Origin of the sequence: Nonomuraea sp. NEAU-A123 (assembly GCF_018603905.1) — a bacterium.
GTDB lineage: Bacteria > Actinomycetota > Actinomycetes > Streptosporangiales > Streptosporangiaceae > Nonomuraea.
The window spans coordinates 228,220-283,940 of sequence record NZ_JAHFZZ010000004.1 but is presented as its reverse complement, the minus strand read 5'-3'; the positions used below and the strand labels follow the sequence as shown (position 1 = coordinate 283,940).

57 protein-coding genes (2 of these 57 only partly in view) are annotated in these 55,721 nt (G+C 69.3%); 19 read left to right on the top strand and 38 right to left on the bottom strand.

Annotated elements, in window-relative coordinates:
- Both KLK06_RS13575 and KLK06_RS13570 read left to right on the top strand, forming a co-directional pair.
- Positions 1 to 70, top strand: partial view of an NAD(P)-dependent oxidoreductase gene (locus tag KLK06_RS13575; RefSeq protein WP_214635782.1) — the 3' end only. 632 nt of this gene lie to the left of the window's left edge; only the last 70 of its 702 coding nucleotides appear in the window; its start codon lies off the left edge, out of view; it ends in the stop codon at positions 68 to 70.
- Positions 71 to 119: 49 nt separating this feature from the next.
- Positions 120 to 479 carry a nuclear transport factor 2 family protein gene (locus KLK06_RS13570; RefSeq protein ID WP_214635781.1) on the top strand — a complete coding sequence of 120 codons (360 nt, stop codon included), beginning with the start codon at positions 120 to 122 and terminating at the stop codon, positions 477 to 479.
- A 778-nt stretch (positions 480 to 1,257) separates the two neighbouring features.
- On the opposite strand, the gene KLK06_RS13565 is transcribed toward KLK06_RS13570, so the two are convergent.
- The 26 genes from KLK06_RS13565 to KLK06_RS13440 form a co-directional block, all read right to left on the bottom strand.
- On the bottom strand, positions 1,258 to 1,833 hold the full coding sequence (locus KLK06_RS13565) for a nuclear transport factor 2 family protein (RefSeq protein WP_214635780.1): 576 nt from the start codon (positions 1,831 to 1,833) through the stop codon (positions 1,258 to 1,260).
- Positions 1,834 to 2,267: 434 nt separating this feature from the next.
- Positions 2,268 to 2,597 (bottom strand): nitrite reductase small subunit NirD, encoded by a 330-nt coding sequence (nirD, locus tag KLK06_RS13560; protein WP_214635779.1) that lies wholly within the window; start codon positions 2,595 to 2,597, stop codon positions 2,268 to 2,270.
- Complete coding sequence (gene nirB, locus KLK06_RS13555; RefSeq protein ID WP_214635778.1) at positions 2,594 to 5,026, bottom strand: nitrite reductase large subunit NirB; 2,433 nt, start codon at positions 5,024 to 5,026, stop codon at positions 2,594 to 2,596. The genes nirD and nirB overlap by 4 nt, the downstream gene beginning before the upstream one ends.
- Positions 5,023 to 6,417: an FAD-dependent oxidoreductase gene (locus tag KLK06_RS13550; protein WP_214635777.1), complete on the bottom strand. Its 1,395-nt coding sequence runs from the start codon at positions 6,415 to 6,417 to the stop codon at positions 5,023 to 5,025. The genes nirB and KLK06_RS13550 overlap by 4 nt, the downstream gene beginning before the upstream one ends.
- Positions 6,414 to 8,435 (bottom strand): molybdopterin oxidoreductase family protein, encoded by a 2,022-nt coding sequence (locus KLK06_RS13545; protein WP_214635776.1) that lies wholly within the window; start codon positions 8,433 to 8,435, stop codon positions 6,414 to 6,416. The genes KLK06_RS13550 and KLK06_RS13545 overlap by 4 nt, the downstream gene beginning before the upstream one ends.
- Before the next feature lie 10 nt (positions 8,436 to 8,445).
- The gene (locus tag KLK06_RS13540) at positions 8,446 to 9,756 is read right to left on the bottom strand and encodes an MFS transporter (RefSeq protein ID WP_214635775.1); all 1,311 of its coding nucleotides are present in this window, start codon (positions 9,754 to 9,756) and stop codon (positions 8,446 to 8,448) included.
- Between the two features lie 206 nt (positions 9,757 to 9,962).
- Positions 9,963 to 11,225 carry an amidohydrolase family protein gene (locus KLK06_RS13535; RefSeq protein ID WP_214635774.1) on the bottom strand — a complete coding sequence of 421 codons (1,263 nt, stop codon included), beginning with the start codon at positions 11,223 to 11,225 and terminating at the stop codon, positions 9,963 to 9,965.
- Entirely contained in the window at positions 11,206 to 11,706 is a 501-nt protein-coding gene (locus KLK06_RS13530; protein WP_214635773.1) for a VOC family protein, read from the bottom strand. Before KLK06_RS13530 ends, KLK06_RS13535 begins: the two co-directional genes overlap by 20 nt.
- Before the next feature lie 82 nt (positions 11,707 to 11,788).
- Positions 11,789 to 12,745 carry an alpha/beta fold hydrolase gene (locus KLK06_RS13525; protein WP_214635772.1) on the bottom strand — a complete coding sequence of 319 codons (957 nt, stop codon included), beginning with the start codon at positions 12,743 to 12,745 and terminating at the stop codon, positions 11,789 to 11,791.
- On the bottom strand, positions 12,742 to 13,608 hold the full coding sequence (locus KLK06_RS13520) for an NAD(P)-dependent oxidoreductase (protein ID WP_214635771.1): 867 nt from the start codon (positions 13,606 to 13,608) through the stop codon (positions 12,742 to 12,744). The genes KLK06_RS13525 and KLK06_RS13520 overlap by 4 nt, the downstream gene beginning before the upstream one ends.
- 2 nt (positions 13,609 to 13,610) lie before the next feature.
- Positions 13,611 to 13,943, bottom strand: a complete 333-nt coding sequence (locus KLK06_RS13515; RefSeq protein WP_250905434.1) for a Dabb family protein — start codon at positions 13,941 to 13,943, stop codon at positions 13,611 to 13,613.
- Between the two features lie 5 nt (positions 13,944 to 13,948).
- Complete coding sequence (locus KLK06_RS13510) at positions 13,949 to 15,451, bottom strand: aldehyde dehydrogenase family protein (protein WP_214635769.1); 1,503 nt, start codon at positions 15,449 to 15,451, stop codon at positions 13,949 to 13,951.
- Entirely contained in the window at positions 15,448 to 15,750 is a 303-nt protein-coding gene (locus KLK06_RS13505) for an NIPSNAP family protein (RefSeq protein WP_214635768.1), read from the bottom strand. The genes KLK06_RS13510 and KLK06_RS13505 overlap by 4 nt, the downstream gene beginning before the upstream one ends.
- A 43-nt stretch (positions 15,751 to 15,793) precedes the next feature.
- On the bottom strand, positions 15,794 to 16,444 hold the full coding sequence (locus tag KLK06_RS13500) for a cysteine hydrolase family protein (RefSeq protein ID WP_214635767.1): 651 nt from the start codon (positions 16,442 to 16,444) through the stop codon (positions 15,794 to 15,796).
- The gene (locus KLK06_RS13495) at positions 16,441 to 17,148 is read right to left on the bottom strand and encodes an MmgE/PrpD family protein (protein WP_214635766.1); all 708 of its coding nucleotides are present in this window, start codon (positions 17,146 to 17,148) and stop codon (positions 16,441 to 16,443) included. The genes KLK06_RS13500 and KLK06_RS13495 overlap by 4 nt, the downstream gene beginning before the upstream one ends.
- A complete protein-coding gene (locus KLK06_RS13490) occupies positions 17,145 to 18,503 on the bottom strand; it encodes an MmgE/PrpD family protein (RefSeq protein ID WP_214635765.1) in 1,359 nt (452 codons plus the stop codon). The genes KLK06_RS13495 and KLK06_RS13490 overlap by 4 nt, the downstream gene beginning before the upstream one ends.
- The gene (locus KLK06_RS13485) at positions 18,500 to 18,868 is read right to left on the bottom strand and encodes a cupin domain-containing protein (RefSeq protein ID WP_214635764.1); all 369 of its coding nucleotides are present in this window, start codon (positions 18,866 to 18,868) and stop codon (positions 18,500 to 18,502) included. Before KLK06_RS13485 ends, KLK06_RS13490 begins: the two co-directional genes overlap by 4 nt.
- Positions 18,865 to 19,728: a phosphoenolpyruvate hydrolase family protein gene (locus KLK06_RS13480; RefSeq protein ID WP_214635763.1), complete on the bottom strand. Its 864-nt coding sequence runs from the start codon at positions 19,726 to 19,728 to the stop codon at positions 18,865 to 18,867. The genes KLK06_RS13485 and KLK06_RS13480 overlap by 4 nt, the downstream gene beginning before the upstream one ends.
- Positions 19,729 to 19,774: 46 nt before the next feature.
- Positions 19,775 to 20,245, bottom strand: coding sequence for a hypothetical protein (locus KLK06_RS13475; protein WP_214635762.1), 471 nt, complete (start codon positions 20,243 to 20,245; stop codon positions 19,775 to 19,777).
- A complete protein-coding gene (locus KLK06_RS13470; RefSeq protein ID WP_214635761.1) occupies positions 20,242 to 21,840 on the bottom strand; it encodes a GMC family oxidoreductase in 1,599 nt (532 codons plus the stop codon). The genes KLK06_RS13475 and KLK06_RS13470 overlap by 4 nt, the downstream gene beginning before the upstream one ends.
- Before the next feature lie 161 nt (positions 21,841 to 22,001).
- A complete protein-coding gene (locus tag KLK06_RS13465; RefSeq protein ID WP_214635760.1) occupies positions 22,002 to 23,237 on the bottom strand; it encodes a Tm-1-like ATP-binding domain-containing protein in 1,236 nt (411 codons plus the stop codon).
- Between the two features lie 88 nt (positions 23,238 to 23,325).
- Positions 23,326 to 24,231 carry an ABC transporter permease gene (locus KLK06_RS13460; protein WP_214635759.1) on the bottom strand — a complete coding sequence of 302 codons (906 nt, stop codon included), beginning with the start codon at positions 24,229 to 24,231 and terminating at the stop codon, positions 23,326 to 23,328.
- The gene (locus KLK06_RS13455; RefSeq protein WP_214635758.1) at positions 24,224 to 25,318 is read right to left on the bottom strand and encodes an ABC transporter permease; all 1,095 of its coding nucleotides are present in this window, start codon (positions 25,316 to 25,318) and stop codon (positions 24,224 to 24,226) included. Before KLK06_RS13455 ends, KLK06_RS13460 begins: the two co-directional genes overlap by 8 nt.
- Positions 25,315 to 26,796, bottom strand: a complete 1,482-nt coding sequence (locus tag KLK06_RS13450) for an ATP-binding cassette domain-containing protein (RefSeq protein ID WP_214635757.1) — start codon at positions 26,794 to 26,796, stop codon at positions 25,315 to 25,317. The genes KLK06_RS13455 and KLK06_RS13450 overlap by 4 nt, the downstream gene beginning before the upstream one ends.
- 112 nt (positions 26,797 to 26,908) lie before the next feature.
- Complete coding sequence (locus tag KLK06_RS13445; protein WP_214635756.1) at positions 26,909 to 28,117, bottom strand: BMP family ABC transporter substrate-binding protein; 1,209 nt, start codon at positions 28,115 to 28,117, stop codon at positions 26,909 to 26,911.
- A gap of 448 nt (positions 28,118 to 28,565) precedes the next feature.
- Complete coding sequence (locus KLK06_RS13440; RefSeq protein WP_214635755.1) at positions 28,566 to 29,624, bottom strand: CapA family protein; 1,059 nt, start codon at positions 29,622 to 29,624, stop codon at positions 28,566 to 28,568.
- Positions 29,625 to 29,931: 307 nt separating this feature from the next.
- Between KLK06_RS13440 and KLK06_RS13435 the strand changes: the two genes are divergently transcribed.
- Positions 29,932 to 31,464 carry a PLP-dependent aminotransferase family protein gene (locus KLK06_RS13435; protein ID WP_250905432.1) on the top strand — a complete coding sequence of 511 codons (1,533 nt, stop codon included), beginning with the start codon at positions 29,932 to 29,934 and terminating at the stop codon, positions 31,462 to 31,464.
- A 205-nt stretch (positions 31,465 to 31,669) separates the two neighbouring features.
- Here KLK06_RS13435 and ligA read toward each other — a convergent pair whose 3' ends face one another.
- From ligA to KLK06_RS13420, 3 genes are all read right to left on the bottom strand, one after another.
- On the bottom strand, positions 31,670 to 33,760 hold the full coding sequence (gene ligA / locus KLK06_RS13430) for an NAD-dependent DNA ligase LigA (RefSeq protein WP_214635753.1): 2,091 nt from the start codon (positions 33,758 to 33,760) through the stop codon (positions 31,670 to 31,672).
- A gap of 71 nt (positions 33,761 to 33,831) precedes the next feature.
- On the bottom strand, positions 33,832 to 35,115 hold the full coding sequence (locus KLK06_RS13425) for an MFS transporter (RefSeq protein ID WP_214635752.1): 1,284 nt from the start codon (positions 35,113 to 35,115) through the stop codon (positions 33,832 to 33,834).
- Entirely contained in the window at positions 35,112 to 35,672 is a 561-nt protein-coding gene (locus tag KLK06_RS13420; RefSeq protein ID WP_214635751.1) for a helix-turn-helix domain-containing protein, read from the bottom strand. Before KLK06_RS13420 ends, KLK06_RS13425 begins: the two co-directional genes overlap by 4 nt.
- A gap of 202 nt (positions 35,673 to 35,874) precedes the next feature.
- Between KLK06_RS13420 and KLK06_RS13415 the strand changes: the two genes are divergently transcribed.
- The 3 genes from KLK06_RS13415 to KLK06_RS13405 are packed head-to-tail and all read left to right on the top strand — an operon-like array spanning position 35,875 to position 37,790.
- Positions 35,875 to 36,204: a hypothetical protein gene (locus KLK06_RS13415; protein WP_214635750.1), complete on the top strand. Its 330-nt coding sequence runs from the start codon at positions 35,875 to 35,877 to the stop codon at positions 36,202 to 36,204.
- On the top strand, positions 36,204 to 36,542 hold the full coding sequence (locus KLK06_RS13410; protein WP_214635749.1) for a YciI family protein: 339 nt from the start codon (positions 36,204 to 36,206) through the stop codon (positions 36,540 to 36,542). Before KLK06_RS13415 ends, KLK06_RS13410 begins: the two co-directional genes overlap by 1 nt.
- Positions 36,543 to 36,572: 30 nt before the next feature.
- The gene (locus tag KLK06_RS13405) at positions 36,573 to 37,790 is read left to right on the top strand and encodes an RNA polymerase sigma factor (RefSeq protein ID WP_214635748.1); all 1,218 of its coding nucleotides are present in this window, start codon (positions 36,573 to 36,575) and stop codon (positions 37,788 to 37,790) included.
- A gap of 262 nt (positions 37,791 to 38,052) precedes the next feature.
- On the opposite strand, the gene KLK06_RS13400 is transcribed toward KLK06_RS13405, so the two are convergent.
- A complete protein-coding gene (locus tag KLK06_RS13400; protein ID WP_214635747.1) occupies positions 38,053 to 38,262 on the bottom strand; it encodes a hypothetical protein in 210 nt (69 codons plus the stop codon).
- A 159-nt stretch (positions 38,263 to 38,421) separates the two neighbouring features.
- Between KLK06_RS13400 and KLK06_RS13395 the strand changes: the two genes are divergently transcribed.
- Complete coding sequence (locus KLK06_RS13395) at positions 38,422 to 38,697, top strand: hypothetical protein (protein WP_250905355.1); 276 nt, start codon at positions 38,422 to 38,424, stop codon at positions 38,695 to 38,697.
- A gap of 182 nt (positions 38,698 to 38,879) precedes the next feature.
- On the opposite strand, the gene KLK06_RS13390 is transcribed toward KLK06_RS13395, so the two are convergent.
- Complete coding sequence (locus KLK06_RS13390) at positions 38,880 to 39,365, bottom strand: GNAT family N-acetyltransferase (RefSeq protein WP_214635745.1); 486 nt, start codon at positions 39,363 to 39,365, stop codon at positions 38,880 to 38,882.
- A 192-nt stretch (positions 39,366 to 39,557) separates the two neighbouring features.
- Between KLK06_RS13390 and KLK06_RS13385 the strand changes: the two genes are divergently transcribed.
- The 3 genes from KLK06_RS13385 to KLK06_RS13375 all read left to right on the top strand — a co-directional run bounded on the left by KLK06_RS13385 (position 39,558) and on the right by KLK06_RS13375 (position 46,473).
- Positions 39,558 to 41,852, top strand: coding sequence for a glycosyl hydrolase family 28 protein (locus tag KLK06_RS13385; RefSeq protein WP_214635744.1), 2,295 nt, complete (start codon positions 39,558 to 39,560; stop codon positions 41,850 to 41,852).
- A 310-nt stretch (positions 41,853 to 42,162) separates the two neighbouring features.
- A complete protein-coding gene (locus tag KLK06_RS13380; RefSeq protein WP_214635743.1) occupies positions 42,163 to 45,981 on the top strand; it encodes a S8 family serine peptidase in 3,819 nt (1,272 codons plus the stop codon).
- A 66-nt stretch (positions 45,982 to 46,047) separates the two neighbouring features.
- On the top strand, positions 46,048 to 46,473 hold the full coding sequence (locus KLK06_RS13375) for a DUF4440 domain-containing protein (protein WP_214635742.1): 426 nt from the start codon (positions 46,048 to 46,050) through the stop codon (positions 46,471 to 46,473).
- 16 nt (positions 46,474 to 46,489) lie between these two features.
- Here the strand turns inward: KLK06_RS13375 and KLK06_RS13370 are convergent, their stop codons facing one another.
- The 4 genes from KLK06_RS13370 to KLK06_RS13355 form a co-directional block, all read right to left on the bottom strand.
- Positions 46,490 to 47,569 carry a hypothetical protein gene (locus KLK06_RS13370; protein ID WP_214635741.1) on the bottom strand — a complete coding sequence of 360 codons (1,080 nt, stop codon included), beginning with the start codon at positions 47,567 to 47,569 and terminating at the stop codon, positions 46,490 to 46,492.
- Complete coding sequence (locus tag KLK06_RS13365; protein ID WP_214635740.1) at positions 47,566 to 48,051, bottom strand: SigE family RNA polymerase sigma factor; 486 nt, start codon at positions 48,049 to 48,051, stop codon at positions 47,566 to 47,568. The genes KLK06_RS13370 and KLK06_RS13365 overlap by 4 nt, the downstream gene beginning before the upstream one ends.
- A 43-nt stretch (positions 48,052 to 48,094) precedes the next feature.
- A complete protein-coding gene (locus tag KLK06_RS13360; protein ID WP_214635739.1) occupies positions 48,095 to 48,334 on the bottom strand; it encodes a hypothetical protein in 240 nt (79 codons plus the stop codon).
- A 63-nt stretch (positions 48,335 to 48,397) separates the two neighbouring features.
- Positions 48,398 to 48,811, bottom strand: coding sequence for a winged helix-turn-helix domain-containing protein (locus KLK06_RS13355; protein ID WP_214635738.1), 414 nt, complete (start codon positions 48,809 to 48,811; stop codon positions 48,398 to 48,400).
- 154 nt (positions 48,812 to 48,965) lie between these two features.
- On the opposite strand from KLK06_RS13355, the gene KLK06_RS13350 reads away from it, so the two are divergent.
- Positions 48,966 to 49,316 carry a hypothetical protein gene (locus KLK06_RS13350; RefSeq protein WP_214635737.1) on the top strand — a complete coding sequence of 117 codons (351 nt, stop codon included), beginning with the start codon at positions 48,966 to 48,968 and terminating at the stop codon, positions 49,314 to 49,316.
- A gap of 747 nt (positions 49,317 to 50,063) precedes the next feature.
- Here KLK06_RS13350 and KLK06_RS13345 read toward each other — a convergent pair.
- Positions 50,064 to 50,450, bottom strand: a complete 387-nt coding sequence (locus KLK06_RS13345) for a hypothetical protein (RefSeq protein ID WP_214635736.1) — start codon at positions 50,448 to 50,450, stop codon at positions 50,064 to 50,066.
- 167 nt (positions 50,451 to 50,617) lie between these two features.
- Between KLK06_RS13345 and KLK06_RS13340 the strand changes: the two genes are divergently transcribed.
- From KLK06_RS13340 to KLK06_RS13310, 7 genes are read left to right on the top strand one after another with little or no spacing between them, the layout of a single operon-like run.
- Entirely contained in the window at positions 50,618 to 51,133 is a 516-nt protein-coding gene (locus KLK06_RS13340; RefSeq protein ID WP_214635735.1) for a MauE/DoxX family redox-associated membrane protein, read from the top strand.
- A gap of 28 nt (positions 51,134 to 51,161) precedes the next feature.
- The gene (locus KLK06_RS13335; protein ID WP_214635734.1) at positions 51,162 to 51,662 is read left to right on the top strand and encodes a hypothetical protein; all 501 of its coding nucleotides are present in this window, start codon (positions 51,162 to 51,164) and stop codon (positions 51,660 to 51,662) included.
- Between the two features lie 7 nt (positions 51,663 to 51,669).
- Positions 51,670 to 51,831, top strand: a complete 162-nt coding sequence (locus KLK06_RS13330; RefSeq protein WP_214635733.1) for a hypothetical protein — start codon at positions 51,670 to 51,672, stop codon at positions 51,829 to 51,831.
- A gap of 18 nt (positions 51,832 to 51,849) precedes the next feature.
- A complete protein-coding gene (locus tag KLK06_RS13325; RefSeq protein ID WP_214635732.1) occupies positions 51,850 to 52,392 on the top strand; it encodes a hypothetical protein in 543 nt (180 codons plus the stop codon).
- Positions 52,393 to 52,431: 39 nt separating this feature from the next.
- Complete coding sequence (locus KLK06_RS13320; protein ID WP_214635731.1) at positions 52,432 to 52,947, top strand: DUF5666 domain-containing protein; 516 nt, start codon at positions 52,432 to 52,434, stop codon at positions 52,945 to 52,947.
- Positions 52,947 to 53,474, top strand: coding sequence for a thioredoxin family protein (locus tag KLK06_RS13315; protein ID WP_214635730.1), 528 nt, complete (start codon positions 52,947 to 52,949; stop codon positions 53,472 to 53,474). Before KLK06_RS13320 ends, KLK06_RS13315 begins: the two co-directional genes overlap by 1 nt.
- Positions 53,475 to 53,485: 11 nt before the next feature.
- Positions 53,486 to 53,803, top strand: coding sequence for a hypothetical protein (locus tag KLK06_RS13310; protein WP_214635729.1), 318 nt, complete (start codon positions 53,486 to 53,488; stop codon positions 53,801 to 53,803).
- Between the two features lie 93 nt (positions 53,804 to 53,896).
- Here the strand turns inward: KLK06_RS13310 and KLK06_RS13305 are convergent, their stop codons facing one another.
- Positions 53,897 to 54,727 (bottom strand): sugar nucleotide-binding protein, encoded by an 831-nt coding sequence (locus tag KLK06_RS13305; RefSeq protein WP_214635728.1) that lies wholly within the window; start codon positions 54,725 to 54,727, stop codon positions 53,897 to 53,899.
- Positions 54,728 to 54,774: 47 nt separating this feature from the next.
- On the bottom strand, positions 54,775 to 55,146 hold the full coding sequence (locus KLK06_RS13300; protein ID WP_214635727.1) for a DUF5997 family protein: 372 nt from the start codon (positions 55,144 to 55,146) through the stop codon (positions 54,775 to 54,777).
- Positions 55,147 to 55,201: 55 nt separating this feature from the next.
- Between KLK06_RS13300 and KLK06_RS13295 the strand changes: the two genes are divergently transcribed.
- Positions 55,202 to 55,721: the 5' portion of a LysR family substrate-binding domain-containing protein gene (locus KLK06_RS13295; protein ID WP_308168224.1), read on the top strand. The gene runs 227 nt beyond the window's last position; 520 of the gene's 747 nt are visible here — the first part of the coding sequence; the start codon lies at positions 55,202 to 55,204; the stop codon falls past the right edge of the window.

Here is a 55,721-nt window from a genome sequence, read left to right as displayed (position 1 = left end):
CGCCGTCGCCCTCATCGACGAGGCCGAACTCCCTCGCTTCGTCCAGCGACGCTTCACCATCGGCTACTGAGCCGCCGCCCCACCTCTCAAACAGCAGCGGACACAGAGAAGATCACATAATGAGCGAGCCCGTCGACGGCATCGTCCACACCTATTTCGCCGCCTGGAACGACCTGGATCGTGCCCATCGCAACGCCACTATCGAGGCGATCTTCACGGAGAACGCCACCGTCATCGACCCCGACTGGACGGCCGAAGGCCGCGACAACATCGCAGCGGCCATCGGCCACGCGCGTGAGGAGAAACTCGGCAACCTTGTGCTCGCGGTGACCAAGGTGATCAGCACGCACCATGATCTGGCCCTGTTCTCCTGGCACCTCGTCCAGCCTGATGCCTCCGCCACTCCTCTGGCCACCGGTTACGGAGTCGTGAGCATGGAGGGAGGAAGGATAAACCGTGCCTACAACTTCTTCGGCTGAGCGCCGCCGGCGGTAGTTTGCCGGCCCACGACAGTTCGATCATGTCGTCGCCAAGCGGCGGACGCAGAGCCTGATACCTCCTCGGCCGGGGTGTCAGGCTCGGTGACCGTCGGGCTCAGAGCTTGCGGATCGATACGGCGTTGTCGCCGACCCCGCCGCCTCGGGCGTACACGCACAGGTAGGTCTGCACGACGGCGACGACGGTCCAGCCGGGTGGCGCCGACTGGACGAGGAGGGCAGACCGTTGATATTGGTGAGGGTCTGCTGGTTATTGAGGACGCCGTTAGGGGTCTTACTGATTTCACAGTCCAGGCCAGTGCCGTCATGCGGAAGAAGTCGCCGGACGCCGGACGTCCGATCAGGCGGCGGGTCCACGGGTCCGACAGCCGCACTATGCCCGGGCGCCACGCCGCGCATGATCCCGTGCCAACCGGGCCTCACCGCGGTCCATGCCCGGGCTGCCCGGCGCCTCACCCTGGTCGCTGGACACGCGGCTCCGCTTGGTCGAGGACTCCTTGGATAAGTCATATCGCGATGTGCCCGCCCTGTCACGCGAAAGTCACGCCTTGTCACGCCCAGGCGGTGGCGAATGACTTCGGCGTGGCGCACGGTCCGGTCTCCGGCGCGGCCATGGCCGCCGTCGTGGCGGCCATGGTCACGCTTGGGCTGGTTCCGGCAGGCAATCCATCAGGGGCCTTCGCAGGCCACAGACACGGCCACCGGACTGACACTGGGCTTGGGGATCGGCCGCTGACAGGCAGGCGCGTCACCGACCCGCTCAGGTCGGCTCGTTGTCCATGAAGCGGTCGATCTTCCACTCACCGTCGGCCTTCTTGAGGAGGAAGAACTCGCGGTACGTCTCGTCACCCTCCTTGCTGGTGGTGCGGACAAAGGCCGCCTCGCTCCCGAACGTCCGCGTCTCGTCGAAGTTGTGCGTACGATCGGCCTTCGCCTTGAACTCGTCCTCGAACAGTTTGCGCAGCGCCTCGGTGCCCTCCGCGGTCGGCTTGCCCGCTACGGCGGCCATGCCGTCGGAGGTGAACGCGTCGGCGGCCTGACCCGCGTCACCGGCCTTGGCCGCGTCGAAGTACGCCTGTACCGCCGCGCGCGGCGAGGTCATCTCGGAGCCCGACGGTTCCGGGCTCATGGTGCCCGACTCGGACGGCATCGGGCTCATGGTGCCCGTCTCCGACTCGGCCGGCGTCGGGCCTGATTCCGAGGGCATGGGCGAGACCGGGCTCGCCACCGCGCCCATCAGATGCATATCGTTACCGCCCGCGGCACAGCCCGTGACGAGCATCGCCGGGACGACTGCCGCCAACAGGAGTGCTCTGGCCTGGGAATTTGTGCTCATAGCGGGGTGATTCCCCCCAACACTCGCCCCTAATGCACCATTTATCCACTTCGGACAACCCTTTTACCACCCCCCGCCCCAGCCACGGGGATTGCTCACAGTAACCTTCACAAGAGTTGATGAGATCGTTCAGAGGTTGGATCGTTGCCGGGCCGCGACCAAAGCGCCGCCGGGTCGCCGATAGCGTCCAACGAGTGCCGCACCTGGAGACGAGCCTGAGCACCGAACCCGAGCCTCTGCCGCAACGCGACGATGCGGAGCGCTGCGACAGCATCGACTCCGAACGGCGCTGTGTCCTGCCGGTGGGACATCAGACCGCGCACGTGTACCCACCGTCGGAGATGATGGCCGAGCCCTAAAGCCCAAAGAGGCGACCCGGTCGCGCTCGATGAGCGTGACCGGCCCGCCTCGCCGGGCCTTCCAAAGGATGGCCGTTAAACGCCCATCCCCACCTGCACCAGCCCACCGTCCACCCGGATCGGATAAACCGGCACAGCGAACCCAGGCTCGTCCAAGCACTCCCCGCTCACCAGCGAGAACACCTGCTTGTGCAGGGGCGACGCCACGGTGGGCTCCCCCCGCCGAGTGCCGACGATGCCCCGCGACAACACCTGCGCCCCGCTGAACGGGTCCAGATTGTCGATCGCGTGCACTGTTCCGTCGTAGGTACGGAAGACGGCCACCTGCCGTCCGTCCACCAGAGCGCACACCCCGCGCTCCGGCAGCAACGCCTGATACCCGCAGACGGGAATCCAGCTACTCATCGGGCCGCCACCTCCACCGGCTTGATCTGGTCGCGTTCGGTCTCGAAGACGATCGACGGGTCGGGAACCCCCGGCGCGTTCACGAAGCTGACGAACCGGCCGAGCTTCTCCGGATCGTCGATGGTCGTCTGCCATTCGTCCACGTACGTGGCGACGTGGTACTCCATCTGGGCATCCAGCTCGGCGCAGATCCCCAGCGAGTCGTCGATGATCACCTGCCGCAGGTAGTCGAGGCCGCCGTCGAGCGACTCCAGCCAGGCGGCGGTGCGTTGCAGCCGATCGGCGGTGCGGATGTAGAACATGACGAACCGGTCGATCGTCCTGATCAGTTCCTCGGTGCTCAGATCAGCCGCCAGCAGGTCGGCGTGGCGCGGCTTGAACCCGCCGTTGCCGCCGACGTACAGGTTCCAGCCCTGCTCGGTGGCGATGATCCCGAAGTCCTTCGACCTGGCCTCCGCGCACTCGCGGGCACAGCCGGACACGGCCGACTTGAGCTTGTGCGGCGCGCGCAGGCCGCGGTAGCGCAGCTCCAGGTCGATGGCCAGGCCGACGGAGTCCTGGACGCCGTAGCGGCACCAGGCGGATCCGACGCACGACTTCACCGTCCGCAGCGCCTTGCCGTAGGCGTGGCCGGACTCGAACCCGGCGTCGACGAGCCGCCGCCAGATCTGCGGCAGTTGCTCGACGCGGGCGCCGAACAGGTCGATCCGCTGCCCTCCGGTGATCTTGGTGTAGAGGCCGAAGTCGCGGGCCACCTCGCCGATCACGATGAGCTTGTCCGGTGTGATCTCGCCGCCGGGGATGCGCGGGACGACCGAGTACGTGCCGTTCTTCTGGATGTTGGCGAGGAAGGCGTCGTTGGTGTCCTGCAAGGCCGCCCGCTCGCCGTCGAGGACGTGCCCGTTGTGCAGCGAGGCGAGGATCGAGGCCACGGCCGGCTTGCAGATGTCGCAGCCCCGGCCTTCGCCGTGCGCGGAGATCAGCTCCGAGAACGTGGTGATGCCGCGCACCTTGACGATGTCGTACAGCTCGGCCCTGGAGTAGGTGAAGTGCTCGCACAGCGCCTTGCTCACCTCGACCCCGGACTTCTCCAGGAGCTGCTTGAGCATCGGCACGCAGCTCCCGCAGGTGGTGCCCGCCCGCGTGCACGCCTTGATCCCGGGAACGTCGGTGAGCGCCTTGTCGGCGATGGCGGTGCGGACCGTCCCCGCGCTGACGTTGTTGCACGAGCACACCTGCGCGTCGTCGGGCAGGTCCAGCTCGGCTCCCGACCCGCTGAACAGCAGGTCGGACGGCGCCGCGGGCAGCGGCTTGCCGACGAAGGGGCGCAGCGCCGAGTACGGCGAGGCGTCGCCGACGCAGATGCCGCCGAGCAGCGTCTTGGCGTCGTCGCTGATGAACAGCCTCTTGTAGACGCCGGCCACCGGGTCCATGTACGTGACGTCGAGCGCCCCGTCCATCGCGCCGAACTGCGCCACCTCGACGCCGAGCAGCTTCAGCTTGGTCGACAGGTCGGCCCCGTCGAAGGTGGCGGCCCCGCCCAGGATGCGGTCCGCGGCCACCTCCGCCATGGTGAAACATGGCCCGACCAGCCCGTACACCATGCCGCCCGCCAGCGCGCACTCGCCGATCGCGTAGATCGCCGGGTCCGACGTACGCATCCCGGCGTCCACCGTGATGCCGCCCCGCTCGCCCACGTCCAGCCCACTGGTCCGGGCGAGCTCGTCGCGCGGCCTGATCCCGGCGGAGAAGACGACGATCTGGGCGTCCAGCAGGGTGCCGTCGGGCTTGCGCAGCCCGGTGACGCCGCGCTCGCCGGCGACGATCTCCTGGACGCCCGCGCCCGCGTGCACGCTGAGCCCGAGCGCCTCGATGTGGCCCTTGAGCACCGAGCCGCCGCCCTCGTCGACCTGGCGGGGCATCAGCCAGGGGCTCATCTCCACGATGTGCGTCTTGAGCCCCAGCCCGCGCAGCGCGTCGGCGGCCTCCAGGCCGAGCAGCCCGCCGCCGACCACCACGCCCTCGGTCGCGTCCTTGGCGGCCATCCTGATCGCGTCAAGGTCGTCGATGGTCCGGTAGACGTAGGCGTGCTCAGCGCCCGGCACCGGCGGCACGAACGGCGCCGACCCGGTCGCCAGCACGAGCACGTCGTACGGCTCGGCCGACCCGTCGGCCAGCGTGACCGTGCGGGCCTCGCGGTCGATCCCGGTGACGCGCCCGCCGAGCCTGGTCACCGTGCCCGGCGGCACCGGATAGGTGAGGTCCTCGACGCTGATCCCCGACAGGTAGGAGGTCAGCGCGACCCGGTCGTAGGCGGGGCGGGGCTCCTCGCCTATCACCGTGACCCGGCCGTCGAAGCCCCGCTCGTACAGCGTTTCGACGAGCCGATGGGCGGTGGGTCCGTAACCGACGACGACGATCCTGTTCATGCCGAGATCCCTTCCTGCTCACACAGCCAGCCGACGATGCCTTCCACGGCATCCCGGCAGGTCCCGCATCCGGTCGTGGCCCTGGTCGCGGACGCCACCGCGGCCACGTCCCGCGCGCCGGCCTCCCAGCACGCCCTGATCTGGCCCTTGGTCACGTTGTTGCACTGGCAGACCTTCGCCGCGTCGGGCATGAGCACCGGGCTGTCGGCCACGGTGACCGTCGCCAGCCCGGGGAACAGCAGCCCGGCGCGGTCGCCCGGCAGCGGCCCACCTCGGTCGAAGAGCTGGGTGAGCGTGCCGACGGCGTCGGTGTCGCCCAGCAGGATCGCGCCGACCAGCCGGCCGTCGCGGATGACCAGCTTGCGGTAGGTGCCGCGGGCCCGATGGGTGAAGCGCACCACCTCGGCGTGTTCCTCGGTGAGCTGGGTCTCGCCCATCGCGGCCAGCTCGACGCTCCTGGCCTTGAGCCTGGTCACCAGCCGCGAGCCCCGATAGAGCGCCTTGCCGCCGGTGATGACCTCGGCGGCCACGGCCGCCTGCTCCCAGGCGGGGGCGACCAGGCCGTAGACGGTGCCGTCGTGCTCAGCGCACTCGCCGATGGCGAACACCGCCGGGTCCTCGGTACGCATCTCGTCGTCCACGAGGATGCCCCGCCGTACGGACAGGCCCGACTCCTTCGCCAGCCCCGTCACGGCCCGCACGCCGCAGGCCAGCACGACGAGGTCGGCCTCGACCAGCTCGCCGTCGGCCAGCCGGACGCCCTCTTCCAGGATCGCCTCGGCCGACACGCCGGTGCGGATGTCCACGCCCAGCCCGGTGAGCGTCTCGCCGAGCACCAGCCCGGCCTCGGCGTCGAGCTGCCGCTCCATCAGGTGGCCGGCCAGGTGCAGCAGCGTCACGGGCAGGCCGCGCCCGGCCAGCCCGCGCGCGGCCTCGATGCCGAGCAGGCCGCCGCCGACCACCACCGCCCGGCCCGCGCGCTCGGCCGCCTCCATGATGCGGTGGCAGTCGTCGAGCGTGCGGAACGGGATCGCCAGCTCGGCTCCGGGCACCGGCGGGACGACCGCCTGGCTGCCGGTGGCCAGGACCAGCATGTCGTACGGCGTGCTCCGGCCGTCGGCGGTGTGCACCGTCTGGGCGCTCCGGTCGATGCGCACCACTTCGCTGCCGAAGACGGCCTCGACGTCGTGGGTGGCGTACCAGCTCGGGTCGAGCAGCCGTACCTGGTCGGGACCCGAGCTCCCGGCCAGGACGTTCGACAGCAGCACCCGGTTGTAGGGCTGCCAGGTCTCGGCGCCGAACACGGTGATCGACAGGTGCGGATCACGCGCCCGCACCTCGCCGACCAGCCGCGACCCGGCCATCCCGTTGCCTACTACGACGAGCCTCATGCGATCTTCTCCACCCTGACGGCGCAGACCTTGAACTCCGGCATCCGCGATGTCGGATCGAGTGCGGGGTTGGTCAGGCGGTTGGCGCCCTCCCAGTGGAACGGCATGAAGACGGTGTCTCGCCTGATCGAGTCGCTGATCCGGGCGAGCGCCGTGCTCTCGCCGCGCCGGCTGAGCACGCGCACGACGTCTCCGGCGGTGATGGCCAGCTGCTCGGCGAGGTCGGGGTGGAGCTCGACGAACGGCTCCGGCGCGGCCTTGGACAGGGCGGCGATCCTGCGGGTCTGCGCGCCGCTCTGGTACTGGGCGAGCACGCGACCGGTGGTCAGGTAGACGGGGTAGTCGTCGTCGGGCTCCTCGGCCGCGGGCCGGTGCTCGACGGGCACGAACCTGGCGCGGCCGTCCGGGGTGGCGAAGGAGTCGAGGAACGGGCGCGGGCGGCCGGGGTCCTGCGGCGACGGGCAGGGCCAGAACACGCCGGTCTCCTCGGTGATCCGCTCGTAGGTGATGCCCGCGTAGTCGGCCGCGCCGCCCGCGCTGGCCCGGCCCAGCTCGTCGAACACCTCCCGCGGCTCGGCGGAGAAGCAGTGGCCGAGCCGTCCGGCCAGTTCCCGGATGACCTCCAGGTCGCTCCTGACCCCCTCGGGAGCGGGTACGGCCTGGCGGCGCAGGAGCACCCGGCCTTCGAGGTTCGTCATGGTGCCGGTCTCCTCGGCCCACTGCGTCACGGGGAACACCACGTCGGCCCGCGCGGCCGTCTCCGACAGCACGATGTCGGAGACCACCAGCAGGTCGAGCGCGTCGAGCCGCTCGGTCACATGCGCGGACCGCGGCGCGGACACCACGGGGTTGGAGCCGAAGACCAGCAGGGCGCGCGCCCCCTGGGGCGTCCCGAGCGCGTCGAGCAGCTCGTAGGCCGAGCGTCCCGGGCCGGGCAGCTCGTCGGGCCGTACGCCCCAGACCGCGGCGACGTGCTCGCGGGCGGCCGGGTCGTCGATCTTGCGGTAGCCGGGTAGCTGGTCGGCCTTCTGGCCGTGCTCCCTGCCGCCCTGGCCGTTGCCCTGGCCGGTCAGGCAGCCGTACCCGGAACCGGGCCGGCCGGGCAGCCCCAGCGCCAGGGCCAGGTTGATGAACGCGGTGACGGTGTCGGTGCCCTTGGCGTGCTGTTCGGCGCCCCGCCCGGTGAGCACGGCGGCCCGTCCGGCCGCGGCGAGCGCCCGTACGGCCTCGCGCATCCGGGCGACGGGCACGCCGGTGATGCGCTCGACCCGCTCGGGCCACCATGAGGCGAGCGAGGTGCGGACCTGCTCGAAGCCCGAGGTCCTGGCCGCGACGTAGTCCTCGTCGACGAGCCCTTCGGCGATGACCAGGTGCAGCATCCCCAGGGCGAGCGCCAGATCGGTGCCCGGCGTGGGCTGCAGGTGCAGCCAGGCCAGCTTGGCCGTCGCGGTGCGGCGGGGGTCGATGACGATGAGCCGCGGCCCGGTCAGGTGGCGGACGAAGGGCGGCATGGTCTCGGCGACGTTCCCGCCGGCCAGCAGGACGACGTCGGTCTCGGCCAGGTCGGTGATCGGGAACGGCAGACCGCGGTCCATCCCGAACGCCCTGAGCGAGGCGGCCGCGGCCGACGACATGCAGAAGCGGCCGTTGTAGTCGATCTGGCTGGTGCCGAGCGCGACCCTGGCGAACTTGCCGAGCTGGTAGGCCTTCTCGTTGGTCAGCCCGCCGCCGCCGAACACGGCCACGGCGTCGGGGCCGTGCACGGCGCGGATGGCGATCAGCCGGTCGGCCACGTAGTCGAGAGCGGTGTCCCAGGCCACGGGCCGGCCGTGGAGCAGCGGCGTGGTCAGGCGCTCGCCGTTGGTCAGCAGGTCGGCCGCCGTCCAGCCCTTCTGGCACAGGGCGCCGCCGGAGTTCGCCGGGACGTCGGTGCGCGGAGTGATCGTGATCTCGGATCCCCGGGCCGTGATCGTCATGCCGCACTGAAGAGCGCAGTACGGGCAGTGGGTCGCGGTCACCACGGGATCCTCAGACACGGGCGTCGGCCAGGCTGCCGACGAGCGAGACGCCGACCTTGCGCGTGTAGCACCACCACGTCAGCGTGAAGCAGGCCACGTAGAAGGCGCCGAACCCGACGAACGCGGTGGCCGGGCTGCCCGTCTGGGCGAACGACATGCCGAACGCGCGGTTGATGAGGAACCCGCCGAGCGCTCCGACCGCGGAGATGATCCCGATGGCCGCGGACGCCTGCCGCTTGCCGTACATCAGGGCCTCCTCGCCGGTGCCGCGCTCGGCCACGGCCTTGGCCTGGAAGATCGCCGGGATCATCCGGTAGGTGGAGCCGTTGCCGATGCCCGCCGTGAGGAAGAGCACCTGGAAGGACAGGAAGAACATCCAGAAGTTGCCCGAGGTGCTGCCGAGCCAGACCAGGACCACTCCGACGCCCATGGCGGCGAAGTTCAGCAGAGTCACCGGCGCCCCGCCCTTCTTGTCGGCGAGCCAGCCGCCCACCGGCCTGATCAGCGAGCCGATCAGCGGGCCGACGAAGGCCACCGCCGCCCACGGCGAGCCGGGGAACAGGCTCTTGGCCAGCAGCGGGAAGGCCGTCGAGTAGCCGATGAACGAGCCGAACGTGCCGATGTACAGGAACGACATGATCCACGTCTGCGCCCGCCCGGCCACCGCCAGTTGCTCGCGCGGCTTGGCCTTGGCCACCGCCAGGTTGTCCATGAAGAACCAGGCGCAGACGGCGGCCACGACGACCAGCGGCACCCAGAACCAGCCCGCGGCGGCCAGCCCGAACCCGCCGATCACCAGCGGCATGACCAGCTGCACGGAGCTGACCCCGATGTTGCCGCCGGCCGCGTTCAGCCCGAGCGCCACCCCTTGCCGCGAGCGCGGGTAGAAGTAGGTGATGTTCGCCATGCTGGAGGCGAAGTTGCCGCCGCCGACCCCGGCCAGCGCCGCGATCACCAGGAACATCCAGTACGGGGTGCCCGGGTCGCTGACCGCCAGCCCGAGCAGCACCGTGGGGATGACCAGCAGCAACGCGCTGACCGTGGTGAACGTGGCGCCACCGAACCTGGCCGGGCCGAACGTGTAGGGGACACGCAACACGGAGCCGACGAGGTTGGGCAGCGCCACCAGCCAGAAGAGCTGGTCGGTGGAGAAGTCGTAGGCGCCCATCTTGGCGGCCACGATGCTCAGCAGCGTCCACACCGTGAACCCGAGGTGCTCGGCCAGGATCGAGAAGACGAGATTGCGCCGGGCGATCCGCTTGCCGGAGCCTTCCCAGAAGGTCTTGTCGTCGGGGTGCCAATCGGCGATCCAGCGCGCCATCGTTCCTCCTACATTCGGTGGCGAGGACTCGAATGTAGGAATCGCGCGTTACGCACTTTGACGATCCGTGGCTGTGCGTTCGTTACATGTAACTCACTGGCGTAATGAGCAATCAACATGTGTCACGGTGGAAACCTGCTGTTAATAGGGACTTCAATCGTCGCCGCCGAGCCGTCCTGTCCAAGCGCCTTCCGCTCTCCCGTAGATCATGACGCGGGCGGTTGCGCCAGCCAGACCCGCGATTCGGCTCCGCCCACCACGCGCCCGCGCTTGATGGTGGTCCGGCGGCCCGGAGCGTTTCGGAGGATGTCCGGTAGACAACTGGCGGAGAACACGACCAGGTCCGCCACCGCGCCCACCCGGACGCCGTCGGCTGGTGCACGCACGTAGTGAGCGGCGTTGACCGTCACCATGTCGAAGACTTGTCTGATCTCCCGATCCGACCCGAGCTGAGCGGCCACGGCGGTCACCATCGCCACCTCCGCCGGGTCCAACCGCCCGAAGGGAAACCACATGTCATGCATGTTGTCGCTGCCGGCGGCGACGCGCACCCCGTGGTGGAGGAGCGTCCTCAGCCGGGCCACTCCCCTCCCCCGCGGCGGAATCTCATCACCGACCAGCAGGAGGTTGCCCATCGGGCAGATGCAGATGTCGATCTCGGCCGCCCGAATCGCCGCGATGACCTCCGCCGCGACCGCGTCAGGGTATGAATCCAGCGCGCAGCAGTGTCCCGCCCGGACCCGACCCACCAGGCCGGCCTCGATCGTCTTGTCCGCGAGCAGCTTGAGGTCGCGCTGCTGCGGGTCGTAGCTGTAGTCGCAGTGCACATCGAGATCCACGTCGAGCTCGCGCGCGAGCTCGACGAGCAGCTCGATGTGCCGGCTCCTGTCCTCCGGCAGTTCCACGTCCGGTGCGCCGCCGAGCACGTCCGCTCCCGAAGTGAGGGCGGTCCGGAGCAGGCGGAGAGCGGCGCCGTCCCGGACGATGCTCTCCTGCGGGAAGGCCACCAGCTGGATGTCGATCACGTCGAGGTAGCGTTCGCGGAGTTCCGCCATGACGCGCAACGCCAGCAGGCCACCCACCGGGTCGACGTCCACGTGCGCGCGCAACGTCCCCACGCCGTGGCCGACGGCGAGTTCGATCGCCCGGGTCGCTCGCGCCCACAGGTCGTCCCGGGTGAACCGTGACTTGACGCGTCGGGTGCGTTCCAACGCCGCGTCCAGCGCCTTCCCGTGGTCCGTCGGCGGCAACTGCGGAAAGGTCAGTGCCTTGTCGATGTGGAAGTGCGGTTCGACGAAGGCAGGCGTAAGCAGGCCTCCCTGCGCGTCGATGATCTGTCTTGGGGCGGCGGCCGGGACGTCACCGATCGCGGCGATACGCCCGCCTTCCAGGTAAACGTCGACCAGATCCGCGGAATCGAGCAGCCGGACGTTGCGGAGCAGCAGCGGCTCAGGAATCGGTGCCGGCATCCGCCTGCCGCCCCTCCTCGGTCCCGAAGCCGTCGAGCGACTCGCGCTCCTGGAGGCTGCGCAGTTCCTGGAACACCGAGATGTGGAGACCGGCAGGCGCGTCGAACCTCGCGTTCAGCGACTGCCACGGCGTGACGGTGGGCGGCGCGACCTGGTCGGCACCGGCCGAGAGCAGCCGATCGGTGGTGGCTTGAGCGTCATCGACTTCGAACGCGACCCGGATCTTGGGAGCCACCTGGCGGCCCACCTCGACATCGTCGATCATCCTCTTCTGCGCGGGGTTCGCGATCTCCAGCGTGGCCCGGCCGGCATCGAGGATCGTCACATGGGCGCCGTCCCCACCGGAGAAGGCGGCCTGCTCGGGCAGGCCCAGAGCGTCCCGGTAGAAGGCGAGGGCGGCTTCATAGTCCTCGGCCTCGACGACCAGGCGAAGCTGGCGGACGGCCGGACTCCGGCTCTCGGAATCCTTGGAAAGGGTCATGGGATCTTCTCCTCATCAGAAACGGTGATGTCGGGTTCACGATCTGCGGCGGACGGGAAGCGAGACGGTGTCCGCCTGATTTTCAGTCACTGCGGCTGGCGTACGCGCCGTCGGTACCCCCCGCGGGCGCGGGCGGCCTGGAAGGATCTCCTGGTGTCATCCCGACCAGCCCTCGGCCCACCGTGGCCGGATCCCTCAGCGACCACTGACCGGCGGCCACCTGGTTCAGGAAGCCGTCGAGGGCGTCGTTGAAGGCGTCCGGCTCCTCGTGGTTGATGGTGTGGCCGGTGCGCGGGAGCACGCACAGACCGGCTCCGGGCATGACCCGCTTGAGCATGACGTTGACGTCTAGACAACCGTCGTCCTCGTCACCCACGACAAGGAGCACCGGTGCCCGCACGGCGCCCAGGCGGTCGCGCAGGTCGTACAGGGAGGGACGCTGGGCCAGCACCTGTGAGAAGGTCATGGACATGCCCATGGCATCACGCCCGGCCAGTCGTTCGCCGAACACGTGCCACCCCATCGGCTCCTTCTGTTTGAACTGCTGACGGGTGGGCCCGTCCTGATAGGCCCGCGCCGCACTCGGCACGTCCTCGCGGAAGAGCCGGGCGGCCGTACGCGCCTCCTCCGCGAAGCCGGCCCGCTGATGCGGCGCTGACCCGTAACCGGCACCGGCCACCGTCACGCTGAGGCAGCGTCGCGGGTGTTCGAGCGCCAGATGCAGGGCGCAGAAGCCACCCATGGACAGACCCACGACGTGGGCCGCGGCGAATCCGAGGCTGTCCAGGACCGCGAGGGCATCCTGTACCGCGATGGCCTGCCCGTAGCGGTCAGGGCTGGTGGGAACGTCGGACGGCGGGTATCCGCGCGCGTTGTAGCGGACGCAGGTGTACCGATCGGCGAAGCGCTCCACCTGCCCCTGCCAGTCCTGGAGGTCCCCGGCCACCTCGTGCATGAACAGCAGCGGAGGGCCGGATCCGTCCAGCGCCACCGCCAGGCGGGTGCCATCGGGGGCGACGGCTTCGGAGAGCGTGCTCATTTCGGGTGCTCTCCGTCCTCCGCGGCCTTGAGCGCCGCCCACGCCGGCCAGACGTGGCGCATGAGCTGGAATGCCAGTGCGGTGACGGGCATGGGGAAGTCCGCGGTATCCGCCTCGCGCAGCACCGATCGCATGTCCTTGAGGAGGATGTCGAGGTCTTCCCCGGCCACGTAGTGCTCCCACCACGGTTTGACCCGCCGCCAGTTGTCGACGACCCAGCTTCCGCCGACGCTCACCGACAGCACGGACATCAGCGTGTCCTCATCGACGTGGTAGTCGTCGACCAGCCGGATCGCCTCGAACACGCCCATCATGTTGATTCCGAACGCCAGTTGTACCGCCAGCTTGGTGGCTTGAGCCGTGCCCACCCGCTCGCCCACGTGGAAGATGTTCTGACCCACCGCGTTCAGCAGCGGGAGGAGCCGGTCGAAATCCTCCTGCGCCGCCGACACCATCAGAGTCAGGCTGCCCGCCTCGGCGCCCCATGGCCCTCCGGACATCGTCGCGTCGACGGCCGTCGCGCCGTGGACGGCGAGTTCGGCCTGGATCCTCCCCATGGTGGTCGGATCCAGCGTGCTGGCCACGACGACGGTCAGCGCTTTGCCGGTCCGCACCACGCCGTCTTCTCCGAACAGGACGGCCTGCGTCTGCGCGGCGTCACGGACGACGGAGAAGATCACCTCGGAGGCTCCCTCCGCCGCCGCCCGGGGAGAGTCGACGATCGCGATGCCGGCTTCGGCGGCAAGTTCCCGGCGCTGGGTCGAAGGGTCAAATCCGTACACGGTATGCCCGCTCTTGACCAGATTGGCGGCCATCCCGAGGCCCATCGCGCCAAGTCCGATGAAACCAATGCTTTCCGTCATGCCTACTGCCTTCCTTCGGTCTCGTCGTTCGACCTGGCGGCCGCGATCGGCAGGTCCACGACCAGCACGGATTCCGCGGTCAGGGACAGTTCACGGGCCAGCTGCCCGTGCCGGGCGTCCCGCAGGTAGCCGTCCCGCACCGTTTCGGCGGGGAAATTCATGGTGACCCCGAGGGTGTAGCCGCCGCCGAACGGCTCGGCGCTGACGTCGCTCCCGGCGTAGACTTCGCCGGCGCCCAGGTCGGTGGCGAGCGCGGCGAGCTGGTCGACGATCTGCTCCGCCCGCCACGTCGCGCCGTCTCGCGGCTTGATCAGTACGATGTGGGCCAGCCTCATGCTCTTCACGGCTTCTCGTCCGGCCGGCGGAACGGGCTCACACGCGGTTCCCCCCGGAATTGCACGGTCTTGTACTCGGTGAATTCCCGCAGGCCCTCCTCTCCGCCCTCGCGCCCGAAGCCGGATTGCTTGACACCGCCGAACGACAACGCCGGGGAGCCGTCGCTGGTGGTGTTCACCCAGACCGTGCCGGCCTCCAGGCCCCGGCTCATTTCGAAGGCCCGGTCCAGGTCCGTGGTCCAGACGGACTGCGCCAGGCCGTACGCCGTCCCGTTCGCCAGCGCGAGCGCCTCCTCCTCTGAGCCGAAGGTGGTCACCGACAGGACGGGGCCGAAGATCTCCCGTTGGAACACCGGTGACTCCCGGCCGACGGAGGCGATCACCGTCGGCTCGTAGAACGCGCCGGCCGCGAGCTCGGGGGCATGGGGCGGCCGCCCTCCGGCCAGCACCTTCCCGCCGTTCTCCACACCGGCGAGCACCGCGGCGTGCACCCCGTCGCGGTGCCCGTGGTGGATGAGTGCGCCGATGTCGCTGCGGGGATCGTCGGGCATGCCGACGCTCAGGGCGGCTGCCCGCGAGACGACGGCGGCCGTGAACTCATCGCCGATCGCGGCGTCCACGAGCAGCCGTGCCCCGGCCACGCAGGACTCCCCCTGGTTGGCGAAGGCGCCGAACACCACGGCGTCCGCCGCGGCGTCCAGGTCGGCGTCGGCGAAGACGACATTGGCCGCCTTGCCGCCGAGCTCCAGGCCGACGCGGGTCAGGGAGTCGGCGGAGGCGCGCATCACCTCCCTGCCGACCCGGGTCGATCCGGTGAACGAGACGTAGGAGATCAGCGGGTGGGTGACCAGCGGATGCCCGGCGGCCGCACCGGTGCCGGTGACGACGTTCACCACGCCGGGCGGGAATCCGGCCTCCTCGCACAGGGCGGCGATCTCCAAGGTGCTGCTCGAGGTGAACTCGGAGGGCTTGACGACCAGGGTGCATCCCGCCGCGATGGCGTAGGGCAGCTTCTGGAGCAAGATGAGCGCGGGGAAGTTCCACGGCGTGATGATCCCGACGACCCCGGCCGGCTCCCGGGTGGCCAGCACGGTGTATCCGGGGGCGAGGCCGGTGTAGGCGTCGCCCTTCGTCGTCCGGGCCAGCGCCGCGGCGTGGCGGACGTGGCCGATGCCCAGCGCCAGATCGCCGCGCGCGAAGCGCAGCGGCTTCCCGACCTCCTCGGAGTCCAGGGCGGCCAGCCGGTCGGCGTTCCGTTCCAGCAGCTCCGCGAGCTTTTCCAGCAGCTCGGCCCGTGCCGTCGCAGGGATACGCCGCCAGGAGGCGGCGGCGAACGCGGCGGCGGCCGCGCCGACCGCGGCGTTCACGTCGTCCGTCGTCCCGGCGGCGTACCTGGCCACGACCTCGCCCCTGGCCGGGTCTCGCCGCTCCAGCGGAGGACCGTCGACGCGGCCACCGGCGATGTGGTGCCCGTAGGTGCGCGGGTCCGGAGGCTTCGGCGCGCTCATCGGCTCAGCTCCACGATCTCGGAACCGGCGACGTGCGGTACCTGTCCCTCGCCCGCGGCGACGACCTTCTGCCACTCGGGGTCCTCGCGGAACGCCGACCAGCGCCGGGCCTTGTCTTCTTCGTCCTCGAACTCCAGCATGTAGACCAGTTGCTCGCCCTTGGTCAGCCGGCGGAGCCAGGGGCCGTACGCGGTGATCCCGTGCTTGGCGAACAGTCGCAGGCTGGTGCCCGCGAACTGGTCGAAGAGCGCCGGGGTGTGTCCCGGCGTGATGGTGTAGAAACGCAGTTCTGCGATCATGTGACTACCCTCGTTCGATTTCGCTGGTCTCAGACCGATCGCCTCAGCCCCAGGCGGCTCGGATGTCCTCGACGGGCGCCACCAGGGCGAACCGCCGGTCTGCCGTCAGGAGCGCCGCGGCGTGCAGGTTCATGTCCCACGAGGCGCAGGCGTCGGCGGCGATGGTGACGTAGAAGTCCCGGGAGAACGCCTCCCGGGCGGTGGTGTCGACGCAGACATTGGTCGACACGCCGCAGCAGATCACGCTGTCGCGGCGCAGGCTGCGCAGGATGAGCTCCAGGTTGGTGCCGCCGAAGCCGCCGTAGCGGTACTTCTTGACGATGTGATCGCCGGGCTGGGGCGCCAGCTCGTCGACGATCGCCTGCCCCCACGAGTCGTCAAGGCATATGTCCTCGGCCGAGTAGCTGGCCCGCGATCTGGCGTCCCGCCACACCGGCGAGTCGCTGGCGCCGGCGGGCAGCGTGGTGTGCTGGCAGTGGATCACCGCGACACCGGCCTGCCGGGCGGCGTCGGCGAGCCGGCCGGCCGCCGGCAGGATCTGCTGCGCGGGGCGCACGTCCCGGCCTCCCACCGTGGCGGCCTTGCCCAGCGGGTGGACGAAGTCGTTCGACAGGTCGATCAGGATCAGCGCCGTCCTGTCCGGTCGCAACCGGTCGGCCAGGAGGCCGGGCGCCACTGTGTTCACCGAGTTCATGAGAAGACCTCCATCGCGTATGTCAGCGCGGCCGACCACAGGTCGGCCCCGGGAAGGGCGCCCTCCGGCGGCACCTGGCCCGGGGGCACGGGCCGTTCCACGACGAGCCACCGCTCGCCGAGCCGCTCGATCGCCCCGGCCGGGTCCCCCGTCGGCGCGATCAGGCTGTAGAGTCCGCGACGGCCCTCCAGAGCAGTGCCGGGAGCGGTCATGCCCGCACGGGCCAGGGCGGCGGCCTGCAGCCCGTTGAGGGCGGCACGCCGGTGCTGGAACGTGCCGAGCGGCGACAGCGAGACCGCGGCCAGCCCGGACGCCTGCGTGGCGGCGATGCCGATCGCCCGCGTGATCGCCTCGCTCCCGAGCCCGTCCACACGGGCCGCGGCCGTCGCCGCGCCCACCGCGACGGCGGCGCACACCGGATCCCACCCGCCGACCACCTGTCCGTCGAGCGAGTGAAGCATCCGTAGAGCCAGTTCCAGCCCCACCGCCAGCCCCTGTTCCGCTTGGGCGCGACCGGCTCCGCCGGCATTCGCGTGGTGCAGGGCCGCGCATGCCACCCAGCGGGCGGCGATGTCCGCCGGGCGCCGTCCGGCCTCGGTGCCCGCGGCAGGCAGCGCCCCGCACAAGGAGGCCACCGCGGCCGTCGCCGCCGGTTCGACCAGTGTCTCGGCCGCGAAACGAGCCATCCGCACGGTGATCGTCATGGGACCGGCACCTCCTGCCGGGCCGGCTCCAGCAGCGCCTGCACGGTCCGCGGCTCCGTCTCCCGGCCCAGCCGGGCGACGGCGGCCCAGATGGAGTACGCCTGACCGGGGGCGAGCGCCTCCGCCTTGTCGATCAGCTCCTGGTCCGTCAGCGGCCGCAGCAGGCTGCCCCGCGCGTGCGCGACGGGCCACTCGGTGCAGCTGCCGTCCACGACCTCGATCTCCAGCGTGGCGGCATCGCGCGGCATCGCCTCCTCGGGGCACAGCTCGATGCGGGAGCGAAGGCCGGACAGTACCGGATCGGTCGCCGCCGCGTCGCTGAACTCGGCCAGCCCCCCGTTGCCACGGACGAGGCCGGCGGCCACCCCGTGCACCGCCGAGAAGCGAGCCTCGAGTCCGGTCCGTGGATCGAGGCGTCCCATGAGCTCAGGGACGAGGGGATGGCACCGGTAGCGGACGCGGGTGACGTCCGCCGGGTCGACCCCCTGCCGGTGCGCCTGGACGGCGGCGTCGATGCCGGGGTGCGCGACGATGCCGCACGGGTAGGGCTTGAAGGTGTTGGCCGCGAGTTCCCAGCGCGATCCGAACCCGTCGAGCAGCTGGTGAGGTTGCCTGCGGTCAGGGGCGAGAGCGCGAAGAAGATCGCCGATGTCGGGGAGAATCCCGCCGGCGCCGGCCGTGAACGTCCCGCGGGCGGCCTCCTCGGCGGCCACGAGTCCGTTGGCTGCCGCCTTGCCCGCGTGGAACGGCTTGACCTCGGTCCCGAATGCCTCCCGGTGGCCGAGGGTCTGCAGGGATGCCAGCCGCAGGGCGTCGGCGAGCCTGTCACGTTCCAGCGCGCCGAGCAGGCCCGCCGTGACCGCGGCGCCGATCACCCCACAGGTGCCGGTGATGTGCCAGCCGCGGTCATAGTGCTCGGGGCTGACCGCGAGGCCGAGCCTGAGCTGTATCTCGCACCCGAGGGCGAAGGCCGCGAGCAAGGCCTTGCCGGGCACGGCCGCGGACCAGCCCGCCGACCACGCGGCTCCCAGGACGGAGGCGCCGGGATGGATGACGGTCGCCAGGTGAGTGTCGTCGAAGTCGTCCAGGTGCGCGGCGAACCCGGTGAGCAGCGCCGCGTCGGCGGCACGTGCGTACCCTGCGACACCGGGCGCCGCGGGTACGCCGGACGGAGTCGCGAGCGCGCCCGCGAGCCTGGTGACCTGGGGTGAGCGGGACGCCCCGAGAGCGACGGCCAGGACGTTGACCATCGTCCTGCGGGCCGCCGCGGCGGCCTCTTCCGGCAACGGGCGTGCGGCGGCCGCGAGCACCGCCTCGGCGATGTCCTCGTACGCGGGCCCCATCCCTTCGGTCATATGCTCGGCTCCAGCCAGGTGATGGCCCCGAAGGAGAAGGCGAGCTGGGCCAGGCCGGCGGCCGACGCGCCGTGCCAGTGCTCCTCACCCGGCTCGATCCACACGATGTCGCCGGCGGCCACGGGCAGCGGCTCGGATCCGCGACGACCGACGAAGCCGGCCCCGTCCAGGACGTGAATGACCTGGCCGTCGGCGTGCGTGTGCCAGTGGCCGCGTACGTGCGGGTCCAGGCGGATGAGCGCCGTGGTCGCTTTGCCCGTCGGCCCGGCCTGGATCGCGGAGCTGAACGCGGAACCGGAGAAGCGTTCCGGTTCGGGCACGGGTGTGGGATCCCGCAACAGGTCGGTGACGCGGAACAGTCTCATGCCACGACCTCCGTCTGCTGCCGGTCACCGGCCAGGGGCGCGATGGACAGCTCGGTGAAACGCCGCATGGTGTCGACGAGGGCGGTCTCCGCCGGTATCCGTTCCATGCTGGAGGCACCGAGGAAACCGACCGCGCCGGGGGCGTGGAGAAGCACCTCCTGCGCGTCGCCAGGTGTGGCGATGGGGCCGCCGTGGCACACGACGAGCACGTCGTCGCGGACGGCTTTGGCCGCGTCGTGGATCGCCCGCGTCCGCGCCCCGGCCTCCTCCAGCGACATCGGCGCCGTGGCGCCGATGAGCCCGGCGGTGGTCAGTCCGACGTGAGCCACGACGATGTCCGCGCCGGCGGCGGCCATGGCGCGCGCCTCTTCCTCCGTGCGCACGTACGTGGCGGTGAGCAGGTCCTGCTCGCGGGCGACCCGGACCATCTCCACCTCCTTGTCGAAGCCGTAACCGGTGGCCTCCAGATCCGCCCGGACGCTGCCGTCGAGCAGGCACACCGACGGGAAATTCTGCACTCCGGCGAACCCGAGCTCTTTGAGCTCGCGGAGGAAGAGCGGGATGTTCTTGAACGGATCGGTCGCGCAGACGCCGGCCAGCACCGGCGTGCGGCTCACCACGGGAAGGACCTCCGCGGACATCTCCACAACGATGTCGTTGGCGTTGCCGTAGGGCATCATCCCGGCCATCGACCCGCGCCCGGCCATGCGGAACCTCCCCGCGTTGTAGATGACGATGAAGTCGACGCCCGCCTGCTCGGCGCACTTGGCCGACAGGCCGGTGCCGGCGCCGGCGCCGATCAGGGCCCGGCCGGACCGGATCCGGTCGTGGAAGAGCGGGACGTACCGCTGACGGCTCATGGTCAATACCTCCGGTGGGTGGATTTCAGACATCGGACAGGCAACTTCACGAGCCGTGCTCCGACGGGGCGTCCGGCGGCAGCCGGTAGCGGGGACCGCGCTCGATGACCTGGTCGAGCAGGCCTTCGGCGACGATGGTCGTGATCTCTCTCGGGTCCACGATCTTCGCCTTCTGGATCGAGTACTTGAGCGAAGCCGTCACACGGGGCGACATCAGGTAGGCGCCCGCGACCACGAGCGTGATCGCCTCGTGCAGTCGCGGCGCGTCCGCGGCGAGCCGCTCGACGCTCGCGAGGTCCAGGTCGGCACCCAGCGCCTCGAGTGCCTCCAGCAGCGGCGGGATGAGGTCGGGCCGTGCCCTGGCCACCTGGTCGAGCAGCTCGGCGTGCACACCGGCCTGCGCGGCTGAGGGCAGGCCGGCACCGGCCGGTATGAGCGCGTCGGCGACCTTTGCGAGCCGCTCGCGGGCCGCGGGAGGAACGGGCGCGACGGGGAGATCCGTGCCGTGGGTCGTCATGACGCCACCGCCACATCGCGTCGGCGCGCGACCAGCGCGCGAGCGCACCGGAGCGCGTTCGCCGCGATGGTCGCGGCGGGGTTGACACCGGAGGACGTCGGAAAGACCGAGCTGTCGAAGACGAAGAGGTTCGGCACGTCGTGGCATTCGCCATACGGATCGACGACGGTCCCGTCCGGATTCTCGCCCATGACCGTGGTGCCGATCAGATGCCATCCGATGCCCTGCATGATCGGGTTGAGGATCTTCTGCTTGGCCCCCATGGCGTCCAGCACCTCGGACACCCGGTCGAGGTGCCAGGCCATCATCGCCCGCGTGTTGTCCGAGGTCCGGTATCTGATCCGCACGCCCGGCACGTCCTGCTCGCCGAGCTCGCCGTCGAGCGTCACCCGATTATCGGGATCGGGAAGGTCTTCGCAGATGACGCCCCAGATGACCGAGTGGCCCAGACGCTCCCGCAGCAGCCTGGTGAACGAACTCCCCCAGACCGATTCGTCGCCCCAGGTCCCCGTCAGCATCATGGACAGCGGCGCGCCGGAGGGGATCAGGTTCCACTTGGCGCCGCGAACGAACCCTCGTGAGCGGTCCGTCTCGTAGAACTCCAGGGAGTGCAGGTACTGTCCGAGCGGTCCGCGCCAGGACTCGAGGTCCTCGTCGAAGATCCCGATCGCGTTGCCGAACGGGTGCATCATCAGTCGCCTGCCCACCATGCCGCTGGAGTTGGCGATGCCCGCGCCGTCGGCCGAGTTGAGCAGGATCCGCGGGGTGCCGAGGGCGTTGGCGCACAGGACGACGACACCTGCGTGGATCGCGTGCCGGGCGCCGTTCTCGTCGAGGTATGTCACGCCACTGGCACGGCCCCGGTCGTCGAGGAGGACCTGGTCGACCGTCGCGCGGACCACCAGGCGCACCTGCCCCTTGGACAAGGCCTGCCAGTGGGTGCGGTCCGCCGAGCCCTTCGAGCCGGTCGGGCAGCCGAAGGGGCAGGCGGTCAGCTGCGTGCACGCGTGCAGCGGGCCATAATCCGCGGTGGCGATCGCGTTGGTCCCCGGCCACCAGTGCCAGCCGAGCTTGTTGAGCGCTTCGGCCCCCCGGCGCCCGACCTTGTTGAGCGGAACGGGCGGGAGGGGTGGCGGGGTCATCGGCGGCAGCGCGGGATTCCCGCCAAGACCGCTGACGGCGAACTGGCGCTCGACCTCGTCGTAGTACGGCTCCAGGTCCCAGTAGCTGATGGGCCAGTCGTCGCCGACACCGTCGAGGGTGCGGACGCGGAAGTCCGAGGGCAGGAAGCGTTCCCACTGGGCCGCGTACATGACGGTGCTTCCACCCACGCCGTTGTACATCAGGGCGCTGATATCGGACTCCGTGTCATCGACGCGGTAATCTCCGGCGGCGCGCCGCTCGTTCGGATTCCAGTTCCAGTGCTTGCGCGACACGAGCTCGAAGTCCGCGTGGCCCGCTCGTGCCCGGCTGTAGTCCGGCCAGTCGCCCTGCTCAAGGCAGATGACCCTCATGCCGGCCCGGGCGAACTCCTGGGCGGCCACCGCCCCGGAAGGTCCGGCTCCAACTATCAAGACATCGCAGTCATCGCGCATGTCCGGCTCCTCTCTTCACTGGGTGGCAATGGCCTGTACTGCGCCGTCGGCGACGTGGCATCGGCCCGCCTAGCGGTCCCCGGCTCCAGGGCCGAGGGGATCCGCAGTGAGCGGAGCGTCTCTGCCATCACGGCGACCGTACTGCAGTGTATCGTAATTGTCTATATATTGTTTACAGAACGTTCTGGTGATGTATGCGTGAGGTGTTTCAGGAGCAGTGCGGCCGCCTGATCGCCGAACGCGTGCGAGTTCACGGGAGCCGGGCTCCGCTCGACGGTGACGTGCGGACCGGCGGCATCCAGCAGCGCCCTTTCCAGGGCCTGGTCGGCCTCCGGCCAGTGGAAGACGCCGCCGGGTTCGGACAGGGCCGACGGGCCTCCGGTGGGCAGGAGCACGGTGACCGGGCCTCTCGCTCGGACCAGCTTCTCGCCGAGCTCGGCACCGAGGGCGGTCGCCTCGTCGGGGGTCGTCCGCATGAGCGTCGCGGTGGCGTTGTGCGGATAGAGCCGTCGGTCCCGGTACCGCTCCGGTACCGACTCGGGCGCGCCGAAGTTCACGATGTCGAGTGCCCCGAGGGAGACCACCTGCGGGATGCCCCGGTGGCCGGCGGCGGTCAGCCTGTCCGGTCCCGCACTCGCCACACCGCCGATCAGGTTGTCGGCGAGTTCCGTCGTCGTCAGGTCCAGCACCGCGGTCAGCCAGCCGTCCTCGGCGAGTGACTCCAGCGTCCTGCCCCCGATGCCGTTGGCATGGAAGACCAGTACGTCGAGGCCCTTCGACTCGAGCACCTGGCAGGCCCGCGACACACCGACGGTGGTCACCCCGAACATGCTGGCGGCCACCATCGGCGCCTCTCCCGTACGGCGCACCGGGTGGTGCAGCTGCGCGGCGAGCATCGCTATAGCACGTTCCATCACAAAACGGCTCAGCGTGTTGAGGCCGGCGATGTCCACGATCGAGGGCACCAGCAGCAGGTCGCTTGCCCCCACGTAGGGACGGGTGTCCGAGGAGGCCATCGTGGTGACGATCATTTTGGGCGTCCCCAGGGGCAGAGACCGGAAGGCGGGTGCCAGCACGCTCAGAGCTCCCGATCCCCCCATGCCGAACACGGCATCCACGTTCCCGGCGTCCTGGAGCCCCCGCAGGAGGTGGAGCAGTCCCTCGGACATCGCGTCCAGGGCGGCGGCGCGATGGGGAAGCCCGGCGATCTCCGACAGGGTGCGCCCGGCGGCGCGTGCCACCTCGGTACGCGTGATGTCGGGACTCGTCGCCGGTCTCCCCCGGATCCCCGTGTCGATCAGAAGCGGACGCAGGCCCGCGTCGACCAGCAGCTCCTGGACGAAGGCGTACTCCGCTCCCTTGGTGTCCAGTGCGCCGGCGAGGACCACGTACGTCATCGCGACCTCCGGCGGCGAGCACGACTGTCTTCCACGGCCGTGACGGCGCCGGTCGCCGGCGGCCGCGCTCCGCGGCTCCGATCATGCTTCATAGCGTGCGCTCCAGGATCAGTGTCGGCTGCTCACCTCGGCGTTTCTTGATCACCGCCGTGATCGAGATGGCGATGATGGTCACGATGTAGGGCAGCATCAGGACGAACTGCGGCGGCAGGGTGCCGTTGAAGTCGAGCTGCGACTGGATGCCGAAGGCCGCGGCGAACCCGAAGAACAGGGCCGCGACCGAGACTCCGATCGGCGCCACGTTGCCGAGGAGGACCGCCGCGAAGGCGAGGTAGCCGCGCCCCTGAGTGATGTTGTCGGAGAAGGACTGCACCCCGGCCAGAGACAGTTCCGTTCCGGCCAGGGCGCACAGGAACCCGCCGATCTGCAACGCCGCCAGCCGGTAGCGATCCACCGGCACGCCCGCGCTGCGGGCCGCGAAGGGATCGCTGCCGCAGGCGCTCAGCTTCAGACCAGCCCGGGTCCGCCTGATCGACCACCAGGCGATCCAGGTGAGAGCGATGGCGGCGAAGGTCAGCACCGACAGGTCGCCCAGTGGCGCCAGCGGTCCGGTGAGCCCGGACAGCGGCTGGGGAAGGCCGATCGGCGACTGGACGGCGGCCTCGGAGCCGAAGACCACCACCAGCGCGTACCCCGTGGCTCCGGCGGCGGTCAGGGACAGCCCCAGACCGACGATCATCACGTTCGCCTTGAAGTAGGTGATGAGCAGCCAGAACAGGAGCGACAGGGTCAGGTTCACGACAATGGCGGCGGCGAGCGCGAGCGCGATCGAGCCGGTCTCGATGGCGGTGGCGGTGGCGACGAACGCACCGCTCACCATGAGACCTTCGAGGCCCAGGTGGATGACGCCGCTGCGCTGCGCGTACATCCCGGCCAGCGCCGCCAGCCAGATGGGCGTCGCCGCCTGCAGGCATGTCACGATGAAGTCACCCATGAGCGCTCACCGTCTCGCTTTCGCTAGGTGTCTTGTCGGTCCGCGCGGGAGTGGGACCGCGGGAAGAACGGCGGGCCAGGATGGCGGGCAGCGCCGACACCGTGATCCACACGGCCACCATGCCGTTGAGCATGTCGAGCCCCGCCTGCGGCAGGTCGTTCACGATGGGGAGATAGAGCGTGGCCGCCCGCAACCCGCCGAAGAACAGCGCCGCCAGGAGCATGCGCACCGGGCCGAAGGCGCCGACCAGCGCCACGATCACTGCCATGAAACCGACCTGTGGCGAGAATCCGGCACGGAGACTTCCTGCCGGGCCGAACACCTCGACCGCGCCGGCGAGGCCCGCGGCCGCGCCGCTGAGGCCGAAGACCACCAGACCCACCCGGGATGCCCGGATGCCCATCCACTGCGCCATCACCGGGTTACGGCCGACGAGTCGGATCTCCAGGCCGAGCCGGGTACGGCTGTGGAGCATGATGGCCGCGACCACCAGCAGGGCACAGATGACGAGCAGCGTCAGGGACACCCCGCTGCCCCCGCTGAGGCGGAACGTGGGGGAGAGCATGTCGGTCGTGGCCGCCTGGCCCGAGCCGTCACGGTTCTTCAACGGTCCGGTGCAGATCCATTCCAGGAGAAGCACGGCGATGAAGTTCATCATCAGGCTGGTCACGACCTCGTCGGCGCCCAGCCGGGTTCGCAGGATCCCGGGTATGAGCGACCAGAGCATCCCCAGCGCGATGCCCGCGGCAAGCGCGGACGGGACCACCACCAGAGCGGGGCCGTCGTGCCACTCCAGGCCCACCGCCAGGGAACCGATCGCCCCGACGTACATCTGCCCTTGGGCGCCGACGTTGAAGTAGCCCGCCTGAAAGGTCAGGCCGACCCCCAGCGCGATGATGAGCAGGGGGATGGCCCAGCGCAAGGTCTGCGTCCACGCGGCCGCCGAGCCGACGCTTCCTTCGATCGCCCCGTTGAGGATTTCTCCCACGGAGTAGCCGGACAGGCCGAATATGCCGAGGGCCAGCAGCAGGGACACCGCGACGACCGCCACCGGGCGGGCCGCCTCCAGTCTGGACAGGTGCTTCATCCCTCATCTCCCCCCACCATGGCGGCTCCTACCCGCTCGACGTCGAAGGGTCGCTCGAAGGCGGCCACCACGCGGCCGGCGAGCATGACCAGCACCCGGTGGCAGACCTCGAACATCTCCTCCAGGTCGGCGCTCACGACGAGGACGGCGGCATCGGCGGCCGCCGCGCCCACCAGCGCCGCTCTGACATCCCTTGCCGCCGCGATGTCCAGCCCGCGTGTGGGGTGGGCCGCGATCAAGACCCTGAGGTCGTCGGTGACCTCCCGGGCGAGGATGGTCTTCTGGACATTCCCTCCAGACAGGCTCCCCGCCTGCTGTTCCTCCGAGCGGTAGCTCACTTTCCAGCGATCCAGCGCCTCCTTGCACTGCCGCCTGAGCGTCTTCGGCCAGATGATCCACCCGCCGCGGCCGCGACGCATCGCGACGTGGTTCTCCCATAGGCTGCTGGAGAGGCTGACCCCTTCCACGTTCCGCTCGAACGGGATGACACGCAGGCCACGGCCGCGCCGCTCGCGTACGGAGGCTTCGGAGACATCGGCCTCGCCCAGCCAGATCGACCCGCTCCGCGCGGCCGTCACCCCGACGATCGCCTCAACGAGGCTTCGCTGACCGTTGCCCTCCACTCCGGCGATGCCCACGATCTCGCCCTGCCGGATCTCCAGCGAGACATCGACGGCGCTCGCGTCGTGCGCGCTCGACCGGGCGCTCAAACCTGCCGCTCTCAGTTCGACAGGAGCGCTGGACGCGGGTTCGTGGGCGGACGGCACGGCCTCGATGGACGCGCCGCCGATGATGGCGCGAGACAGTGACGCGGGGTCGAGGTCACCGATCGGCGTGGGTTCGATGATCAGCCTGCCGGCCCGCAGCGCGGTGGCGGTGTCCGCGACCCCGAACACTTCCTGCATCTTGTGGAGCACGACGATGACGCACATGCCCTCCGCGGCGAGCCCGCGCAGCCTCTCGAAGAGCCGGTGCATCGCGGGCGGCGGGAGCACCGCCGTCGGCTCGTCGAGAATGAGAACGCGGGGATTGGAGGCAAGGGCGCGGGCGATCTCGACCGCCTGCACCGTCTCGATGGGCAGGCGGCCGATCACCGCGTCGGGGTCGACGTCCGTGCCGGCGCCCGCGAGCAGCGTCTCCGCCCTGCGACGCAGCCGCGTCCGGGAGAAAGCGCCGAGAAGCTGCGGCCCGTCGTTGAACAGCTCGAAGCACTGGGCCACGGTGAAGTCGGCGGGGAGAGCGAAGTGCTGGTGCACCAGCTCTACCCCGTGGCGCCTGGCCTCGCCGACGCTCCCGCCGGAAAGCAGGTCCTCCCCGACCTGAACCGTGCCGCTGAGAGGCTCGACAAGGCCGGCCAGAACGCGGGCGAGAGTCGTCTTGCCGGCGCCGTTCTGGCCGACGAGGGCGTGTACCCGTCCCGGAGGGAACGTCGCCGTCACGCCGTCGAGGGCCCGGAAGTCCCCGAACTCGACCGACACGTCAGCGCACGTCAGGACGGCGCCCTCACGGGAACGAGGCTGTCCGGAAACCGGCTGGGCGGCCGCGGAGCGGTACGGATGGGTTTCGGATTGCGCGGAGGACATGCCGCCCTCAGACAGGGTCGGTGTTGAAGGGGACATCGACGGCGCCCTGGATGATCTTCTGCTTGACGCTCTCGACCGATTCGAACGCCTTGGCGACCCCGGCGGCCGTCTCGCCGGTGGACGCGAGCTGCTTCGCCGGGTCCAGGAACGTTCCGCCGTCGGCGAGCCCTGCCACGGTCTCGCCGGGCTTCCACGTTCCCGAGTCGATGGTCAGAACGTTCCTCGCCATGGTGCCGCCGTAGTGCTGGGACGCGACAGCGATCACGCTGCCGGCCGTCTCGGGGCTTTCGTCGTTGTCGTAGATGACATGGGTTTTCGCCTGATCGGCGGCCTTGACGACCCCGAGGGAAGAGCCACCCGCGTAAGCGAGCACCACATCGACCTTGTTGTTGAACATCGTCTGCGCGATCTGCTGCCCCTTCACCGGGTCCCCGAAGGAGCCGACGAACGCGCTCTTGACAGTGACGTCGGTACGGGTGGCCTTGGCGCCGGCCTGATAAGCGTGGAAGTCGGCATACAGCGCGGGAAGGGCCGTTCCGCCGATGAACCCGATGACCCCTGTCTTGGACACGGTCGCGGCCAGCACACCGGCCAGGTAGGACGGCCCCTGCGTGTCGAAGGTGACCGTCTGCACGTTCGGGATCGTGGGCTTGTACGCATCGGCGTAGACATGCACGAACTTGGTATCGGGGAACTCGGGGGCGACCGTTTTCAGCGGCTGGATGAACTCCGAGAAGGCCACGACGATCACAGAGACCCCTGATTGGGCCAGGTTGCGAAGGGTGGACTCGTGAGAGGACGGGTCCGTGGCCGCGACGAAACGCGTCGAGTACCCCGCCGCCTTCAGCTTGTCGAGTCCCGCGATCAGATTGTCCGTCGGGCCGCCGTCCCCCGCCTTCTGCGGCGTGACGAGCGCCACCGTCTTGCCGCCCGAGCCCGCCGCCTCACCTCCGCCTGCGGCATTCGCCTCACCGCCTCCAGCGGTTCCGCAACCGGCGAGCGCGAGACCCGACACCAGAGCCCAGACGGCAAGGAGGTGGCGGCAGAGCTTGGCTCCTGTTTTGACACTCATAACAGGCTCCCATCTGTGGGGAGAAGGGGAGATCGCCGACACGGTCTGCGCTTCCGCTCGGTCGTCTCTCGTGGTTTCGGCCGAACATATCCCCCCATTCAGGAAATGTCCAGAAAGCATCACCAGAACGTTCTGGTGATACATGTAATGACACTTGGCCGGGTACAGGCACCCGAGCCGGATCGGACCACTGCGCACCCGCCTTCACCTGGCAATCGTCGACACGGGGCTACTCCCGCAAGACCGTCCGCATCCCTACGCGGGGCGGTGTTCCCGTGGCGATTCCGGACGTGACGATCACTGAGCCCTCGTCTCGCGTTCGCCGATGCGGAGATCGTCCAGATGGTTCCTGGCAAGGAGGAGAAGCCCATGACGTGTTATGTGCGACGACGGCGACGCGGCGCCTGGACGGCCGCAGCAGGCAAAAGGCTTGACGGACTGGGCCCTGGCATCCCGATCCGTTGATCTGTCCATGGTTGACGGCAGGAGCCTGCCCGACCCGACGTCGCGGCCCACCAGGTTTTCGTTACGGAGACAGACGCGTACGCGAACGGTCCGTCACCCGGCGCGCGGCCGGACCAGGATGAGAGATCTACGGCGCGATGCGTATCCGCTCACCGTCGAAGGACACGGTCGTGTCCAGGTCCGCCGACTCGCGGATGAGCCGGTCGGCGATGCGTCGGCTGTTCTCGGGATCAGCCAGAACAGGCAGCCCAGAATCATTCGTCATGATCGGCACCAAGGACACGCGCAGGTTACGCTTCTCGTCTGATTCGACGACCGAGACGAACGCGTCCCGGCTGAAGGCGTTGTAGATCGCTTCGATTTCCGGAGAGATACCCTCTCTCGGCTGCTGCGCGACAAAATTGCCCGGACTGTAGACGATGACCTTGCCCCGATAGAGCTCCACTCCCTGGGGGGCGTGAACATGGTGCCCCAGGACGATGTCGGCACCCGCGTCCACGAGCCTGTGCCCGAGGACCCGCTGATACTCGGCACGGGCACCGCCGAAGCCGAAGCCCCAGTGGATGGTGACGACAAGCACGTCGACGGTGCCCCGGAGCCGGTCTACGCAGCTCAGCACCCGCTCCTGATCGTCAGCCCGGACACGGGTGTGGATCACTGGCGGCACTCCGGGCTCCTCCAGCTGGAACTCTCCGTTCACCACCCACTCGGTGTCCACGTGGACAGGCGAGATACCGGGCTTCGACGGGCCTGCCGCCGCGCCCAGCGGCAGGAGGCAGGACCAGGCGAGTATTCCGATGACGCACCCATCGACATTCACGATGGCCGGCTCCTGCGCGAGTGCCAGGTTCCCACCCGCACCGATAGGCGTCACGCCGATCGAGCGCAGTCCCCCGAGGGTGTCGTCCAGGGCGTCCCACCCGTAGTCTGAGCTGTGGTTGTTGGCCAGGGTGGCAACCCGGAGATTGAAGGCGGAAAGCTCCCGGACGAGTTCCGGACGTGCTCTGAAGTTCAGGATCCGATCCGAGGGATGCCCCCGGTCGGAGAAGGGGAGCTCGACGCTCGACAGTACGCACGGCGATGTCCCGAGCAGGTCCTGAAGCGCGGTGAGGCCCGGATCGGCGGGCACCTCGTCGAGTGATTTGGTGAGCACGATGTCCCCTGTGGCGGCCAATAGTAGCGTCACGTGTCGATTCCCTTCGTGCGCCGGGGTGGGATGCCCACCGCGGGGCGGTCTCAGGGGCTACCAGAGCGACGCGACCAACGCCCTTGACGGTCATCAGTCAGCCGGACCGATGGGCGGCGCTGCGGCCCCGATCAGGGAGGCTGTCATGGCGGCAATATGTTGTCAATACACTAGGAATACAATCACAACAGACCCCCTTCCCAGTGGCGAGGGACGCCCAGCCGAAGACAGGTGCAGCTCCAGGACCCGGGGCTTCTTGGCAGAAATGACAGAGATCATCAAGAGATGCTGGTAAGATGTATGCGTGATGCTTGAGGTACAACGTCGACTGACCGCCCTCCGCGACACGTCCGGCAACGGCCGCCCGCTCTACGAGCGCGTGGCATACGAACTGGCGGAGGCCATCCGGCTGGGCGAGTTGCAGCCCGGCGAGCGCCTGCCATCCGTACGACAGCTCGCCACGGACGTCGGGCTCAGCGTCACGACGGTGATGAGCGTCTACACGCTGCTCGCCGACAGCGGGCTGGTGTACGGCGAGGCCGGTCGCGGGACGTTCGTCAGCGAGACACCCAAGGGGGACAACAACCTCCACGCACCCCGGGCGGCGGAGCACGCGACCGCTCGTCAGGGCAGCGCGTGGCGACGGCTGGTCCTGGCACAGACCGAGGCGCGGCTCAAGCAGAGCTTTCCATCGGCCGACGATGTCATGCGGGGAGGTCCGGACCTCCGGTTGCTCCCCCTGGACGCGATCAGGCAGGCCTTCCAGGACGTCTCTTCCCGCTTGCAGGCCCACGACCTTGAGTACCCGTCCACGCTCAGCATCGAGCCTCAGCTCGCCCACGCACTCAGCGGCAAGCTCCTCGCCGACGGGCTGCACGTGGATGCGGACGACATGTTGGTCGCCAGTTCGACCCAGCAGTTCCTCGCCCTGCTGGCGATGCTCCTGCGCCAGCGTTCTCAGGACGAGCCCGTTCTCGTCGCGATCGAGGAGCCGGGCTACCAGACCGCCATGGACACTTTCGAGGTCCACGGGCTGGGCCTTGTGCCCATGAGATTGGACCAGTTCGGGGCCACCGTCGACGGGCTCCGGGCCGCGCTGGAGTCAGGTGTCGTGGCCGTCTTCCTCACTCCCCGCGCTCAGAGCCCGACGGGCTGCAGTTGGACCGCGGAACGCCGGCAGGCTCTCGCCGACGTCTTGGCCTCCTACCCAGACGTATGGATCATCGAGGATGACCACTTCGCTGAGGCGTCCACCTCACACCCAGGATCCTTGTACGCCGACACACGGCTGCGGGACCGTGTTGTGTATCTCAGGTCGTTTTCCAAGTCCATCGCGCCCGACCTGCGGCTGTCGGTGGCCGTCGCCAGGCCGCCGATCCGCTATTCGCTCATGATATCGAAGTCCTTCACCGACGGATGGACGTCCCGGACCTCTCAACGCGTGCTTGCGGCGGTGCTGGCGGACCCCCGAACCGAGAACGCCCTGCTGCACGCTCGCACCGAGTACGCACGCCGCCGGACCGCGGTTCGCGAGGCGATCCTGAGCATGGGCGCATCCCAGGGGCTGGACCTGTCCATCCCCGAAGTCGGCCCCGACGGGCTGCATGTCTGGGTCACCCTGCCCAGAGGATGCGACGCCGACAGAGTGGCCGAGGCCGCGGCGCAGCGCGGCTTTCTGCTGGCCGCAGGGCAACCGTTCTTCGCGACTCCCGGTAACCAGCGTCATCTCAGGCTCAATGCGGGTGCCATCGCCCCCGAGGCCGCCCCGAAGGTCGCCACCGTCATTCACGATGCCATCGTGAGTGTTCTGGGCCAGCCCACCGCACTGCTCACGCCCTGAGCCGTAAGTAACCAAGCTCCTTTATTGACGTTCTCGGTTCTCCTGCCGCCAGCGGACCTACGAACCGTCAGCTGTCATCACGTGATCGAGTTGTGGGGTCCTGGTAGTGAGGTGGGCTCAGACGCAACCGAGGGTCGGACCGAAGCGGGGCTATGACAGCAACTGAGCAGTGGTGGCCACTGTGTCGTGGATTCGGAGGCTTCTGCTACAGATAGGCGGCGACCAGCTCGGCGAACTCCTCAGGGGTGACGATCCGCACCCCGAGCTGCTCGGCTTTGGCCCGCTTCGACCCCGCCTTCTCCCCGGCTACCAGGAGTGACGTTCGAGCTGAGACGCTCGACGACGATTTACCCCCGGCTCGCTCGACCAGCTCGTTGACCTCGTTGCGGCTCAGCTCCGCCAGCGGTCCGGTCATCGTGCCCGTCACGACTACGGACATCGAGGCCAACGGGAGCGCGGCCACTGCGGCCGATGTCTCGCCCTCCGCCTCCGATGCCTCGCCCGCCGCGGGCGGCGTGGCACCGGGCTCGGTCATGCTCACCCCGGCCTTGCCGAGCTTGTCGATGAGCGGCGCGAGCTCGATCAGCTCGGCCACCACGACCGGCGCCTTCTCCGGCCCCATGCCCTCCACCTGCTGGATCGCCTCCGTGCCGGCTGCCCGGATGTTGTCCATGGTGGCGAAGTGGCGGGCGATGCGGCGGCTCATGGACCGCCCGGTGCCGCGCACGCCCAGCGCGCAGAACACCCTGCTCAGCGGTTGCCCCTTGGCCCGCTCGATGGCGGCCAGCAGATTGTCGGTGCTGGTCTCGCCCATCCGCTCCAGATCGAGCAACTGCTCGCGGGTCAGGAAGAACAGGTCGGCGAAGTCGACGATCAGCCCGGCGTCGAGCATCTGCTGGATCCGGTTTTCCGCGAGGCCCTCGATGTCGAGGGTGTCCCGGCCGACGGCGTAGGCGATGGAGGCGATCGCCCGGCACTGGCGCCCACGCACGCACCGCCAGCGCTCCTGCGAGGCGTCGATGGCGTCCCCGCACGACGGGCAGACCTGCGGGATCTCGATCGGCTGCTCGTCGCCGGTGCGCAGGTGCACCACCGGGGCCTCCACGCGCGGGATGACGTCGCCCGCCTTGTAGACGGTAACGCTGTCGCCGAGCATCAGGCCTCGGCGGGTGATGTCGGCGACGTTGTGCAGGGTGGCGTAGGTGACGGTGCTGCCGTCGAGCTCGACCGGCTCCAGCACGGCGCGGGGGGCGATGATGCCGGTGCGCCCGGTGTTCCACTCCACGGCGAGCAGCTTGGTGATCTTCTCGGTGGCCGGCAGCTTGTAGGCGATCGCCCAGCGCGGCGCCCGTGAGCTGAACCCCGCCTCGGCCTGGTCGGCCGCCAGATCACACTTGATCACGATGCCGTCGATGCCGAATGGCAGCTCGGGACGGACGGCGGCGATCTCCTCGACACGCGCCTGAACCTGCTCCAGCGACTCGGCCACGATGCCCGCGACCGGCGTGGTCGCCGTGGTCTGCACTCCCTGCCCGGCCACCCACGCCATGACCTCGCTGTGCGGCAGCTCGCGCAGGCGCACGGCCGGCTCGGAGCCGTCGTCGGGGTTGGGCAGCGCGCCGTAGCCGAAGAACGTCAGCTCGCACACGTACGGCCGGTCCTGTGCTCGCAGCGTGCCCGCCGCCGCGCTGCGCGGATTGGCGAACGTGGTGCCGTCGTGCGCCTGCCGCTTGGCACAGGCGTCCTCGAACTGCGAGGCGGTCATCATCACCTCACCGCGCAGCTCCACCGTGACCGCCTCGGCCAGCCGGTCAGGCAGGCCGACGATGGTGCCGGCAGCGTGGGAGACATCCTCACCGGCGACGCCGTCGCCCCGGGTCACGAGCTGCGTCAGGCGGCCGTGCCGGTAGCGCGCCGAGATCGCCAGGCCGTCGAGCTTGGGCTCCACGCTCCACGCCGTGACCGGACGGCCGAGCCTGCGCTCCAGCGAGGTGGCCCAGTCGGCCAGTTGCTCGGCGCCGAACACGTTGTCCAGGCTCAGCATGGGCACGGTATGCGGCACATCCCCGACCACCGCCCCGCCCGCCACCTTCCCGGTCGGCGAGTCGGGCAGCACCTGGTCGGGATGCTCGGCCTCATATGCCTCGATGCCACGGACCAGCCGGTCGTAGGCGTCGTCGTCGCGTATAAAGGTGCCGTCCGTGTAGTAGGCGGCGGCGGAGTCGACGGCAAGCTGGACGGCTTCGGCGTAGGCCGTCTCGTCGGCCAGGTGTGTGATCGGGGGATCGTCGTTCATGGTCCCATCATGCCCGCTGCCACCGACAGTTCTGGGCCGTAGATCTGGGGCTTGAGCTGCACTTGAACCGCTCAGTTGGGGACAGCCGAGCCGGCCCGCTCGTCCATCCGGCCGGTGGGCAGGTCGCGCAGGCGGCGCAGCGGGCTCGCCAGCAGGATGAGGCCGCTCAGCGCGAAGACGCCCAGCATCACCCATAGGGCCGCGCGCACGGAGAACGCCTCGGCCAGCGTGCCCGCCAGCAGGGCGCCGAGCGGGATGGCGCCGAAGTTGACCACCTGGATGCTGGTGCTCACCCGGCCCATCAGCTCACCGGGCACGTACGACTGCGTGAACCCGCTGAAGATCACGTTCCCGGCGACGATCCCCCCGATGATCGTGATGCTGGCCGCCACGAACAGCACCAGCCCGACGCCGCGATCCGCGCACGCGATCAGCAGGCCCAGCGGCGCCAGGCCGGCCTTGCCGAGCAGGACGGCCCGCGCGCTGCCCAGCCGGGCCGCCAGCGGCCGGGCGGCGAAGGCGCCGGCGACGCCGCCCGCGCTGGTGGCCGCCAGCAGCGCGCCGGTCGCGCCCGCGGACAGGCCGATGTCGCCGACCAGGAAGACCACGAGCAGCGACTGATAGCCGGTCAGCGCCAGGTTGGCCACGCAGCCGTAGAGCATGTTGCCGCGCAGCAGCGGATCGCCCACCACCGTGCGCAGCCCGTCCCTGATCTCGCTGCGCAGCCGCCGCCGTGGCCGCGGCTCCACGATCTCGACGTGCCGGACACGCATCAGGCAGAGCGCCGAGACGGCGAAGCTCACCGCGTCCACCACCAGGCCGCCGAGGGCGGAGGCGAACTGGGCGAGGAGCCCGGCGATGCCCGGCCCGGCCAGGTTGGCCACCTGCTCGCTGCCCTGCAGCTTCGCGTTGGCCTCCAGCAGGTCGGGGCCCTCGACCAGCGACGGCAGGTAGGCCCGGTAGGCGGTCGCGAAGAACACCTTCGCCGTCCCCGCGACCAGCGCGACCACGACGAGCTGGCCGGTGGTCAGGACGCCGAGCAGGGCCGCGACCGGAACGCTGAGGAAGGCCGCCATCGACACCCAGTCGGCGGCGAGCATCACCCTGCGCCGGGAGAGCCGGTCGACCCAGGCCCCCGCGGGCAGGCCGACCAGCAGCCACGGCAGCCAGACGGCCGCCGCCAGCACGCTGACGGCGAACGCGGAGGCGTGCAGCACGGTCACCGCGACCAGGGGCAGCGCGACGCCGGTGACGGCGCTGCCCAGGCTGCTGGCGCTCTCACCGATCCATAACAGCCGGAAGTCACGCTGCCTGAGCAGGCCGAACCTGGGCTTGGTGAGCGTCTCGGCCGTCATGGCTGCCCCGGGACGCCGCGGGCGAAGGTGAAGACGGTGGCGCGTTCCTGGCCATCGTCGGGGATGTCGCGCTCGGCCCATTTGTCCATGACGGCGATGATCTCGGCGGCGAACTCCGCCAGCTCGTCGTCGGTCGCCTGGATCCAGGTCTCGGTGGAGAACGGGCCGCGCTGCCAGCGGTCCTGCTCGGACTGGGGCTGGTCGGCCCAGCGCCGTACGTGGCCGACCTGCCGTTCCAGGTTGAGCGACTCCAGGGCGCGGGCGATGGCCTCGCCCGCCGCGTCCTCGGCGAAGTCCGCGGAGGACCAGCAGAGCTTCTCCGAGGTGCGCCGCCACCAGCGCTCGCGCCGGTCGCGGGCCAGCTCGGGCGCCTCCTCTATCAGGCCGGCGGCGGCCAGGGCGCGCAGGTGGTGGCTGACGTTGCCCACCGCCTCGCCCGTGCGCTGGGCGAGCGCGCTCGCGGTGCCGGGGCCGTTGAGCTTCAACAGGTCGAGCAGGCGCCGGCGCACCGGATGCGCCATGGCTGCGAGCACCCTGGAGTCGGTGATCTGGGACATGACGCCACCCTAGATCCACAAGAGTTGTTGTGCAACAACTCTTGTGCTTCACAATGTAGGGATCTCACCGGGCGGAGCGGACGTCAAGCGCGAAAAACTTCTGGGAGATTTTCCAGCTCGCCTGTCGATCCGGGCCGTCGCGGTTCGTGTGAAAGGTGAGAGGCCGGCACGAGGCCGGCGCCGAACCAGGCGGGAGCTCGCCATGAAGACTGTCGTGACCAGCAGCGTGACACTCGACGGGGTGGCGCGGGCGCCGGGCCGGGCGGACGAGGATCCGCGCGGCGGCTTCAGCCATGGCGGCTGGGGCCCGCCCTACAGCGACCACGTCATGGGCCGGCGGATGGCCGAGGACGGCAGGCAACTGACCCGCCATGATGTGATCGAGGAGTATCTGCCGCCGGTCCACCCGCTGGTGCTGGGCGGCGGAAGCCGGCTGTTCGCCGACGACGGCACGTCCCGCTCGTTGCGGCAGACGGACAGCGTGACGACCACCACCGGCGTGGTGCTCGCCACCTATGAGAGGGAGGCCTGATGACCGAGTACCTGCTCAGCGTGTACCAGCCGGACGGGCCCCCGCCGCCTCCGCCGGTCCTTGACAAGATCATGGACGACCTCGAGACGCTGAACCAGGAGCTGCGAGCCGCCGGCGCGTGGGTGTTCAGCGTGGGCCTGTACCCACCGAGCACGGCCACCGTGGTCCGCGCCGGGCACGGCGACGTGCTGATGACCGACGGCCCTTTCACCGAAGGCAAGGAGCACGTCGGCGGGTTCACCGTGATCGAGGCCCCGGACCTGGACGCGGCGCTGGTCTGGGCCGGCAAGATGGCCCAGGCCAGCACCCTGCCCATCGAGGTCCGCCCAATCCGATGACACGCCCGATCCGATGACACGTCCGATCCGATGACACCGGATGTCGAGGGCGTGTTCCGCGCGGAGTACGGGCGCGCCGTATCGGTCCTGGTCCGCGTCTTCGGCGACATCGACATCGCCGAGGAGGCGGTCCAGGACGCCTTCAGCGAGGCGGTCAAGCGGTGGCCGTCCACCGGCCCGCCGCCCAGCCCCGCCGGTTGGATCATCACCACCGCCCGGAACCGGGCCGTCGACCGGCTGCGCCGCGAGGCGACCCGCGACCGGCGTCACGCCGAGGCCGCCCTGCTGCACGCCCGCGACGAACCGCCCGAGGAGGGCCCCGTGCGCGACGAACGGCTGCGCCTGATCTTCACCTGCTGCCACCCGGCGCTGGCCACCGCCGCCCAGGTCGCGCTCACCCTGCGGCTGCTCGGCGGCCTGTCCACGGCGGAGATCGCGCACGCCTTCCTGGTCCCCGAGGCGACCATGGCCCAGCGCCTGGTCCGCGCCAAAGGCAAGATCCGCGACGCCCGCATCCCGTACCGCGTGCCCGCCGACGCCGACCTCCCGGCCCGGCTGCGGTCCGTGCTGGCCGTGGTGTATCTGATCTTCAACGAGGGGTACACCGCGAGCTCCGGCGACCGGCTGACCCGCGAGGACCTCGCCGCCGAGGCGATCCGGCTGGGCCGCCTGCTGACCGCGCTGATGCCCGACGAACCCGAGGTCCTCGGGCTGCTCGCGCTGATGCTGCTGATCGAGTCGCGGCGGGCCACCCGGACCACCCCGGACGGCGACCTGGTGCTCCTGGCCGACCAGGACCGGGCCCGCTGGGAGCACTCCCTGATCGTGGAAGGCCAGGCCCTCGTCCGGGCCTGCCTGCGGCGCGGCCGGCCGGGCCCGTATCAGATCCAGGCGGCGATCAACGCGGTGCACGGCGACGCGCCGTCGGCCGCCGCCACCGACTGGGGGCAGATCCTCCAGTTGTACGACCAGCTTGCCGCCCTGTCCCCGAGCCCGGTGGTCGCGTTGAATCGGGCGGTGGCGGTGGCCGAGGTCAACGGCCCGTCGGCGGCCCTGACCCTGGTGGACACACTCAACCTGGACGATTTCTACCTGTATCACGCGATCCGCGCGGACCTGCTCCGCCGCCTGGGCCGTGGCGCGGAGGCGGCACTGGCGTATGAGGCGGCCATCGCGCGCAGCGGTAACGCGGCCGAACGCGCTTTCCTGCGCCGCGCGGCTCGGGCAGTGGCTCCCGCGCCGGACTGACCTGCGGGGCCGCCTCTGCATTGGCGGCGGTTTTCGGGGAGGCCACGGCCGGCGATGCGCCGTAACGGCGCTGAGCCCCGTGCGGATCAGCGGCCGTCCCCCTGAACTGAAGGCCCTCAGCCACCTACGGCGGGTGGCGCCGACCAGCGGGTGCCCACCGCTTGCCGTACAGGAAAGATCAAGGGTGTGGAGTACGGAGATCAGTCGCCACGTGGACGAAGTGTCCGCGGCGGGTGGGGAGGACGGGCGTGGTGTACGGAGATCATGTCACCACGTGGACGAAGTGACCACGGCGGGTGGGGAGGACGGTGGCGCACGTGTCGGGCTCGTCAAGCCCGTCGAGCAGGATGGCGGCGAGCTGGCGGCGCTGGGAGCTGGTCAAGGTCATGGGCAGCACGATGGGCATCAGCTCGATGGCGTCGCCGGGCAACTCACGGACATGGCAAGGCAGGAGGAGAGAGGTGTGAAGCACTCCCCCACTATCGCAGCCGCCACCGACAGATCATGGCGACTTGGTCTCACCGAGACCCGAGCGAAGCCTCTCCGACTCCTGCGGGACACGATTACCGTTCATGACCTCGGGTAACAGCACCAGGACAAGGGGGAAATCATGATCAAAATGCTCCATAAAATGGGCATCAGGGCTAGCCATATGTACGCCGCCGGCCTCGCGTCGATCGGAGCGTCCTTCGCGACCTGGATGATGTCGAGGAAGTACGAGAAGGCCGCCCTCGCCCGGGCGGACCGCTGGGGGATCTTCGTCGGCCAGTGGGCGCCCACGTTCATGGCGCTGGGGATCGCGCTCCGCATAGAGGAGACGCACGCGGACGTCGAGGAGGAAGCGAAGACCGAGATGTTCGACCGCGCGTCCGGGGGCGTCCGCGAGCGGACGCACGCCGGCACCTGACGCACAGGACAAGGACGCGTAGCGAGCCGGACACACGCCGGCACGCAGCGAACCAACCGAAGACCGGCCCGCAGTGAACCAACCGCAGGCCGGCACGGAGCGAACCGGCCGCAGGCCGCCTCTCATGGACGCGGCCTGCGGCCCGCTCCCGAGAGAGGCCGGCGACGTGCTCCGTCAGAGATCTAGCGCGCTTCGGCGGAAGACTCCGCCAGGCGCTTGAGCGGCTCGTCGGTCAGCCTGAACATCGTCCACTCGTCGAGCGGCACGGCGCCGAGCTTGCGGTAGAACCCGATGGCCGGTTCGTTCCAGTCGAGCACCGACCATTCGAGCCGGTGATAGCCGCGTTCGGCGCATATCCGGGCCAGCTCGGCCAGCAACGCCTTGCCGTACCCGGAGCCGCGCGTGCCGGGACGGACGTACAGATCCTCCAGGTAGATCCCGTGCGTCCCCCGCCAGGTGGAGAAGCTGAGGAACCACACGGCGAAGCCGGCCACCTCGCCGTCGTGTTCGGCGATGTGCGCGAACACGGACGGCTCGGCGCCGAAAAGCACCTCGCGCAACTGCGCTTCGGTCGCCCGTACCTCGTGCGCGGCCTTCTCGTACTCGGCCAGCTCGTGCACGAGCTGGAGCATCGCGGGGACATCGTCAATGGTGGCGCGGCGAATCATGGGCCTCAGCCTAATGCGGGGAGGCAAATCCCAGAACCGGTTGCAGTCATTCTGGCGCTTAGAGACCCGATGTTTTTTGCGCAATAACCCCTCGATCTGGATGTTTCCAGAATCCATCCCTTGTCACATCCGACCTTTGAGCCTAGCTTGAGCGTCAGGTCTGCAACCGACTGTCAGGCAGGAGCACCCCCCATGAGCGAATCCGCCTTAGCAAGAGCAGCCTCCTGGGTTGCCGCCGTCGTCCTGGCGATCTTCTCGATCGTCATCCCCGCCCAGTCCGCGGGGGCACTGGCGGTGTTCAACGTCAAGGACTACGGAGCGACAGGCAACGGCTCCACGAACGACACCGCCGCCATCAACGCGGCGATCACGGCGGCGAACAGCGCCGGCGGCGGCACCGTGCAGTTCCCGTCGGGCACCTACAAGTCCGCCAACTCCATCCACATGAAGAGCAACGTCACCCTTCAGCTAGACAGCGGCTCCACCATCATGGGCGCCTCCAACGACGACTACGACGCCCCGGAGTCGAACCCGAACGACGACTATCAGGACTACGGGCACAGCCACTTCCACAATGCGATGATCTGGGGCGACCGCCTCACCAACATCGCGTTCATCGGCTCCGGCACCATCGACGGCGGGGGCAACCTCATCACCGGCAACCCGGGCTCCGGCGAGGCGGACAAGATCATCTCGCTCACCCGCTGTGACGGGCTGACGGTCAGCGGCATCCGCCTGCGGCGCGGCGGCCACTTCGCGATGCTCACCAACGCCTGCAACAACATCACCTCGGACAACCTGCGGGTCGACACCGCCAGCGACCGTGACGGCTGGAACGTGATCAGCGCGCAGAACGTCACGATCCGCAACGCGAACATCGCGGCCAACGACGACGCCCTCGCCTTCAAGAGCGACTGGGCACTCGGCCAGACCTACTCCAACGGGAACGTCACCGTCACCGACTCCCAGCTCTCCGCCTCGTGCTGCAACGCGCTGATGTTCGGCTCGGAGACCTGCGGCAACTTCACCGGCTACCACTTCGAGCGCATCTCCATCAACGGCTCGAACAAGTCGGGTCTCGGCATGGTATCGATGGACGGCACGGTCATCTCCGACGTCCACTACAAGGACATCACGATGACGAACGTACGGGCGGCGATCACCGAGAAGATCGGCACCCGCAGACGCTGCGGCAACAGTCCGGGCGTCGGCCGGATCGAGAACATCACGTACGAGAACGTCACCTCCTCCGGCCAGAGCGGCTCCAACTTCACCGCCACGCTGTGGGGCGAGTCGAACACCGCCAACCGGATCCGCAACGTCACGTTCACCAACGTCGACCTGACCGTCCCCGGCGGCAACGGCTGCGTGGGCACCGGCGTGCCGAGCAACGACCCGACCAACTACAACCCCAACAGCATCGGCACCCGGCCCGCATACGGCTGGTACATCCACAACGCGCACGACATCAAGTTCGTCGACAGCTCGGTCCAGTTCACCTCCAACGACTGCCGGCCCGCGGTGATCGCCAACACGGGCAGCACGGTGACGTTCGACCGGTTCACGGCCGAGCGGGGCAGCAACAGCCCGAACGACATGGTCTTCCAGACGATCACCGACTACTGCGTCCAGAACAGCCAGAACACCGCCGGAGGCGCCCTGCGCGTCAGTGCCACCGGCTCCACCGACACCTGTACGCCGGGCAACCCCGGCACCGACTTCCTGGAGGCCGAGGACGCCACGATCTCCCAGGGCGTCGTGGAGTCCAACCACGCGGGCTTCAGCGGCACCGGCTTCGTCAACGGTGACAACGTCGTCGGCAGCTACGTGGAGTGGAGCGCGCCGGCGGAGCAGGCGGGCAACGCCACGCTGACCTTCCGCTACGCCAACGGCACCACGGCCAACCGGCCGATGGACATCACGGTCAACGGCGTTCTCGTGGCCGACGAGCTCGCCTTCCCGCCGACGGGGGCCTGGACCACCTGGCAGTCGGTGACGGTGACCGCGCCGCTGAACGCGGGCGCCAACGCCGTACGGGCCACCTCCACCACGGCCGGCGGCGGCCCGAACCTCGACTACCTCGACACCGCGGCGGCCGGGCCCGCCCCCACGGAGTACCAGGCGGAGAACGCGACGATCTCCCAGGGCGTGGTCGAGTCCAACCACGCGGGCTTCACCGGCACCGGCTTCGTGAACTACGACAATCTGGTCGGCAGCTACGTCGAGTTCGCGGTGACGGCCGCCCAGGCGGGCAACGCCACGGTGGTCCTGCGCTTCGCGAACGGCACCACGGCCAACCGGCCGATGGACATCACGGTCAACGGCGCTCTGGTCTCGGACGAGCTCGCCTTCCCCGCCACCGGCGCGTGGACGACCTGGAGCACCGTCACTGTGACCGTCCCGCTCAACGCGGGCGCCAACGTGATCCGTACGACCTCGACCACGGCCGGCGGCGGCCCCAACCTGGACAGGATCTCGGTCGCCTGAGCCTTCCGCCTTCCTGCGGGCGGAACGGACCGCCGCCCCGCACCCACCGGCGGGGCGGCGGGATCATCCTGCGTGCGGCGACCGGAAAGTACGGTCGCCGCCCGCCGGCCGGATCGGTGGGAAACCAGCGCCCCCACCCCCATGCCCGGCTCCGGCGGCACGATATAAAGATCACCACGGAAAGCGTCGGGGCGTCGTTGGGAGCGCTCCCGTAACCGACCGGCTTGAGGCGTCCGGAACATGAACCCACGCCCGCGGCCCGAGGGGAGGCCCCGCGACGTGCCCGCCAACGAACGGGAGGACCTCCCCTTTGTTCCACAACCGCATCGCCGCGGTGTTCACCGGTTTGGCACTCGTGCTCTGCACCACCGCCACACCCAGCTCGGCGACTCCCCCCAACCCAAAGGGCACTATGGCGGACGAACCGCCCAAGCCCGGCACGGTCACCCTGATCACCGGCGACGTCGTCGACTTCACGCCGGGCGTGAACGGCGGGCCGCCGATATTAGCCACCCGGGCCGCACCCAGGCCTGACGGCGAGCCGGTGACGTTCGCCACGCTGCCCGACCGCGACGGCGGCACCCTGGTCATACCGTCCGACGCCGCCGACCTGGTGGCCGCGGGCACCCTCGACGACGAGCTGTTCGACGTCGAGACACTCGTACGGGAGCACCGCGCCCAAGCGATCCCGCTGATCATCACGTACGGCGGCAACCCCGGCGAGACGGCCGTCACGAAGGCCGCCGACGCCCTGCCCGGCACCGAGCGCACCCGCACGCTCGACGTCATCGACGGCGCGGCCGTGACGGTGAAGACCGCCGAGACCGGCAAGCTGTGGTCGGCCCTCCAGCCCCAGCCTGCCGGACTGAAGGCGAACCGGCCTGCCAAGATCTGGCTCGACCGGCGCGTCAAGGCGTCCCTGGACCAGAGCGTCCCGCTCATCGGCGCCCCCACCGCGTGGCAGCAGGGCTTCGACGGCGCCGGCACCAAGGTCGCGGTCCTCGACACCGGCATCGACGCCGGGCACCCCGACTTCACCGGCCGCATCGTCGCCACCGAGAACTTCTCCACCACCCCGGACACCACCGACGTGGTCGGCCACGGCACCCACGTCGCCTCCACCATCGCCGGCTCCGGCGCCGCCTCCGACGGCAAGTACCGGGGAGTCGCGCCCGCCGCGTCGCTGCTGGTCGGCAAGGTGCTCGACGACTACGGCTACGGCGAGCTGTCCTGGCTGATCGCGGGCATGGAGTGGGCCTCGGCCCAGGGCGCCGACGTGGTGAACATGAGCCTCGGCGTGTGCTGCGGAGACGGCACGGACCCGACGAGCCAGGCGGTCAACGAGCTGACCAGGAAGTACGGCACGCTGTTCGTCGCCGCCGCGGGCAACGAGGGCGAGCCCCAGACGGTGAGCGTCCCCGCCGCCGCCGACAAGGCACTCGCCGTCGGCGCGGTGGACAAGATCACCGGTACGACCCTGGCCCCGTTCTCCAGCATCGGCCCGCGGCTGGACGACGCCGCGGTCAAGCCGAACATCGTGGCCCCCGGTGTCAGCATCGTCGCCGCCCGGTCCGGCGCCTCCGGGCAGCCGTCCATTCCGGGCAACGACCGCTACACCTCCTTCAGCGGCACCTCGATGGCCACGCCGCACGTCGCGGGCGCCGCGGCGGTGCTGGCCCAGCAGCATCCCGACTGGGACGCCGACGAGCTGAGCGCCGCCCTGGTCTCCACCTCGGCGCGCAACGAGAAGCACAACTGGTTCGAGGAGGGCGGCGGCCGGCTGGACCTGGGGCGCGCGGTCACGCAGAGCGTCTTCGCCGACCCGGTCGTCGACTTCCTCCGCCTCGAACGGGGCAAGGGGGCCGTCACCAAGAAGGTCACGTACCGCAACACCGGCCCCGAACCCATCACGCTCGCCCTGAAAGCCGACACCCGGGCCTGGAGCGGCGGCCCCACCCCGGTGGGGGCGATCCGCCTGGGCGCGGAGACCGTCACCGTCCCCGCGAACGGCACCGCCACGGTCGACCTCACTGTGAACCCGGCGCTGGGCCCCGAGGGCGCCTACGGCGGCTGGGTCACCGCTACGGCGGGCGACTCCCGCCTGGCCACGCCCTTCAGCTACTACACCGGTCCGGACACGCACCTGCTGAAGATCTCGCTGACCAACTCCTACGGCGCAAAGGAGTTCTCCTCCCGTCCCGGCCAGGGCGGGCGGCTCGGGCCGCTGGTCTACATCGTCCCGTTGCGGCGGAGCAACAGCCCAGATGACCCCTTCCATCCGTACGCGTACTACTACGGCCGGCTCGACCTGACCGGGAAGGGCGAGCAGTACCTGCCGGACGGCGACTACGAGGTGATCGCCGTCGCGAACGAGACCTACATGAGGACCCGCACCTCCCTGGTCATCGGCAACGTGACCCTGAAGGACGACCAGACCATCGACCTGGACGCTCGCGACACCGTGCCGCTCAGGCCGTCCTCGCGCGACGCCATGGACGCCGAGGGCAAGGTCCAGTACGTGCGGACCTTCACCGACCGGCCCTCGCCCATCTCGATCACGGCGAGCACCGAGTCCGGCAGGCACGTGGACCTGTACGCCACGCCGGTGCCGTCGGTCAAGGCAGGCACGATGAGCCTGTCGCACATGTGGCAGCTCGAGCCGGGCGTACTGGCCGCCGCCACGGCGGGCAGGCTCACCCTCGACCCGTCGTACGAGGTCGACACGGTGCGCTCGCTCATCACCAAGCCCACCACCTATCCCGTCGTCTCCGCCGGCCAGGGCAGACCGGCCGACTTCGCGGGCCTCGACGTCACCGGCAAGCTGGTCCTGGTGGGGGTGCCCCTCGGCACCGGCGCGACGCCGTACAGCGACGCGACCCCGCTGATGGACGAGGCGTCCGCGCTGGCCAAGCAGGGCGGCGCCGCCGGGTTCATCGGGTTCTACGACGCCGACGGGGCCGGGACGCGGCTGCCCGGGTTCGCCGACACCAGGTTCCTGCGGTTCGGGCTGGACGCGGCGCAGGGTCGTGCCCTGCGGGAGACCGTGCGACAGGGTACGGACACGCTGCGGCTCACCCCGTACACCGGAGAGTCCACGTACTACCGGCTGCGCTACGACGAACAGGGGAAGATCCCCCGCAAGCCGGCGAAGCTGGACCGCGATCGGCTGGCCCGCGTCGACACCCGCTATCACGCCGACCAGCCGAACGCCCAGGGACACCTGCTGGTGACGACGTCCGCCGGTGCGTCCGCGCTGTCGTTCGGCCAGTGGGTGACGATGCCGTTCGAACGTACCGAGTACTACGGCCCGGCCGGTGACGACGCGCTCTGGTCGCGCTCGGTCGGCAACCAGGGCCTGGAGCTCACGTCGCAGGAGACGTTCGCGCGGGCGGGCCGTACGGGCGAGGACTGGTTCAAGGCTCCGCTGGTGCCCGGCGCGGCCGCCGTGCCGGCGCGCTACCCGGTGACGGTGCCGTGCGCGCTGTGCCGGGACGGCGACCGGTTCGTACCCGCCGAGCAGTGGCTGGACTCGGACCCGCGCCACTACAGCGCGCTGAGCACGGTCTCCTCCGCTCCTCACCTTGGAGTGGGCGGCACCGAGATCCCGGTGAAGGGCTGGGGCCCCCGCTCGTTCACCGTGCCCGCGGGTCCGTCCCCGTACCGGCTGGACACGGTGGACACCAGCTACCGGGCGCTGTCGCCGAAGGTGACCACCGGCTGGCGGTTCACCTCCTCGGGAGACCCTTCAGGCACGCCGCGCGGCTACTCCTGCTCCTTCGGCCCCGCCTGCGCCTTCCAACCCGCTTTGGTGCTCACGTACGACCTGCCGGTGGACCTGCTCAACCGAGCCCCTTCCGGACGGCCTCTCACCTTCGAGCTGACCGCCCGCCCGGCGGCGCCTTCGGCTTCGCCGGCACGGTCGGTCAGGGTGGAGTACTCCATCGACGACGGCGCCACCTGGCGCCAGGCCGAGAACGTCCGCAAGCTCGGCGACGGCCGCTTCAGAGTGCGCGTCCTCCACCCAGCACTGGCCGCCACCAGCGGTTTCGTGTCACTGCGGGTCAACGCTGAGGACAAGGCGGGCGGCACGGTCACCCAGACCGTCGACCGCGCGTACAGGCTGAAGTAGCTCCAGCGGCCACGGGACGCCCACGCCCCGTGGCCGCCGAAGCGATCCCGTGACAGGGTCTGGTTCATGGACGAGCTCAGAGAACTGGTCGAATCCTTCTTCGAGGCGGTCTCCTTCGAGGAGGGTGGGCGGCCGTCGTACGCCGCCCTCCACGACCTCTTCATCGAGGACGGCAAGCTGATCAGAAGCGGCCCCGGCGACCCGGAAATCCTCACCGTCACCCAGTTCGCGGCCTCTCGCGGGGAACTGTTCGAGACCGGCCGGCTGACCTCCTTCCGCGAAACCGAGTCGGCGGCGACCACGGAGTCGTTCGGCAACGTGGCTCATCGTCTCAGCACCTATCGGAAAGAGGGCGTCTTGAACGGGGCGAGGTTCGGCGCCGAAGGCGTCATCTCGACTCAGTTCGTCCGATTGGCCGGCGCGTGGAAGATGAGTTCCATGGCCTGGGACGACGAGCGCCCCGGCCTGGTCATCCCCGAGCGATACCGGTGACCGCGCGGTCATCGGATCAACGCACCAAGCCGGGCACGGCGTACGCTCCTTTCGCCCGGATCGGGAACAACTTACGGGCCTGCCCCGTCCGCACATTCACCCCGTAGGCCACTGCCGATATATCGCTCCGGGGCGACTGCGCGACGGCGACCAGCGTGACCTCGTCGGCGTTCAACCAACCGCCCAGCCAGGCCGGCTGCAGATCTCCTGGAATGCCGGACACCGGCACCCGCGCCTCGGCGCCCCCGGTGAGGGCGTCGAAGGTGACGATCGTCCCGTCGTACTGCACCTTGGGCGTCTCATGGCCCAGGACCTGCCCCACTCGAACGAGCCTGCGGCCATCAGGGCCCAAAGCGCTGAAATCGTAGGTGAAGGTGGGGATGGTGACCGGCTTATGGCCACGTACCCAGACCTTGGTGGTGTTGTCGTACGGTTTGGCCAGCACCACCGGGCCGTCACCATCCGCCACGCTCACCGGCCACCAGCCACTCTCCAGTTGCTCCACCGTCCCCTGCTCGACGTCCACCAGCATGTTCGGCTCACGCCCACCACCCCAGCCGGAGACGATGAAACGCAACCCGTTGGGCGACATCCGCAGGGCGTACTCGACGGCGAAGTCCTGCTTCGGCTGCTTCAGCGGCGCCTTCCAGATCCAGCCACTGGCCAGGTCGCGCACCACGATCCTGCGGTCCTTCTCGCTGTAGTAGGCGATCCGGCGACCGTCAGCCGAGGCTTCCACCGGCCCCGACCTCGCGGGCACCTGGAAGGTTTCGCCGCTTCGGGTCACGATGCGCCACCCGGCCTCCTGGCACCCGCCCCGGCAGGACGGCCGATAGGCCTGCTCCACCGGCGCGACCCCCTTGTCGGGCAGCGGCAGCGCCTTGGTCTCCGGCGGTGAGAGAACGACCGGCGGCACCGGCCGTACCTCTTGGAAACGTAGGGCCGAGCCCCCGGCGATCCCGGCGACCACCACGGCGGCGGCCAGCGACAGGCGGACCACGCGCTTGCGGCGCGCTCCCCTGATCGCCAGGTCGGCCAGGTCGACGTCGGGCGCGTGGGCGGCCAGCTCGTGCAGATCCTCGCGGAGCGTGTTCATCGGTCCACCTCCTGTGGGGTGAGCGCACGCAGCTTCGACAGCGCGTAATTCGTCTGGCTCTTGACCGTGCCCAGCGAGGTGCCCATGAGCTGGGCGGTCTCGTGTTCGGTGCGATCTTCGTAGTAACGCAGCACGATCACCGTCCGCTGTCTCGGGGTGAGCTGGGCGAGCGCGTGCAGCAAGGCGAGCCGTCGCACGGTCGCCTCGTCGTGCGACTGGCCGACCTCCGGCAACGCAGCTCCCGGCAGCTCGACGCGCCTGCGTCTGCGCCAGGAGATGTTCTGGTTGACCAGGGCCTTACGGGCGTAGGCCTCGGGATTGCCGCCCTTGGCGAGTTTGGCCCAGTGTGAGGCGACACGGGTGAGGACCGTCTGCAACAGATCCTCGGCGAGGTGGGTGTCTCCGGTGAGCAGGTACGCCGTCCGCATCAGCGATTGCTGGCGAGCACGCACGAACTCGTGGAACCCCTCATAACGGTCCATGTACTAAACAACTCCGGGAAAGACCCCGAGGTTGGAAGCCGGCTCAAGAACGTGACCGCTCGCGAAGCGCCGCCTCCAGCCGCAAGCCGAGTCCGACCAGGACAACCAGCATGAAGACGGCGAGCACCTGCCACGATGGCCTGCCGCCGTCGATGAGGAGAGCCCCCACACACAACACGCCACCCACGACGAGACCGATAGCTCCACAGGTGCGCAGGATCTCAACGTCGTCGGGAACCTCACTGGGCGGCCCGGACAATACGGGGTCCTCTGGCTCGGTCACGGCGAGAGCATCCCACATCGCCCTCACGGCCGGTGCGCCGACAACCATGACTCCGGCGTCGCCTCAGTGCTCCGGCCCATGGATCTCGACCTTGTCGGCAGGCAGCACCGCGACCTTGCCACTCGCCTTTTCCAGCACGAACACGGCGGCTTCCGGATCAAGGCCGAGCCGCTCGCTCTCCTGATCGCTCGCTATCCGGAAGATGCCGCAGTCCCCCGGCTCGATCACCACGACGGTGATGTCGTCCGATCCGAGACGTACCACGGTGCCCCAGTTCGGGATCGTGTAGACGTAACCGCTGTCCCGCAGATGATTGATCGCCTCGAGGATGGTGCTCCGAACCACGCCATACTCCTGCTCAAGCTCCGCGACACGAGGCAGACGGTGGCGAGGCAGCCATTCGCCAGACTCGATACGTTCGCGGAGGGACGCCGCGACCTGCAGATATACCGGCTGCTCGCCCTTGGGATCGATCACGGTCCCACGTTAAGGCATGAGCCGCACCCGACCACGCTCGACGGACCGTAGGGCCATACGAAGAGACAGACACCATTCTCCAAGGACAGCCGACGAAGCCAAGACGGATACTGTAGATTTTTCCGCGAATTGCGCAAATCGGATGGGACCTAAAATGCCGCTGACGCTGAATTCCCAGCACGAGCCTGACAAGGTCACACTCGCATGGTGCCTTACCGCCGTCGGCTTCCTGCTTCACGTCATGCCCGCCCGCCGGGTCATCCTCGAAATCTCCTCGTCCGGGTTGGGCCCGCTGTGGATTCCTGCCCTGATTTTCGCCGGCATTCCCGCCCTCAGTGTGAGTGCGGGCGTTTTACTATCCCGCGTTCACAGCCCGGGCGGCAGATTCGTGGGCGGCGCGATCGGTCTGGTCCTCTCCGGGGTCGCTCTCATGGGCGTGCTTGCCTGGCTCTTCATGAACTCGCTCACCGATCCCTTGACGCTCGCCGATATCTGGGGCCCATAGCCCACCAGGCCGAGCGCAGACACGAGCCGGCCTGGCGCAGAGCTGCTGGGTGCCACCTGGGATGAGCCGCGGCCCGAAAATCCGTGCCCCATCGCCGGCGGCGCGTAGCACCACCGCTTGATACCCATGAGAACAATGCAGCGGAAGACCAGGGCGACGATGCAGCGCGTCATGTACTCGTGACGGGACGCCCACGTAATGACCCGCGATGGCGTCCGCCCTGTGACGGAGCCATCTCTATTCCCGTGACGCGCCGGGGCAATGGCGCTCGAACTTGAGCTAATGGCACGGAGGCTCCTTGAGAAGGACGGCAAGTGCACCAATGCCGTCCGGTGCGGTTCCTCGCGCATGGCGGTCATACCCACGGGTGTGGGTCTCACCGGCCAGGCGCGTCGCGATCAGCGCTGACCGTCACTCAGAAATTGCCGCGCGCCGCGCAACCTGGTCTGAAGCCGCCGCTGAGTCATGGCACAGTCCACGCGCACGTCCAGAGGGCCAGGCAACCTGGTGTCCGCCCGCCGCCCTGCGACGTGCCCATGAGCACGGGTGAGGACCGTCTGCAACAGATCCTCGGCGAGGCGGGTGTCTCCGGTGAGCAAGCACGCCGTCCGCATCAGCGAGCACGCACGAACTCGTGGAACCCCTCAAAACGGAACTCCGCGGAAGACCCCGAAGTTGGAAACAGAGTCAAGAACGTGACCGCTCGCGAACGGTCCACCTCGCCACCGCGCTACCTGTCGTAGCGGCCTACAGGGTGTAGGCGAAGCAGCCGGAGGCGCGGCCGATGCTGACGGTGATGCGGACGTGCCCGTCACGTGGCAGCAGGATCGCGCCGGGGTAGATCGTGTCCCCGGAGGGTGTGCCGTCGTCGTTGGTTGTGGTGGCGGTCGCCGCGGCGTCGCGGACGAAGTAGGCGATGGTGCCCGATTCGACGTGCTCAATCCGGATCAGCGCGTCCGCCGGGCCCTTGCCGCGATCCTGCGCGACCCATAGTTTGGCCACGCCGCCGCGTTGCTGGCGCAGGTACGCGCCGAACGGGCCTGCCCGCACACCGCCCACCGAGGCACCCTTCTCCCCGGCCTTGTCGGCGTCGATGCACGGCACGCCGCCAGGGGGGGTCGCGGGCGATGTCACGGGGGTCGTCCAGCCCAGTGTGCTCGGTGGGCTCGATGTCTGTTTTACCTCCGCCGTGCCCGCTGAACAGGCCGTTTGGCTGCATAACAGAATTAGTGCCGCCGAGCATGACAAGATTTTTGACCTACTCATTGATCAAAGTATTGCGGCCATTTATGATCACGTCCATGGACATGGCCGAATTAGTCGGGGTGGGCTGCGGCCTTCTCACCGCCCTCTTCGTCGCCAGCGGCATTCCCAAAATCAGACGGCCGTTCGCGCTCGCGCTCGCCCTGGTCCGCTTCGGTGTCGTCAAACGGGTACGGCCCGGCTTGGGCCGGATCCTTGGCGCTCTGGAGGTCGCCGTCGGTCTCGCCGTAGCGGTGAGCCCGGCCCTGCTCCCGGCCGCGACCTGCGCTCTTGTGCTTCTGGTCGCCTTCACCGCGGTGATCGTACGGTCCGTCATGGCGGGGCAGAGCGTGGAGTGCGCCTGCTTCGGCACGGGCGAGACGACCTCGTGGGCGACCGTGGTGCGCAACCTCGTCCTGATCGGCGTCGCGGCGTTCGTCGCCGCGGCACCGGCGGTGCCCACCCTGGACCAGCGCATTTCAGGACTGCTCATCGGTACGGCAATCACCTGCGGATATCTACTAATTTCCACCCTGACCGTGGTCAAGCCTTTCAGTGTCCGACTCGACGGGTGAATGAGGCGTCATGGGCTATACCGCACTATTGGTCGTAGCTTCCGTCTGGTTACTTCTGCTCGCTCTCGGGCTGCTGGTCGTACGCCGTGAACTGTCGATCCTCCAGGACCGTGTGGCAGTGAGCGGAGCCGCGCCCGCCGACGGACTCGCCGTGGGCGCGCTCGCCCCGCAGTTCCCCGGCATGCGGTCTGACGACGTGGTCCTGTTCTTCTTCGGGGACTGCGAGCCCTGCCACGAGGTGGCGACGGAGGTGGCACGCTCCGCCGATCCGGGCGGGTTCGCCTGTGTGGTCAGCGACGGCACCATGGCCGGGTCGTCGGCCGGTTTCCGGCAGATCCTGCCCGAGGACGCGCGTGTGCTCACGGGCGATAAGGCCGCTGCCGTGAGAGACCGGTACAAGGTGCACTCCGGCCCCTTCGGCGTGGCGGTGTCCAATGGCCTGGTGGTGGCCAAGGGCATCCTGCGGTATGCCGCCGACCTGGAGCATCTCCACAATGCCGCCTACGGCGCGGCCTCGGTCGGCAGGTGAAGGAGACATGATGGGTGGCATCCTGACCAGCCCCCGGATCAGGCCGGCGCTGGCGATACCGCTGGCCGCGCTCGGTGTGTTCGCTGGACATCTCCTGGGCCTCCAGCCCTGGACGCTGCTCGTCATGACCGCGCTGATAGTGGCGATCGCGCAGCAGACCCTCCCTTGAGGCCCCAACGTGATCATCATGATCACGCGCGCCCGCGTGTCCGGGTGCTTCGGTTCCTCGGTGGTGGCTGGTGCCGTCCTCATATTGTCGGCCATGGCCGGAGCGGCGCTCACCGGGGCTTTCGTCGGTCTCCTCGGCGCGGCTGTGGAGCCCTCGATGCGTGCTCTGCTCGCTGTGACCGCGGTGTCTACCGTCATCGTCGGAGCGGCGCTCAGGCCCGTTCCCTGGCAACTGGACCGTGAGACCAACACCCGCTGGCTCACATACAACGACTGGCGCACCGCCGCGTACAACGGCTTGGCGCTCGGCGTCGGCTTCACCACGCGCATCGGTTTCTGGCTCTGGTACCTGGTCCCGCTGACCGCCTTCATCGCGGCCGACCCGGTCCTCGGAGCGGTCGGCTTCACCGTCTTCGCGCTGACGCGAGTGGGCCTGTCCGCGCTGCTCACCTCAGCGGATATCTACATCTCCGACGGGATCATTCGAGCCCGCATGATCGCCGACCCGTTGGCCCTCGCCGCGCTCGGCGCCCTCTACCCCATTCTCACGCCGTTGCTGTGACCAACAGACCGTTGTTTCACCAACAGAGAGGAAGAAGTAATGAAGGAGGAAACGACCAGACGCGGGCTGTTCGCCGGAGTCTTCAGGGACACGGCCGGCAACTCGCCACTACCCCCGTCCGACGCCTCTGCAGGCGTCCTGGTCAGCGGTTCGGGCCAGAACGTGACAGTGCGCCGCTACGGCTCGGCCGGCCTCACGGCCGCCGCGCCCGTCTCGGCCAAGGCCGAGGAACTGCCCTACGGCTGGGCGCTCAGGCCCGGCGACCTCGTCGTGCTCGACGAGTCAACCGCGGGTCAGCGCGTCGCGGTCACTCTGCACCGCAACGTCAGCGGGAGCGTGACAGAGGTCACCGCCGATCGCATCTCGGTGAACGGCCAGGTCTGTCTGCTCGACCCGCGGACGCTGCACTATGAGGGCACGTCGGGCGAACCGGCCGCCAAACCGCTAGCCCAGCCACTGAAAGCCGGGGACACCGTCGCCCTGGAGTGCTTCGACAACCGCGTGGACGGCACCCTGACCGTCCACTTCATGCGGCGGATCAGGCAGGCTGCCTGATGGAACGCGTTCTCGCCGTCGTGCTGGTGGCGGCGTGCGTCGTCCTCACGGTGGCCTTCCTGGCCTGTCTGCGGGGAATCGCGGAACTGCGCCTGCGCCTCACGGGGCGCGGCGTGGATCCCAGCGCCCAGCTGATCATCGGCAGGAAACTTCCCGACAGCCTGGTCTCGCTGATCCCCGACGCGACGCAGGACGCGTTGCTGCTCTTCATGTCCAGCACCTGCGGCACTTGTCACGGCCTCGCGGCCGATCTCGACAAGTTCGCGGACCGTCAGACGGTGGCGATCATCGCCGGCGACTCCACCACCGAGTTGCTCGCGATGCTCCCATCGCACGTCAATGCCTACGACGGCGAGCGGGCCAAGGCCGTCGACGCCGACCTGCCCATGGCGTTGTGGCCCACCGTCGTCCTGCAGCGGGACGGCTTCATGGTCGCTGTCGCGACGGGCAGCGACGCCGACAGCGCCGCGGACCTCGAGGTGCTGTGGGAACAGAGAGTGGACGTACCAGAGGGGATGAGAGCATGATCGTCGAGCACGTGAAGAAGACTCGGCTGACGAGGAACAAGTTCCTCGCCGTCGCCGGGGCGACAATCGTCGGGGTGGCCACCAACGCGTGGTTCCCCGGACGCGCCGAGGCGGCGCCGGACGGCTGCTACGGCCTGCCAGGCTGTAGCTGCTGCTCAGCCACGACCTGCTGCGCCAGCGGCTGCAGCAGCCTCTACAGCTGCGGCGGCAAGCACTGCTGGACGACATGCGCCTACTTGGGGAGCACGCTGTACCGGTTCGAGTGCTGCGACTACACCAAGGGCGGCAACGGGTGCATCTGCAGGGTGAATAACCGACCCTGCACCTGAGTGATGATCATGATGCGGTGGGCCCGGCCCACCGCATCATGATCACTGCCGCATACGAGCCCCGGCTCGGGCTCTTTCAGACGAAGGTCGCGATCATCGCTGACCGTCGCCCAGAAATCGCCGCGCGCCGCGCAACTCGGTCTGAAGCCGCCGCTGAGTCATGGCGCAGTCCAGGCGCACGTCTATCGGGCCGGGCAACCTGGTGTCCGCCCGCCGACCTGACGGCAAGTGGTCCGTGTCGAGGCCATCGCGGCGAGCGATGAGCAGCCCGAGCTCGTATCGGCTTACGGCATCGGCTCCAGCGACGTGGTGGATACCGCGATACTCGGATGCGGCAAGTTCCAGAAGCGCCGCGGCAAGGTCAACGACATGCACGGGGCACCGCACGTCATCGGTGAACAGCACTCCTCTCGCGCTGCCGGTGGCCAGTGAACGCACCAGGGCCTCATGCGGGGAATCACCGTCGCCGATGATCAAGGATGTCCGGGCTGTCACCGCGGCCGGCACGATCGCGTTCACCGCTGTCTCGGCGGCGGCTTTGGCCGCACCGTACGGGCTGATCGGATCAGGGACGCACATCTCGTCATAGCGAACCGCGGCGCCGGAGAAGACCGCGTCGCTGGACACATGGACGAGGCGTCCACCCGCCATGGAGACAGCGAGAGCCACGTTCGCGGCGCCGATGGCCGTGGTCGCCCAATCCGTCTGACGGTAGGCGGCGTTGATGACCACCTCTGGCCGGAACGCGCCGATCAGCGCATTGACGTCCTCGCGCCGACGCACATCGAGCGGCGACCACTCAAGGCCAGCGGTCTCTCCGGGCCGGGTCAGATAGGTCGCAGCCACCTCATGCCCGGCGAGCAAACACTGTCGAGCGAGCTCACTGCCGAGAAAGCCACTACCGCCGACGATGAGGATTCTCACGACCGGTCACCATAGTTGATCATCGGAGGCGTGCCGGTCTCAGCCGTCTAGCGTTGCTTGAGGCGGAGTGCTTCTTTGCGGGCCTCGGCCTGGATGGACCGCTCGCGCTCCAGCCACGCGGGGTTCTCCGCCTTCAGCGCGTCGATCTCGGCGGTGGTGAGCGGTTCGGTGATCCCGCCTCTGGTCAGGCCCGAAATGGAGACCCCGAGCTTCGCGGCGATGACCTGCTTGGGGTGCGGGCCGTTGCGGCGCAGGTCAGCGAGCCAGGTGGGTGGCGTCGACTGCAACTCGTTCAACTCGTCCCTGGAGACGACACCCGCCTGGAACTCGGCGGGCGTGGCCGAGAGAAGGACACCCAGCTTCTTGGCCGCGGTCTCAGGCTTCATCGTCTGGATGGTCTTCGATTTGGACGAGGTCATGGCCCAAAGAGTAGTCAGTCGGAACGGGTTCCGCTGACATCGGTACCCTGGGGAAGTGACTGATGGGGAGACCGGCAGAGTGTTCCGGCTGGCGTACGTGCCCGGGGTGACACCCGCGAAATGGGTGGGCGTCTGGACCGAGAGGATGCCCGGCGTGCCGGTTACCCTGGTCGCGGTTCCCGCCGCCGAGGTGGTGGGGCTCCTGCGGGATGGCGGCGCCGACGCCGGGTTCGTCAGGCTGCCGATCGACCGGGACGGGCTCAGCGTGATTCCGCTCTACGTGGAGACCACGGTGGTCGTGGTGCCCAAGGACCACGCCGTGACCGCCGTCGACGAGGTGGCCATCGCCGACCTGACCGACGACGAGGTGTTCCATCCTCTGGACGACACCCTCGAGTGGGCGGTACGGCCTGGGCTGCCCGCGTTCACCCGCCCCGCCACGACCGCGGACACGGTCGAGCTGGTAGCGGCCGGCAGTGGGCTGCTCCTGGTTCCGCAGTCGCTGGCCCGCCTGCACGACCGCAGGGATCTCACGTACCGGCCGGTGCCGGACGCGCCGCAGTCCCAGGTCGCAC

Bases quoted from the DNA above. Each gene is read 5' to 3' on its own strand.
- KLK06_RS13570 (WP_214635781.1), top strand. From the start codon at position 120: ATGAGCGAGCCCGTCGACGGCATCGTCCACACCTATTTCGCCGCCTGG.
- KLK06_RS13565 (WP_214635780.1), bottom strand. From the start codon at position 1,833: ATGAGCACAAATTCCCAGGCCAGAGCACTCCTGTTGGCGGCAGTCGTC.
- nirD (WP_214635779.1), bottom strand. From the start codon at position 2,597: ATGAGTAGCTGGATTCCCGTCTGCGGGTATCAGGCGTTGCTGCCGGAG.
- nirB (WP_214635778.1), bottom strand. From the start codon at position 5,026: ATGAACAGGATCGTCGTCGTCGGTTACGGACCCACCGCCCATCGGCTC.
- KLK06_RS13550 (WP_214635777.1), bottom strand. From the start codon at position 6,417: ATGAGGCTCGTCGTAGTAGGCAACGGGATGGCCGGGTCGCGGCTGGTC.
- KLK06_RS13540 (WP_214635775.1), bottom strand. From the start codon at position 9,756: ATGGCGCGCTGGATCGCCGATTGGCACCCCGACGACAAGACCTTCTGG.
- KLK06_RS13535 (WP_214635774.1), bottom strand. From the start codon at position 11,225: ATGCCGGCACCGATTCCTGAGCCGCTGCTGCTCCGCAACGTCCGGCTG.
- KLK06_RS13530 (WP_214635773.1), bottom strand. From the start codon at position 11,706: ATGACCCTTTCCAAGGATTCCGAGAGCCGGAGTCCGGCCGTCCGCCAG.
- KLK06_RS13525 (WP_214635772.1), bottom strand. From the start codon at position 12,745: ATGAGCACGCTCTCCGAAGCCGTCGCCCCCGATGGCACCCGCCTGGCG.
- KLK06_RS13520 (WP_214635771.1), bottom strand. From the start codon at position 13,608: ATGACGGAAAGCATTGGTTTCATCGGACTTGGCGCGATGGGCCTCGGG.
- KLK06_RS13515 (WP_250905434.1), bottom strand. From the start codon at position 13,943: ATGAGGCTGGCCCACATCGTACTGATCAAGCCGCGAGACGGCGCGACG.
- KLK06_RS13510 (WP_214635769.1), bottom strand. From the start codon at position 15,451: ATGAGCGCGCCGAAGCCTCCGGACCCGCGCACCTACGGGCACCACATC.
- KLK06_RS13505 (WP_214635768.1), bottom strand. From the start codon at position 15,750: ATGATCGCAGAACTGCGTTTCTACACCATCACGCCGGGACACACCCCG.
- KLK06_RS13500 (WP_214635767.1), bottom strand. From the start codon at position 16,444: ATGAACTCGGTGAACACAGTGGCGCCCGGCCTCCTGGCCGACCGGTTG.
- KLK06_RS13495 (WP_214635766.1), bottom strand. From the start codon at position 17,148: ATGACGATCACCGTGCGGATGGCTCGTTTCGCGGCCGAGACACTGGTC.
- KLK06_RS13490 (WP_214635765.1), bottom strand. From the start codon at position 18,503: ATGACCGAAGGGATGGGGCCCGCGTACGAGGACATCGCCGAGGCGGTG.
- KLK06_RS13485 (WP_214635764.1), bottom strand. From the start codon at position 18,868: ATGAGACTGTTCCGCGTCACCGACCTGTTGCGGGATCCCACACCCGTG.
- KLK06_RS13480 (WP_214635763.1), bottom strand. From the start codon at position 19,728: ATGAGCCGTCAGCGGTACGTCCCGCTCTTCCACGACCGGATCCGGTCC.
- KLK06_RS13475 (WP_214635762.1), bottom strand. From the start codon at position 20,245: ATGACGACCCACGGCACGGATCTCCCCGTCGCGCCCGTTCCTCCCGCG.
- KLK06_RS13470 (WP_214635761.1), bottom strand. From the start codon at position 21,840: ATGCGCGATGACTGCGATGTCTTGATAGTTGGAGCCGGACCTTCCGGG.
- KLK06_RS13465 (WP_214635760.1), bottom strand. From the start codon at position 23,237: ATGACGTACGTGGTCCTCGCCGGCGCACTGGACACCAAGGGAGCGGAG.
- KLK06_RS13460 (WP_214635759.1), bottom strand. From the start codon at position 24,231: ATGGGTGACTTCATCGTGACATGCCTGCAGGCGGCGACGCCCATCTGG.
- KLK06_RS13455 (WP_214635758.1), bottom strand. From the start codon at position 25,318: ATGAAGCACCTGTCCAGACTGGAGGCGGCCCGCCCGGTGGCGGTCGTC.
- KLK06_RS13445 (WP_214635756.1), bottom strand. From the start codon at position 28,117: ATGTATCACCAGAACGTTCTGGTGATGCTTTCTGGACATTTCCTGAAT.
- KLK06_RS13435 (WP_250905432.1), top strand. From the start codon at position 29,932: ATGCTTGAGGTACAACGTCGACTGACCGCCCTCCGCGACACGTCCGGC.
- ligA (WP_214635753.1), bottom strand. From the start codon at position 33,760: ATGAACGACGATCCCCCGATCACACACCTGGCCGACGAGACGGCCTAC.
- KLK06_RS13425 (WP_214635752.1), bottom strand. From the start codon at position 35,115: ATGACGGCCGAGACGCTCACCAAGCCCAGGTTCGGCCTGCTCAGGCAG.
- KLK06_RS13420 (WP_214635751.1), bottom strand. From the start codon at position 35,672: ATGTCCCAGATCACCGACTCCAGGGTGCTCGCAGCCATGGCGCATCCG.
- KLK06_RS13415 (WP_214635750.1), top strand. From the start codon at position 35,875: ATGAAGACTGTCGTGACCAGCAGCGTGACACTCGACGGGGTGGCGCGG.
- KLK06_RS13410 (WP_214635749.1), top strand. From the start codon at position 36,204: ATGACCGAGTACCTGCTCAGCGTGTACCAGCCGGACGGGCCCCCGCCG.
- KLK06_RS13405 (WP_214635748.1), top strand. From the start codon at position 36,573: ATGACACCGGATGTCGAGGGCGTGTTCCGCGCGGAGTACGGGCGCGCC.
- KLK06_RS13395 (WP_250905355.1), top strand. From the start codon at position 38,422: ATGGGCATCAGGGCTAGCCATATGTACGCCGCCGGCCTCGCGTCGATC.
- KLK06_RS13390 (WP_214635745.1), bottom strand. From the start codon at position 39,365: ATGATTCGCCGCGCCACCATTGACGATGTCCCCGCGATGCTCCAGCTC.
- KLK06_RS13385 (WP_214635744.1), top strand. From the start codon at position 39,558: ATGAGCGAATCCGCCTTAGCAAGAGCAGCCTCCTGGGTTGCCGCCGTC.
- KLK06_RS13375 (WP_214635742.1), top strand. From the start codon at position 46,048: ATGGACGAGCTCAGAGAACTGGTCGAATCCTTCTTCGAGGCGGTCTCC.
- KLK06_RS13370 (WP_214635741.1), bottom strand. From the start codon at position 47,569: ATGAACACGCTCCGCGAGGATCTGCACGAGCTGGCCGCCCACGCGCCC.
- KLK06_RS13365 (WP_214635740.1), bottom strand. From the start codon at position 48,051: ATGGACCGTTATGAGGGGTTCCACGAGTTCGTGCGTGCTCGCCAGCAA.
- KLK06_RS13350 (WP_214635737.1), top strand. From the start codon at position 48,966: ATGCCGCTGACGCTGAATTCCCAGCACGAGCCTGACAAGGTCACACTC.
- KLK06_RS13340 (WP_214635735.1), top strand. From the start codon at position 50,618: ATGGACATGGCCGAATTAGTCGGGGTGGGCTGCGGCCTTCTCACCGCC.
- KLK06_RS13330 (WP_214635733.1), top strand. From the start codon at position 51,670: ATGATGGGTGGCATCCTGACCAGCCCCCGGATCAGGCCGGCGCTGGCG.
- KLK06_RS13325 (WP_214635732.1), top strand. From the start codon at position 51,850: ATGATCACGCGCGCCCGCGTGTCCGGGTGCTTCGGTTCCTCGGTGGTG.
- KLK06_RS13320 (WP_214635731.1), top strand. From the start codon at position 52,432: ATGAAGGAGGAAACGACCAGACGCGGGCTGTTCGCCGGAGTCTTCAGG.
- KLK06_RS13315 (WP_214635730.1), top strand. From the start codon at position 52,947: ATGGAACGCGTTCTCGCCGTCGTGCTGGTGGCGGCGTGCGTCGTCCTC.
- KLK06_RS13300 (WP_214635727.1), bottom strand. From the start codon at position 55,146: ATGACCTCGTCCAAATCGAAGACCATCCAGACGATGAAGCCTGAGACC.